The sequence below is a fragment of the Marinobacter sp. P4B1 genome, assembly GCF_001447135.1.
Classification (GTDB): Bacteria; Pseudomonadota; Gammaproteobacteria; order Pseudomonadales; family Oleiphilaceae; genus Marinobacter; species Marinobacter vinifirmus.
Genome location: NZ_LLXM01000015.1, coordinates 1 through 55,338, shown reverse-complemented (window position 1 = coordinate 55,338; position 55,338 = coordinate 1). Strand labels below are relative to the sequence as shown.

Genomic DNA, 55,338 nt, shown 5'->3' with positions numbered 1-55,338 from the left:
GCCTTTGCTTTCAATCAGGTGCAGGCCGTCTTCGTGCTCGCGCAGGTGAATGGCCGGGCGGGGCACGCCCAGGCCCGCTTCCAGTTCCGGGCAGATAGAACGGAACTCGAAATGCTTTGACAGCACCTGGGTGCAGTAACGGGAATGTTTATGGCCGCCATCGTGGCGAACTTCCTTGCCGAGCAGGCAGGTGCTGATGCCAACAGGTATACCGCTCACAGGCTTCTCCAGTCTTGAAAGTGACGTTGCTGATACCGCTTACGTACTTTCAGTGTAAACCGATCAGGCGGCTGCGCCCAACACCGGAGTGTGCGGGTCAGTGTCGCTTTTGCCTGGCCGCCAGGCTGGTGGCGTAAATGCCCCTGACATCCCGGGCAAACTGTTCGATGGAGTAGTCTGCGGCAAAGTTGCGGGCCTTGTCGGACAGTTCCGCACGCAGTGCGTCATCTTCCAGCAGTTGCCGGGCCTTCTCGAGCCAGCGAGCCTGGTTCTCCGGTGTCTTGTAGCCATTCAGGCCATCGCGCACCACGTCTTCAATGCCACTGGCGCGAACAGCCACCACCGGCAAGCCGGCAGACATGGCCTCCAGGATGACCATGCCCTGGGTTTCGGATTTGGAGGCGAACAGAAAGGCATCCCCCAGGTTATACCAGAGCGCCATCTCCTCCGGTTGCACCGCACCGGCCAGGGTGAAATGGCTTGCCAGGCCCAGGCTTTCAATTTTTTTCTGAAGGCGGTCCCGCTGGTGCCCGTCGCCGATCATCAGGAAGCGGAACGGGACGCTGGTTTCTGTCCTCAGCTGGTCGATGGCTTCAATCATGAAGTCGATGTTTTTCTCGTTAGACAACCGCGCCACGCTGATGAAAACCTTCTCGTTGGTCAGCCCCAGTTTGTTGCGCAGGGCGTCAACGTCTGCTTTTTCTACCGACTGAAAGCGCTGGTACTCGATGCCGGTGGGCTGCACAAAGGTGGGCGTGGTTACCCCGATCATGCGCAGGTATTCCTCGGTGGAGTAGGTGGGCACAATCACCCCATCGCAGCGGTTAGCGAAACGCTTGATCAACGCGTGAGAAATCAGGTTGCGGAACAGCATGCCGGGCAGGGGCACGAAGTGGGCATAGTGCTCCAGCCGGGTGTGGTAGGTGTAGATGGCCGGAACGCCGAGCTGGCGGGCCATAAACAGCCCCAGGCTGCCGAGCCAGAACGGATGATGCAGGTGAATCACATCAGGCCGGAACGCCCGAACCTGTTTGCGAATGCGGGCCAGGAAGATATTGGCCAGCCGGAACTCCCGTTTCTCGCCCATGGCCAAAAGCGAGGGCACTCGAACCACCGCATCTTCCTGGTCAGACTGGTCGCGGTATTTTGGCGCGACAACCAGGGTGCTGTCGCCCAGTTGCTCCAGCCCGTTGCGCAATCGTTCGATGGAAATCGGCACACCGCCAATGAACGGCAGGTAGTTGTTGGTAAACATGGCCACCCGTAACGGTTTCTCCAGCCAGGGCGTAGGGTCCAGGTCGTAGTCCGGATAGTAGTCTTTGCCGATGAAGATCACCTGGTACAGTTTGATGGTGATGGCCACAAACACCGACACAATCAGGATGAAGTTCAAAAAGCCGGTATAGAACAGGGAGTAGATAAAGAACCAGAAACCTTCCAGCCGTTTCCAGAGGGGGTGCTGGCCCACCTCGAGGCGCTGCATCTGGTGCTGCACCTCGCCGTTCGGCGAGACCGACACCTCAACGTAGTGGTAGAAGCTTTCTTCGGTGTTGAGTACCAGGCCTCCGGCGCCGCCGGTCGTGATGTAGGGAGTGCCGTCAATCTCCTGTTCGTCATACAGGGACAGGTTGGCGGAAAGCACCAGGTCGATATCCTGCTCCTTCACCAGCTGCATCAACGCCTGGCGAAAGGCTTCCGGTTGCAAGTAGTCTTCTTCTCCGTCAAACAGGATCGGGGTTTGCGGTTTCAACAGCGGATGGCCAACAAACAGGATCTGGGCGTTACTGGTGTCGTGGGCCAGCAGGTCCCTCAGCCAGCGTATTTGCCAGCGCCAGGGGGTTTTGCCGGTGCTGTCGAGAAAAATCAGCCGGGTATTGCCGGTGCGGATGCTGTAGAAATGCGGGCCGAAGTGGTCGTAGAACCGGAAGCTGCCGAAGTCCTCGTATTCGTGGGCCCCGAAGGTGAGTAAGTAGGGAATCTCCAGGTGGCTCAGGGTGCCGTACAGCGCCCGGTATTTGTCTTCACCACCGCCGCTGACCGCGTTGCCGGCGGAAACCAGGAAATCCAGGCCGGCCTGGTTCAGTTCCGGAATAAAGCGCCGCTCGAAAATGCCGACCGAATTGTTGATGTTGCCGACTACCGCAAAGCGGATACCTTCGCCGGGTGGTGTGCGCTGGTGGATTCGCTCCACCTGCTCGCTGTGCAGGGCTTCGAAATCCTGCTTGAAGAAATTCAGGTACACCTTGTAGCCGATCAAGGCCACGACAATTACCAGGCACAGGTAAAACAGGAGTTTCAGCGGGTTTCGTCGGGTCATGACACGCTCCGGTGGCTTTTGATCAGTTCCCTTTGCATCACCAGCAGGCCGATCAGCATACCCAGGTAGATCGTCAGAAAGCGCCAGGCAATGGTGACCAGCACCAGGTGGTTACCCGATAGGATATCCCGGAAGAAACTGCCGAACACCCCTTCGGAAATGCCGGAAGCGCCCGGGGTAGGCGAGAAGTACATGATGAAGGTTGTCACCACCAGCAGCCCCAGAGTGACCGGGTAATCCACCTCATAGCCCAGACCATGGATCAGCAGCGCCGGAAAGCTGAACAAACTGAGCAGGAACAGCGCGGTAAAGCCCACCGAGAGCAGTATATCGCGGGGGTTGCCTCGCAGGTAATCGCTGAAGCACTGGGCAAACCGGAGCATTTCCCGGCGCAGTTTGAACTGCCACCGGTCGTGACGGCAGGCGTTGATCAGGTGGGCCTTGCGAAGCCCGGCGATCAGGGCGCTCAGAGGGGCAATCAGCCAGCGGGTGCGGAGCAGCAGCACCGCAAAAAATCCCAGATACAGGGTTACGAACACGGCCAGGGCCGTGCTGACACCAGACGATAAGACCCCACCATCGAGTGCGTCCAGCGTGAGCAGAAAGACCGGAGTCAGGGAGAAAATGAAGATCACCGCCAGTACTGTGCGAATCGTGGTGGCGGCCGTGGCGCGGGCAACCGGCACGCCGTGGCGGGTCAGGTACCAGATCTGGGCAAAGCCACCACCCGTGGCCATGGGCGTGACGTTGGAGAAAAACAGGTTGATAAACACCAGCCGGAATACTTTGCGCAAGGGCAGCCGGTGGCCGAGCGCCCGAAGGGTGTAGTGCAGGCGCAGGCCATCGGCCAGGTAATACACCAGTAACAGGGCCGCGGCCGGGATCAATAAGGTGGGGGAGAGCAGGCGGTTATCAAACTCGAAACTGCGGCCGGCAAAGCGGTCGTATACGGCATAGAGGCCTGCGCCGGTCATCAGCAGGAAGACCAGGCTGAACAGCGTCAGCCTGCGCCAGGAGGTCCGTTTCTGGTAATCGCCGTCAGTCTCGCTTGCCATTGCTCGCCCGCCGTATCAGGGCAGGCAGTTTACCCTGACCGGCGTGGGCCTTGTCCAGTGAACGGTGCCACGCGAGGTTCTATCAGTGCCCGTAAACCATCATGGTGGTGTCGGTAATGGCAAAATCGGTGAACTGCACCGTACCGATACTGGTGCCGCCAATCTTGAAAACCGGCATATCGATGTCCGCCCGGAACTCGACATCGTGAATGGACAGCCCGTCTTTGCCGGAGCCCGCGCTGGTGCCTTTCGCAAGGCGTGCGGTGGCATGGGCCATACCGAAGTGGCCAAGGGTATCGTCGCCCCTGCGGTTGTGGATCTGCAGGCCTTCAATGCCGACGGCGGCGAAGTTGAACAGCAGGATTACGTCTGCCGCTTCCCAGTCCAGGCTGCCGTTGGTGATCTCAAAATGGGTATCCAACTGAAGCTCCGAGCCGGAGACGCTGTTGCCGTTAGCCAGGGTGCGGGTAGATGTGCCACCGTTACGAATCACCAGGTCCGTAGGGCCGACATAGCCTTGCAAAAAGATATTGGAAAACAGGTTGGCACTGCCTTCCGAGCCGGTGGTGGTCACGCTGTCGATGGCCAGTTCGAAGTCCACTGCCTGCAGGTAGTCGGCCAGGCTGGTCGGGTCGCCGTAATCGGTGGCGCCCAGGTGGATAACCAGGTCGCCGCTGTTGAATTTCTTGCCGTAACCGCCGGAGAGTGCGTAGCGGGCCAGGGCATCGGCAACATCGGGATCAGAGCTGTTCAGCAGGCCGGCGTCTGCCCTGCGGGCGATTTCAGAGAAGCCGTGGGTCAGTACTTCGCCCTCACCGGCGATATCGACCGTCAGTTTCAGGTTATCGAGCACGGAATCGTTGTGGCCGGACAGGCGGATGCCGTTCACACCGAGCGTGCCCTCGTCGGTCCAGGTCAGGCTGTCGATGTTCAGCTTGGTTTCCAGCTCGATGGTGACCCCGGCCTGGCCGGTAACCGACGACATGGCTGAATCATTCAGCGGCTGGAAGTCAGCAGCGGCAGGCACGGGCAGCAAGCTGGCTGCGGCCAGTAACGTGCCGGCCAGTGGCAATTTGGAATAGGTGCGGTACATGTTGGCCCCGGGTTTCATTCGACAATTTGTTGTTGTTTTGACAAGCCCGCAGGGACAACACAACCAAGGCTGCGGTGGTTATTTGTTGTACAGGTGTACTTTAGGCGGGGAGGGCGCGGGTATCTGTGCGCTGTTTCACAAACCGGCTGGTCGCATGGGAGCGGTCTATGACCTTGAAATCCGCGCCAGCAGCACGCAGTTATAGGGATTGAATCCCAAAAATCACCCTCTAAACCAAAGGGGAAACCACGATGCCCAAGCATTTCGAGCAGGCGCCCGGTCTTTACGACGCTCCGGTACCGGAAACCGAAGGTTATGTGTTCAACCAGACCATGATGCGCATTAAAGAGCCTGAGCGCTCCCTGGACTTCTACACCCGGGTAATGGGGATGCGGCTGGTGCGTAAACTGGATTTCCCGGAAATGAAGTTCACGCTCTATTTCCTCGGCTACCTGGATGACAAACAGGCCCAATCTGTACCGGCAGACGATGCCCATCGCACAACCTATACCTTCGGGCGCGAAGCCATGCTGGAACTCACCCACAACTGGGGTACCGAAGACGATGCAGACTTCGCTTACCACAATGGCAACGACCAGCCCCAGGGCTTTGGCCACATCGGTGTTGCAGTGCCGGATGTTTACGCCGCGTGCGAGCGTTTCGAAAAACTGGGCGTGGAGTTTGTGAAGAAGCCGGACGACGGAAAGATGAAAGGCCTGGCCTTTATCAAAGACCCGGACGGCTACTGGATTGAAATCCTGCAGCCGAACATGCTGGAAAAACAGCGCAAAGACAGCTGATCTCTGCGCGTGTTAACCAGCGGTAGCCCCGGTATCAGTGCTCGGCACTGGTATCCGGGGATTTGCCATAGCGGGAGGCCACGATCACCGCTATGGTCAGAATCAGTGCTCCGGCAATACCGACAGGCCCCAACACTTCCCCCAGAATCACCCAGGCCAGTAGCGCCACAAAGAGCGGCTCCAGCGTTACGATAATGCTGGACAAGGTGGCAGGTGTGGTTTTTATACCGCTAAAAAAGCTTACATAGCCGATGCAGGTGGGCACCACGCCGATGTAGACAATCATCAGCCAGTGCTTCAGCCCCAGAGTGTCCAGCCCTTCAAACCCTCCACTGAATGCAACCACCGGCAACAGCAGTAACGCTGCCGTGGCAAAGCAGATAAAGGCGGTTGTGAATACCGGTGTGCCGGCAGAGTTGTAACGGCTGGTAAGTGTGAAGCCGGTATAGACGGCGGCAGCCAGCAACGCCATCAGAATACCTGCCAGGCGCAGTGAACCGGCGGTATCCATATCGCTGACCACCAGCATGCCGGTGCCGGCAATGGCGGCGAGTGCTGCGATGACCGTCAGCAGGTTCGGTTTTTCCCCGAGAAGCGGCGCGGCCAGAATGGCCACCAGGACGGGCGGCAGGCACAGGGAAATCAGGGTGGCAATGCCAGCGCCGGTAAGGTCGACGGCCAGCAGGTAGCTGCCCTGGTAAAACGCCTGGAACAGGCCAAGGGCGGCCAATGGCAAAAAGGCTTTCAGGCCCAGCGAACGCAGCGAGCTGCCGGCAACCTGCTGGCCGGGGTGGGCGGCAAGCAGTTGCTTCTGCTCCCGGCGCATCAGCAGCCAGAAGAACGGCAGGGCAACCACCAGCCGAAGAAAACCGAGGGTGATGGCCTCAAGCTCTGTGCCGGTAAACAGAAACTTGGCAACAATGCCTGTGGTGGCCCAGAGCAGCGCGGCCAGGGCAATCAAAAGGGCGCCTTGAATCATCTGAATCTGCCGGATTGGTGTGGGTTGGCCGGCAAGGGTAGCAGTGGCAGCATGGCTGCGCCAGAGGGGCAGGGAAGGGCAGCCGGGGCTGCCCGACAGGGTCTTACTCTACGGCGAGCCGCTCGGCATTCTTCTCAACCGTACGGGCACCAATGCCTTTCACCTTGGCAAGCTCTTCGGTGGCGGAAAACGGGCCGTTTTCTTCGCGGTAAGTGATGATCGCCTGTGCCTTGGCTTCGCCAATACCGTTCAGCGAGGCCAGGGTAGCTACATCGGCTGTATTGATATTGATGGTTTCAGCTTCGTTGGCGTAGGCAAAGCCGGTGGCCAGGCTGAACAGCAAAACGAGGGTTGCCAGAAGGGCGTTGTGTTTCATCGGAGAACTCCTGAGTGCCGATAATGTTGTTATGAACAGTCAGGCATGACAGCGAGTGGTTGCTGGTAGGGCGGTAGGCTGGAGTTATCCGGTGAGCTTGGGCGGCAGGTGGGTGTTGGAGCCTGAGTGCACGGAATGGGACTACGATCCGTGTAGTCCCGACATTCCGTGGCTGACCCCTGCCTGATCCGTCAGGCGCGCATCATCCTGAGCACTTCGTCCTTGCGTTCATCCTTGCAGCCCTGTCCTTCGGGCAACTCCTGAATCCGTGGAGTTTCCATCCCTGAGCCAACGTCCGTGCTGGCTTATCATCCCTGACAACCGCCATTTTACTGAACATGAATGGGGGGAATACCGGACATCGGCTTGTTGGTGCGTGCGAGATGTCTTACATCGTTGTGAGTATTTCGGTGAATTTGGGTTCATGGTTTGGGTGCTGCGAGCGTCGTGCACACAAACAGCGCGCTTGGTTGCCCAGTGCACTGAATTGAAGCAAAGGTTAGTGCGCTATCTTGTGGCGCGATTACGAAATGCGCGATGAACAATATATAACATGATGTTTTTAAGGTATTTTCTGTGGTGTTGGAACAGCTGATGCTATGGGGTTCAGGCGTTGACGACTCATAACCCAACGAAAAGGACGCACAACATGAGCATCAAAAAACACGTGAAACTGGGCCTCTCTGCATTGGCGCTGTCTGTCTCTTTCGGTTCCATCAATACCGCGTTTGCCGCCGAAGACCCCATCAAGGTGGGTATTCTCCATTCCCTGTCCGGCACCATGGCCATCAGTGAAACCGCGCTGAAAGACACCATGCTGATGCTGATTGAAAAGCAGAACGCCGCCGGTGGCGTACTTGGCCGCCAGCTGGAGCCGGTGGTGGTTGACCCGGCTTCCAACTGGCCGCTGTTCGCGGAGAAAGCCCGTGAGCTGCTGGAGAAAGAAAAGGTCGACGTGATCTTCGGTAACTGGACCTCGGTGTCCCGTAAATCCGTATTGCCAGTGGTTGAGGAGCTGAACGGCCTGTTGTTCTACCCGGTTCAGTACGAGGGTGAGGAATCATCTGAAAACGTGTTCTACACCGGTGCGGCGCCCAACCAGCAGGCGATTCCAGCGGTTGATTACCTGATGAACGATCTGGGTGTTGAGCGCTGGGTGCTGGCGGGCACCGACTACGTTTACCCACGCACCACCAACAAGATTCTGGAAACCTACCTGAAAGACAAAGGTGTGGCCGCCGGCGACATCATGATCAACTACACGCCTTTCGGCCACTCTGACTGGCAGACCATCGTGTCTGACATCAAGAAATTCGGCAGCGCCGGCAAGAAGACCGCCGTGGTCTCCACCATCAACGGCGACGCCAACGTGCCCTTCTACCGTGAACTGGGCAACCAGGGCATTTCCGCCACCGACATTCCCGTGGTTGCGTTCTCCGTGGGTGAACAGGAACTCTCCGGCATCGACACCGCTCCGCTGGTTGGCCACCTGGCTGCCTGGAACTACTTCATGAGCGTGGATAACGACGCCAACTACGACTTCATCGACGCCTGGGTTGCCTACAAGGGCGACGATGCCGCCGTCACCAATGACCCGATGGAAGCCCACTACATCGGTTTCAACATGTACGTTGAAGCGGTGAAGAAAGCCGGCACCGCCGACGTGGATGAAGTGAAAGACGCCATCATCGGGGTGAGCGTGCCCAACCTCACCGGCGGCTACGCCACCATGATGCCGAACCATCACATCACCAAGCCGGTGCTGATTGGCGAGATCCAGGACAACGGCCAGTTCTCCGTAGTCTGGGAAACCCCGTCTACCGTGGCGGGCGATGCCTGGTCTGACTTCCTGCCGGGCTCCAAGGATCTGATCAGCGACTGGCGCGCGCCCCTGCGCTGCGGCAACTTCAACGTGGTCACCGGCAAGTGCGGTGGTGGCTCGGCTGACGTCGCCTCCAACTAAGCTCCAACCGGGCACAGCCGGGCAGGCCTGAGCCTGCCCGGCACCGCTCCCGAATTCCCAAGCCAACAGGAATGAATCATGAGCATTCACCGATTGCTCGCCAGGATGGTATTGGCTGTCTGTCTGGCCCTAGGGGCCACACTGGCGAATGCCCAGGCGCAGACCGATGCGCCCGAAGCGCTGCTGAAACGGCTCGTAGAAGCCGGGCAAGCTGAAAAAACCGACTTACTCAAAGCCCTCTCCGAAACCGGCGACGAACGCGCCCGGGGCTGGCTGGAAGCCGTTCGCGACGGCAAACTCGCGATGATTGAAGACACCGGTGCCCTGGTGATTGTGGTTAACAACCGGGGCCGTAACTGGCAGATCGCCGACGCCCTGACCGGCGAAGACCTGGGTGAAATGTCGCGCCGTGATCTGCAAAGCCTGCGGGTGAACAACGCCCTGCGGGCCGACATCGAGGGCATCCTCTCGGTTATCGACCTGACCGTGGCCGACCCAGGCCAACGCCTTGATGCCGCGCGCAATCTGCTGGGCGAAGTGAATGAAGCGCTGGCCACCCAGCTGCAGGCCCGTTTGCAGGTGGAAGACAACGGCCAGGTGCGTGACATGCTCACCAATGCCCTGGCCATTTACCAGGTGGAGCAGGGCGATGTTGAGGCGGTAGCCACTTTGTCTGGCAGCCTGAACCCGACTGTGCGTGCCGCCCTGAATAATGCCGTTAACAGCGATGACCCTGCGCTGGCGGCTGCGGCCGAGAAAGCCCTGGCCAGCATTGAGCAGAAACTGAAACTCAACCGCGCTGCAGAGACCCTGTATTTTGGCCTGTCCCTCGGCTCGGTACTGGTACTGGCCGCCATTGGCCTGGCCATCACCTTTGGTGTGATGGGCGTGATCAACATGGCCCATGGCGAGCTGATCATGCTCGGTGCCTACACCACCTGGGGCATGCAGCAACTGTTCCCGGGCCAGCCTGGCCTGGCCCTGATCCTGTCCATCCCGGCCGGATTCCTGGTGGCGGCGCTGGCGGGCATCGCCATTGAGCGCAGCGTTATCCAGTACCTGAAGGGCCGCCCGCTGGAAACCCTGCTGGCCACCTTCGGCATCAGCCTGATCCTGCAGCAACTGGTGCGTACCGTGATTTCCCCCCTCAACCGCACCGTGGTGACCCCGGAGTGGATGAGCGGTTCGATCATGATCAACGAAGCCTTATCCCTCACCCTGAACCGCCTGTACGTGATTGGCTTTGCCCTGGTGGTATTCGCCGGGCTGATGCTGATCATGCGCAAGACCCGCCTGGGTCTGGAAGTCCGTGCAGTTACCCAGAACCGGGCCATGGCCCGCTCCATGGGCATTAAAGCCACCAAAGTGGACATTATGACCTTCGCCCTGGGCTCCGGTGTGGCCGGGCTGGCGGGCGTGGCCCTGTCGCAGATCACCAACGTTGGCCCCAACCTGGGCCAGAACTACATCATCGACTCGTTCATGGTGGTGGTGTTCGGTGGTGTGGGCAATCTCTGGGGCACCCTGATTGCCGGGCTTTCCCTGGGCACCATCAACCAACTGCTGGAACCCTGGGCTGGTGCGGTCCTCGCCAAAATCATGGTGCTGGTGCTGATCATTCTGTTCATTCAAAAGCGGCCACGCGGGCTATTCCCGCAGAAAGGCCGGGCGGCGGAGGGCTGAGTTATGGCGACATCACAAACCTGGCTGCTCCGGCCGTTCCAGGAGCGTTCCACCCAAGTTTTCCTCGGAGTCCTGTTCGCCGCCCTGGTGGTGGTTACCTTCCTGCATCTGTTTATGCCGGAAGACAGTGCCCTGCACGTAAGTGCTTACACCGTTACCCTTTTGGGTAAGTACCTGTGCTACGCCCTGCTGGCGGTGGCGGTGGACCTGGTGTGGGGTTACCTGGGCATTCTCAGCCTCGGCCACGGCGCTTTCTTTGCCCTCGGCGGCTACGCCATGGGCATGTACCTGATGCGCCAGATTGGTGATCGCGGCGTGTATGGTGATCCTGTATTGCCAGACTTCATGGTGTTCCTGAACTGGCAGGAGTTGCCCTGGTACTGGCAGGGCTTCGATATGGCCTGGTTCGCCTTCATCATGGTGCTGCTGGCGCCGGGCCTGCTGGCGCTGGTGTTCGGCTTCCTGGCCTTCCGCTCCCGGGTAACCGGCGTGTACCTCTCCATCATCACCCAGGCACTCACCTTTGCGTTGATGCTGGCGTTCTTCCGCAACGAGATGGGCTTCGGTGGCAACAACGGCCTGACCGATTTCAAAGACATCCTCGGCTTCAACCTGCGCAGCGACGCCACCCGACTTGGCCTTTTCCTGGCGACCGGCATCGCGCTGGCAGTGGGCTATGTCGTGTGCCGTGCCATTGTGACCAGCAAGCTGGGCCGGGTCAGCGTGGCCTGCCGCGATGCCGAAGCTCGTACCCGGTTCCTGGGTTACCGGGAGGAGCGGGTGCAGCTGTTTGTGTTCGTGGTCTCCGCCATGCTGGCGGGTGTGGCCGGCGCGTTGTATGTGCCACAGGTGGGCATCATCAACCCCAGCGAATTCTCGCCGCTGTTCTCCATCGAAATCGTGGTGTGGGTCGCCCTGGGTGGTCGCGCAACGCTTTACGGGGCGGTGATCGGCGCCATCCTGGTGAACTACGCCAAAACCGTGTTCACCGGCGTCATGCCAGACGCCTGGCTGTTCGCCCTGGGGGCGCTGTTTGTGCTGGTGACCGTGTTCCTGCCCAAGGGCATTGCCGGCCTGCTACAGAAACGCCGCCAGAAGGACGATGACCAACCCGGCGCTCAGGAGGCCACCGCATGAGCATCTTTGAACAACTTGCCAACCGGGACCAGGTGTTTGAATTTCTCACCCCCGTGGCCTCGCCGGTTGACGTGCGCCACGGCCCGATTCTGTACATGGAAGACGTGAGCGTGAGCTTCGATGGCTTCAAGGCCATCAACAACCTCAACCTCACCATCGACGACGGCGAGCTGCGCTGCATCATCGGCCCCAACGGGGCGGGCAAAACCACCATGATGGACATCATCACCGGTAAAACCCGGCCCGATACCGGCTCGGTGTGGTTCGGCAGCCGCCACAACCTGCTGCGCATGAACGAGCCGGACATTGCCACCCTGGGCATTGGCCGCAAGTTCCAGAAGCCCACCGTGTTCGAGGCCCTGACCGTATTCGAAAACCTCGAACTGGCCATGGCCGCCGACAAACGCATCCTGCCCACCCTGACCGCCATCATGACCGCGGAATACCGGGACCGGATTGACGAAATCCTGGAAATGATCGGTTTGCAGGCGCTGCGCGACAAGCCCGCCGGCATCCTCTCCCACGGCCAGAAACAGTGGCTGGAGATCGGCATGCTGCTGATGCAGAAACCCCGGCTGCTGCTGGTGGACGAGCCCGTGGCTGGCATGACCGAACAGGAAATGGAACGCACCGCCGAGTTGCTCACCAGTCTTGCGGGCAAGCAGTCCGTGGTGGTGGTGGAACACGACATGGGCTTCGTGCGCTCCATCGCCCGCAAAGTCACCGTACTGCACCAGGGCAGCGTGCTGGCCGAAGGCTCCATGGACCAGGTCTCCAACGACCCAGACGTGATCAAGGTGTATCTCGGGGAGGAGGCGTAATGCTCAAGATTGAAAAACTCAACCAGTACTACGGCGAAAGCCACACCCTCTGGGACCTGGAACTGGACATGCCCCAGGGCCAGTGTACCTGCGTGATGGGCCGCAACGGCGTAGGCAAGACCACTCTGATGAAATGCATCATGGGCGAGGAAACCGTGAAAAGCGGTTCCATCGAGTTTGCCCGGGATGTGGAACTCACCAAAAAGAAAATCGAAGACCGCTCCCGCCTGGGCATCGGCTATGTGCCCCAGGGCCGGCAGATCTTCCCGCTGCTGACCGTGGAGGAAAACCTGCGCACCGGCCTGGCGGTGCGGGCCGATGGCAGTAAGCAAATCCCCGAGCGCATTTACGAGCTGTTCCCGGTGCTAAAAGAAATGAAACACCGCCGGGGCGGCGACCTCTCCGGCGGCCAGCAGCAACAGCTGGCCATTGGCCGGGCGCTGGTGATTGAGCCGAGACTGCTGATCCTCGATGAGCCAGGGGAGGGCATCCAGCCCAACATCGTGGCCCAGATTGGCGAAGTGATTCGCCGGCTGATTGAAGAAGACGGCCTGACTGTGCTGCTGGTGGAACAGAAACTGCCGTTCGCCCGCAAATACGCCGACCGCTTCGCCATCCTCGACCGGGGTCGGCGCGTGGCCGAAGGCGACATTGCCGGGCTGACCGATGAACTCATCAAACAGCACCTGACCGTATGACCGCCTACCAAGCCATCGACCGCCACGCCTCCGGCCACCGTTTCGACACCGAACGGCGCTGGGCGGCGGCCCTGGAACTGGGGTTTGAAGCACGCGCCGAGAGCGAACCTGCGCCGGTAACCCGGTTGGTGCGCCGGCGCCACCATGGTCCACTGCGGGTGCAGCGCCCCTTCTACCCGGAGGGCAAAACCGGCTGCTGCCATGTGTACCTGCTGCACCCCCCGGGTGGCCTGGTGAGCGGCGACGAACTGCGCATCGAAGCCTCTGTGGCCGAAGGTGGCCACGCGCTTTTGACCACCCCGGCCGCGGCGAAACTGTACAAGGCCGATAGCCATGGCGTGGCCTGGGGCCAGCACACCCGGTTGCAGGTAGCCAAAGACGCGATCCTGGAATACCTGCCCCAGGAAACCATCGCCTTCGACGGCTCCCGTGGTTTGCAAACCACCACCATTGAACTGGAAACCGACGCCCGAACCCTGGGCTGGGAAGTGCTCGCGTTGGGCCGCCCGGCCAGCGACCTGCCGTTTGCCACTGGCGAACTGGAACAGCGTTTCCATTTAAGCCTGGACGACCAACCGCTGTGGCTTGAGCGCCAGCTACTGGACCCGAAACACCGCCGGTTCACCGGCCCCTGGGGCCAGGGCTGCGCCACTGTACAGGCGACCCTCTGGGCGGTCGGCCTGGACGACGAAGCCGGCGCTATCGAAGTGCTGAGAGCACAGTTACCAGACCACAACCGCTGGGCGGTGACCCGGCGCCGGGGCGTGCTGCTTTTGCGTTATCTCGGCACCGAACGTAACGAAGCCTGGGCCCTGTGCGAACAAGCCTGGCACCTGCTACGCCCCATGCTCGCCGGCGTACCGGCCCACACACCCAGAATCTGGATGACCTGACCATGGGAGCAGGAAGCGAGCGGGTACGTCCCTCCGGGACACGCTGTAAATACATCCCTGTAAGCTCGACGGCAGCATCCATGCTGCCGACGGTCCCGGAGGGACGTACCCGCTCGCTTCTTCAAACTTCGTGCGTGGATCAGGCGCGACAAGAGAACAAACACGGAGAAAGGTAATGGAGCTAACCCCCAGAGACAAAGACAAGCTGCTGCTGTTCACCGCCGCCCTGCTGGCCGAACGCCGCAAAGCCAAAGGCCTGAAACTGAACTACCCCGAAGCGGTGGCCCTGATCAGCGCCGAAATCATGGAAGGCGCCCGCGAAGGCCGCACTGTGGCCGAACTGATGAGCGCCGGCACCGAAATCCTCACCCGCGAAGATGTGATGGACGGCGTGGCTGACATGGTGCACGAAGTCCAGGTGGAAGCCACCTTCCCGGACGGAACGAAACTCGTGACGGTCCACAACCCCATCGTCTAAGGAGCAGACACATGATCCCCGGTGAATACCAACTCAAAGACGGCGACATCGAACTCTGCGCCGGCCGCGAACGCATCCAGCTGAACGTCGGCAACACCGGCGACCGCCCGGTGCAGATCGGCTCCCACTACCACTTCGCCGAAGCCAACCCCGCCCTGGACTTCGATCGCGCCAAAGCCCGCGGCTACCGCCTGGACGTGGCCGCCGGCACCGCCATTCGGTTTGAGCCCGGCCAGACCCGGTCTGTGACGCTGATTCCGTTTGCAGGAAAGCGCGAAATTTATGGTTTCCGGGGTGAAGTAATGGGGAGTTTGGACTCCACGAAATAACTATGAGGGTCGGTCGGGTAAGGCTTTCCAGGAATGTGCGGAGGCATGGATGCCGGAGAACAAGCGCCACATGGATGTGCCGCCAGGAGCGTTTCCTGGAAAGCCTTACCCGACCGGCCCCGGCACCCAAGTTACAACGAGGGATATAATGAAAATCAGCAGACAAGCCTACGCCGACATGTACGGCCCCACAGTCGGGGACCGAGTCCGCCTGGGCGACACCGAATTGTGGATAGAAGTAGAACAGGACCACACCCACTACGGCGACGAAGTAAAATTCGGCGGCGGCAAAGTCATCCGCGATGGCATGGGCCAGAGCCAGCGCTGCGACGACGAAGTGATGGACACCGTCATCACCAACGCCCTGATACTGGACTGGTGGGGCATTGTCAAAGCCGACGTGGGCATCCAGAAAGGCCGCATCGCCGCCATCGGCAAAGCCGGCAACCCCGACACCCAGCCCGATGTGACCATCGTCATCGGCCCCGGCACCGAAATCATCGCCGGCGAAGGCAAAATCCTCACCGCCGGCGGCATCGACCCCCACATCCACTTCATCTGCCCTCAGCAGGTAGAAGAAGCCCTGATGAGCGGCGTGACCACCATGCTCGGCGGCGGCACCGGCCCGGCCACCGGCACCAACGCCACCACCTGTACCCCGGGCCCCTGGCACATCGGCAAGATGCTCCAGGCCGTGGACAGCCTGCCCATGAACATCGGGTTTCTCGGCAAAGGCAACGCCAGCCTGCCGGAGGCGCTGGAACAGCAGGTGAAAGCCGGCGTGATCGGCCTCAAACTGCACGAAGACTGGGGCACCACCCCGGCCAGCATCGACAACTGCCTGACCGTGGCCGACCATTACGACATCCAGGTGGCCATCCACACCGACACCCTTAACGAATCCGGCTTTGTGGAAGACACCCTGGCCGCCTTCAAGGGTCGTTGCATTCACACCTTTCATACCGAAGGTGCCGGCGGTGGCCACGCTCCGGACATCATCACCGCCTGCTCGAAGGATTTCGTACTGCCGTCGTCCACTAACCCCACGCGGCCCTACACGGTGAACACCGTGGATGAGCACCTGGACATGCTGATGGTATGCCACCACCTGGACCCGAACATCCCGGAAGACGTGGCCTTTGCCGATTCCCGGATCCGCCGGGAAACCATCGCGGCGGAAGACATCCTGCACGACATGGGCGTGATCTCCATGATCTCCTCCGACTCCCAGGCCATGGGCCGGGTGGGCGAGGTGATCTGCCGTACCTGGCAAACCGCCCACAAGATGAAAGTGCAGCGCGGCCTGCTGCCGGAAGACCAGGAACGCGGCGCCGACAACTTCCGCGCCAAACGCTACATCGCCAAGTACACCATCAACTCTGCCATCACCCACGGCATCGCCCATGAGGTGGGCTCGGTGGAAGTGGGCAAGCTGGCCGACCTGGTGTTGTGGAGCCCGGCCTTTTTCGGCGTGAAGCCGGCCTGCATCCTCAAGGGCGGGATGATTGCCGCCGCCCCGATGGGCGACCCGAATGCCTCCATCCCCACGCCGCAGCCGGTGCACTATCGCCCCATGTTTGGCGCTTTCGGCAAAGCCGCCAGTGCCACGCGCCTGAGTTTTGTCAGCCAGGCTGCGCTGGACGCCAATATTGGCAAAGAACTGGGGCTGGACAGCCCGCTCTCCGCCTGCAAAGGCGTGCGGAGCGTGCGCAAGCAAGACATGAAACTGAACGACGCCTGCCCGCACCTGACCGTAGACCCGCAAACCTACGAAGTGCACGCCGATGGCGAATTGCTCACCTGCGAGCCAGCGACCGAACTGCCCCTGGCCCAGCGCTACCACCTTTTTTAATCAATACAGCCTAAGGCTGATTTTTAAGCAAGACAGCTCAAGGCTGGGAGAGGAACGAACGGATGTTGGAACTGATAAAACGCATTACCCAAGTAGACGCCAGCGAAATCCACGACAACCTGGTGCTGCCCTACGAACTGCGCATTCGCGGCCGCCTGCGGGCCACCACCGAAACCAACCTGGACGTGGGCCTGTTTCTGGACCGGGGCCCGGTGCTGAGAGATGGCGACCTGCTGGAAGCGAAATCCGGCGAGATCATCCGCATTCGCGCTGCCGAGGAGCGTGTGGTCACCGCCCGCGTAGAAACCGGCCTGCCGCTGGCCCGCTTGTGTTACCACCTGGGCAACCGCCACGTCACCCTGGCGATCGGTGAAGACGAGCAGGGCGCCTTCGTGCGCTTTCCGCCCGATCACGTATTGGAAGAGCTGGCCGAACGCCTGGGCGCCACCGTAGTGCACCACACCGCCACCTTCGACCCGGAACCCGGAGCCTACAACCAGGCCGGCCAGGGCCATTCGCACGGTCATAGCCATGGCCATTCCCACGCGGACTCTCATGAGCACTTGCACGGTAAAAGCCATGACCACACTCACGCTGCTGGACATACCCATGCTCACGGCCACAAGCACACCCACTGAGCCAGCAGCCATGGCGGGTGAGAGCGAGCCCGGCGGCGACCTGGCTTTGCTGGGGCTGATGCAGCTGGTCAGCCCGGCTTTGCCCATCGGCGCCTTTGCCTGGTCCCAGGGCCTGGAAAGTGCCTTTGAGCTGGGTTGGGTGAACAACGAAGCGGAACTGGCCCGGTGGATTGAAGGCGTACTGGAAGACGGCCTGAGCCGGTGTGAACTGCCATTACTGGCCCGGCTGCAAACCGCCTGGGCGAACGACAACGGCGCCACCATCGCGCACTGGAACCAGTGGCTGCACGCCACCCGGGAAACCGCAGAACTGAGCGACGAAGACACTCGCCTGGGCGGCGCCCTGAAAACCCTGCTGGGCAACCTCAACCTGTTGCCGGAGCAAAACCTGATTCCGGCCGAGCCCGGCTACATCACCCTGTTTGCCTGGGCCGCTCAGGTGCGCCGGGTGCCGGTGCGGCAAACCCTGCTGGGCTTTGCCTGGGCCTGGCTGGAAAACCAGCTGGCGGTGGCCTGCAAAGCCTTGCCCCTGGGCCACACCGCCGCCCAACGGATTATCGAAAAACTGCGCCCGGCACTGGTGATTGCCGCCGACCAGGCGCTGGCCCGGCAAGACCACGAACTCGGGCCCATCCTGCCGGGCCTCGCGCTCGGCAGTGCCCTGCATGAAACCCAGTATTCACGGCTTTTCAGAAGCTGAATAAAAACATCAAGGAGATACAGCCATGACACATTGTCTGAGAGTAGGCGTCGGCGGCCCGGTCGGGTCTGGTAAAACCGCATTGCTGCGCCAGCTATGCACCGCCCTGCGGGACCACTACGACATCGCCGTGGTCACCAACGACATCTACACCCGGGAAGACGCCGACTTCCTGCTGCGCCACGAAGCCCTGGCCGCAGACCGCATCCTGGGTGTGGAAACCGGCGGCTGCCCGCATACCGCGATTCGCGAGGATGCTTCCATGAACCTGGCCGCCATCGACGACCTGCAAAGCCGTCACCCGGGCCTGGAACTGGTGTTGGTGGAATCCGGCGGCGACAACCTCTCCGCCACCTTCAGCCCGGAACTGAGCGACCTCACCCTGTACGTGATCGACGTGTCCGCCGGCGACAAAATCCCCCGCAAAGGCGGCCCCGGCATCACCAAATCCGACCTGCTGATCATCAATAAGATCGACATTGCTGAACAGGTACACGCCTCCCTGGACGTAATGGAGCGGGACAGCAAAAAAATGCGCGGCGAACGTCCCTTCGTGTTCACCAACCTGTACGACGGGGTAGGGCTGGACACCATCATCAGCTTCATTCTCGAGCGCGGCATGTTGCCTGAGAGAAGGCCCGAAAAACTGGCTGAAATGGCCTGAGCAAACGAACCAATACGATTACAGAACCACCAGGAGCAACACCATGAAACTGACTTCAAAACTTCTCGCCACCGCCGCGCTGCTGACCGCCTCCGCCACCGCCATGGCCCACCCCGGCCATACCGAAGGCGGCTTCACCAGCGGCCTGCTGCACCCCATGCTGGGCCTGGACCACCTGCTGGCCATGGCGGCCATCGGCTTCTGGAGCGTGCGCCAGAGCAAACTCATGAAAAACGCCACCCCCGCCTTCGTCATCGGCGGCATGGTATTCGGCGCAGCCCTGGCCTGGGGCGGCCTGAGCCTGCCGGGCGTGGAAACCGGCATCACCTTCTCGGTATTGGTGGCCGGCATCCTCATTGCCACCCGGGCGAAACTGCCCACCGCCGTGGGCGGCACCCTGGTTGGTGCGTTCATGCTGTTTCACGGTTTTGCGCATGGGGCGGAAATGCCGGAAGGCGCTACGCTGGCGGCCTATCTGGCGGGCTTCTCCATCGCCACACTGGCCATCACGCTGGTTGGCCGTGGGCTGGGTAGTCTGATGCTGAGGGCGGATAGCCGGTTTAGTCGGGGCGTTGGGGGAGTTCTGGCTGTGGCGGGCGCTTATCTGGCCGCTGCTTGATTCCGTAGTACCTTCGGAAACGAAAAGCCGCCCGGGAAACCGCGCGGCTTTTTTTAGTATATGGTTTACAAAATTTGACCTTGACGGTATGGGAAGTTTACTGAAGAGTAGGTTAGTGTGTAGTTATAAGAAACGGATTGACGCCGCTGTTAAGGAAAACGGATGGACTTCGGCCAGCTATTCAACACCCTACTAAACTCTCTACCGAATCAAGTCTGGTATTTCGTACCGCTGTTCATCCTGTTACCCATTCTGAGAACACCCTGGTTCAAAGGCAGAGCCGGCGAAGCCATGGTCAACATAGCCGCAAAGCTGTTTCTCGACAAAACCCGTTACCACCTCATCAAAAACGTCACCTTGCCGACCGAAGACGGCACCACTCAAATCGACCACATCATTGTCTCCCGGTATGGCGTGTTTGTGGTGGAAACCAAGAACATGAAGGGCTGGATCTTTGGTAACGCCAAACAGCGGTATTGGACACAGAAGATCTTCAAGCACTCGCAGAAATTCCAGAACCCGCTGCACCAGAACTACAAGCACCTGAAGACTTTGCAAAGCCTGCTGGGACTCGGCGATGAGCAGGTAATTTCGCTGGTGGTGTTTGTGGGGGATTCAACTTTCAAAACGCCGATGCCGGACAACGTCACTTACGGTGGTGGATACATTCGCTTTATCAAAGCCCAAACCGAGCAGCGGCTGTCGAATGCTGAGGTTCAGAAGGTGATTGAAGCCATTGAATCCGGGCGGCTAGCGGCTACTTTCAGCAATCACCGGAAGCACGTGGCGCATGTGAAGGAGATCGTGGCCAAGAAAGAAAGTGTGCCACGGTGCCCGAAGTGCCAGGGAGAGATGGTAAAGCGTACAGTGAAGCGCGGAGAGAATATTGGGAAGGAGTTTTATGGCTGCAAGGCATTTCCAAAGTGCCGGGGGATGGTTGGTGCTTCGATATTGCAGTAACGAAGCTGTAAAATGATTACGGCGCGGGCAGAGTGTTAGTGTAGCTTACTGGATTGATTTAAAAGGTTAAATTCTCGAGTTTTGAGTGTCGGTTCCGAGCTGTTATTGACGCTCGCATGATTGCAATAACGAAGCGCGCTATTTAATTACTGTTAAGCACAATCATTTATCGAAGGACGTGCATGAAAGATCTTGATGAGCACAAAAAAATCGCTGTTCTAATCGATGCGGACAACGCTCAATACTCCAAAGTTAAAGCCATCCTAGACGAAATATCTGCGCATGGGCACGTCGTGATCAAACGTGCGTATGGTGACTGGTCAAGTGATTACTTAAAAAATTGGAAGCAGTCCTTGAATGAGCTCGCCATCCAACCGATTCAACAATTCGCTTACACTACCGGAAAAAACGCAACTGATGCGTCAATGATAATTGATGCTATGGATCTGCTTTACTCGAAGAAATTCGATGCGTTTACACTCGTATCGAGTGATAGTGACTTTACCAAACTAGCATCTAGGTTGAGAGAAGCTGAGATTTTTGTATTTGGCGTCGGAGAGAAAAAGACACCGATCTCTTTCCGCAATGCCTGTGATGACTTCATTTTTACAGAGAATCTTGGTTCCGATGGGGCGGGAGGGGTCTCTCAGGAGTCAAACAATAAGGACGCAGTCGAGGGTGCCTCTGCATTGGTACCAGTTCTCCGAAAAGCGTGGGAGCAATATCAAGACGATAATGGATGGGCAAACGTAGCGTCTGCTGGGAGTTTCGTAAAACGATCCAAACCTGATTTTGATCCCAGAACCTACGGTGTTACCAAACTTCCTGAGGTGATTGCGCTGCTGGACAATGAGTTTGAAATGACCAAATACAAAGGGAAAGGTATTGTCAATATTGTTGCTTACAGGCCGAAAAATGCTTAACTAACGCAGGCGGAACGACGCCTATTACATTGCGCCTTTGGCTCCATCCCATGGGCGCGCATGCTGCACGCGTTATGAGTAGGTGCATAGGGCTAAAATAATTTCAAGTATTCTGATTTTGAAAGGTGAAGCTTTGACCAAAACAAAAAAGGCAGCAAACGCAGGTGTGGATGCTATATTGGGCTTCGAGTTTCAGCGAAATTGCGCACTGTACTTGCTGCTTAATGATTATGACCGTTTCAAGGGGAGAGAGTTCTTCCTTTGCATTGAACACCATGATGATTTTCTCTTCTGCTACAGATCTGATTGCCGGGAAAAAATAGAAGAAGTCCATTCTTATCAGGCTAAGAAACTTACAGGCGCTGTCTGGACTATAAACGAACGCTTTGCCGAAGCTGTTGCGAAGATGCTTGAAGTTGGAAACGATCTAATAAACGATCCAGCTCCAAAATGTCAAAGCTACACTCATGATTTGATATTCATATCAAATACCGATATTAAATTGAGCTATAAACCTAGCAAAGATGAAAAGGAAGATGGGAAAAAGGAAATAACCTACCTCCTTAACGAGCAGAACTTTAAGTGTAGTTTTGATGGTATACCTGAAGAAATTCAAAAATTGATTGACAAGAAAGTAGGAGGTTTCTGTAAAAAGGAAAAGATAAAATATTACAAGCCTGAACTCGATAATCTGCGTATTGAATGGGTCGACCTGCCACGCAGAAAAAAAGACCAAAAAGATATTTTGGTTGGACTTATGTGTAGGAATTTTCCGCATGTTTCAGATCCTAATGCAGCAGTTGAACTACTTCTTAGCTTATTTAGAGAAGTTGAAGCTGTGTACAATCAAGGTAGGATTATTAACTTACTTGACAGCAGTAAGAGGGTTGAAGGCGGCGAGATCAAGAGAGCAATTGATGTTATTGAGACTGAACAAAAGACATTCAATCTATGGAGAAGTTATTCAACGGAGTTGTCTCGTAAATTCAAAGTTCCTATAGGTATCCAGAACAACCATGAAAACTATATCAGGAATACCTTTGAGTTAATGAAGGATATGGCAAACAGAGAACATCAAATAATAAAAAGCTTTGTTAGGGAGAATGATTACTCCATGGATTTTTATGATCATGAAGGCATGTTTTATAAGTATGTATATGATATAAAAAATGGGAATAGTATAAATCTAATGGATGTCGACATCTTCTTCTCTGTTTTGTGTGCATATGTAGAATGCCATGGTGGGGATATCTAATGAGTGTAACTATTACTTTCAACAGGCTGTTTGTCAGCTCAGGTTCGCATAACCTCTGTTTTTTTGATGAATTTTCCTCCGGTGTAAATATTATTAGTGGGCGTAATACATCAGGGAAAAGCTCTCTACTTCAGAGCTTGTTGTTTGCTTTTGGTATAAATGATGTTCGTGAAAATTTAGCCGAAATTCTTAGTTACAATCCGACTTTTAGAGTGGACTTCACAAAGTCTGTTGATGGATTTAAAGAAGAATACATAATTATTAGGGAGTCGAAATCCATCTATATAAGGGAGCCGGAGGGAAAAATAGTTCCTTTTCATGGAATAGATGCTGATAATAGTGTTGAGCACGTCAAGCTAAAAGACTACATACGCAATTTGGTCGGCTTTACCCTGCTTTTAGAACAAAAAGGGGAGCTTAAGTCTGCCCCTCTAGAAAGTATGTTTTTGCCATATTATATTTCTCAGTCTGTAGGCTGGGTTTATTTGCGTGAGTCATTTTCTAATCTTCAATATTACAAAGGGTTTAAGGATGATTACCTAGATTATTATCTTGGGGTAAATAACAGCTTCGATAGGGTGGAGTATAGAGAGCTTGCCAGGAAAAGGGATCGGCTGACAGCTGATATCCAAAACCTCAATCGATATAGCAAAAAGTCCGAATTCCAGTTTTCAAATTTAGTTGACGAAACCTTTGGTGATAAGGCAGAAGAGTACATTGAAAACTACGTTAAAAAGTCGAGCTGCTTGGAAGAAGAAAGGATTAAATATATAAAGCTATGCAATGAGCTTTCGTTATTACAGAATCACCATAAAATTCTTAAGAGAACTAGGGGTAATGTCAAGAGACAGAAGTATAATGATGTTGATCGTTGCCCAGCCTGCACTCAAGTATTAACGTATTCTTTAGAGGGTTTGTATAGTCATTATCAGAAATACAATGATACAGTTGAGCTAGAGTCACACATTGCTGACAAGCTGACAACGAAAAAGTCACAAATACACTCATCAAATAAATTGATTGAAAAATTTAGAAAAGAAATTCATGAAGATTACGGCGATCTTTTAAGCAAAAATGTGGACGGAGTTACCTTTGATCAATGGGTGGATAACAAAGCAAATGTTAAATTGTACAAGAAAATGCAAAAAGACATTGGTGATTCCGAAAGTGAATTAGACGCTGTTAGGTCGTCAATTAATTCTATGAATACGGAGCAGGAAACAGTCTCCGCAAGGAAAGCAAAAGAAAAAGATTTTAAAATATTATTTTCTGATTATGCGTCGCAGCTGAAGCTTAATCCGTTAGCTGATTCTAGATATCTTAGTCTATATTCAATCAATTCTTTCCCTCGACAAGGTGTCGAGCTTCATAAGACTGTTATGGCCTATCACTTTGCATTGAATGCTATCATTGCGAGAACAAAAGTTGCACATAGGTTGCCATTTTTGTTGGACGCCATTCTCAAAGAAGATATAGATGAGACTAATTTAAAGACTATTTTATCATTTGTTAGCAACAACCTACCGGAGGATACCCAGACATTCATTTCTATATCGGAGCACGTCAAAAGTGATCCTGAGATTAGAGACGGGAAAGATATTAAACCTATCGAGAAAATCAGTGTTAAAGACGTTAAAGATGCTTACTTTCCTGAAAAATCGAAGCTAATCTATATTGGTGGTGGGGAACTTGAACGTAGCTTTCTTTCTCAGTCACTAGAGGATTATCAAGAATTATATGGTGAAACTATTGATTTGACGGCCATCTAAATGATAGCAATAGGATAGGTGCCGGTGATATCTTAATAAACGCAGGCGCAGCGACACCCTTTCCATTGCGCTTTCGGCTGTATTTCAATGGTGAGCATGCAGCAAGCGTTAGGAGTATCTTCGATGCAATCCTGCGACACCGATATTTTTGATTCTGTACCCTTGCGTAATTCAATGACTGAGATTCTTGATTTGGCGAGAGAGCATTCTGCTGATAGGCGAAACGTTCACTCATGGACGGGGCAAAGTATTATTGCTTGTCCAATTCATAGCTCAGCCCAAAGAAGACTCATCAGAACTAATCGAGTTGTAAGTGACCGTAGCGCGGTACTACGAAGAATAGGGGCGCGCCGGCTCGGGCGCTGTGGGCAGGTCGACTGAGACCCAGAACGAGGCGTAAACATGCAAATTGGGGTAATCGCAGACACCCACAGCAAAATGCGTCCCGAAGCCCTGGATATTTTGGAAGGCTCGGATCTGATTCTTCATGCCGGTGACGTAGGGCGGGATGAAGTCTTGGAATCGCTGGAGGTCATCGCTCCCTTGGTGGCTATCCGCGGCAATATCGATACAGCAGGCCGTGCAGCGATGCTCCCCGATGTTCAGAATCTGCAATTCCTCGGCCATGCCTTCTACATGCTTCACGACGTCAAAACCCTCGAATTCGATCCGCAAGGCCGTTACCGCGTGGTGATCGCCGGGCATTCCCACAAACCTCGCAATGAATGGATTGGCGATGTGCTTTACTTCAATCCCGGTGGCGCCGGGCCCCGGCGTTTTACGCTGCCGATCACGGTAGGGCGGTTGCAGGTGAGTAAAGACAGTGTGGTTGGTGAGATTATTGAACTGCCGGTTTGATCCAGAAGCAATGAGCTATCCTGAGACTCTCGACCTTCAAGCATGCGAGCCAAATAATGATCGAAACGCCCCTGGAATTTCAGGGCGATGGTACAGCTTCTCGCGGGTTATGCCTGAGATCCGAAGGGTTAACGGGAGCCTCGCAGTGCTTTATCGTGTAGTCAGATGAATGCGATGCAAACAGGGGGGATAGCGATGACGGCACCAGGCGATCAGCTTCGTGTGTTCTACGATGGCGCCTGCCCGAGCTGTGTCAAGGATCGCAGGCTCTATGAACGACTCGCGGGCAGGACCGGCGAATCGGTGGAGTGGGTAGATATCACCGGCCGTGATGAGGAGTTGGAGGAACGTGGTATAGACCCGAAAGCCGCGCTTCAGGAGCTCCATGTGGAAGATGGCCAGGGCAACATCCACCGGGAACTGGATGCCTATATTCTGTTGATGTCGCGGGTCTGGCTGCTGAAACCGCTTGCCTGGCTGATTGGTTTGCCGGTAATTCGGCCAGCGCTGGCAAAGCTGTATCACAAATGGGTGAGCGAGCGGCTGGAGCGAACCGGGCGCATGCCGTTGTAACCGCCGGGCCCTTACTGCAACTGGTATTTGACCGGCTGCAGCGGTTCGGGTGCCGGGTCGCCCAGGGCTTCGGCAACACTGATTTCATGAATGCGGCAGATGGCATCCAGCGGCAGGTCGTTGGTGTGTCGGCCAAAGGGAAACTCAAGCTGTTCAGACAGGCGATCCAGCCCGAAAAACGTGTAGGCCACGATGGCGGTGAACACCGGCGTAAACCAGCCTGCGACGCCTACCAGACCGAACGGGAGCAGGTAGCAGAACACATACGCCGTGCGGTGAGCCAGCAGGGTGTAGGCAAAGGGCAACGGGGTGAGGGCAATGCGTTCCGAGGCCGCCTGAATGCCCGCGAGGCCATGAAGGTGCTGGTCTAAGGCCGCGGTTGCTACAGAATCCAGATCGCCCGCCTTGTGGGCTTCGGCGAGTACGTCTCCGGCCCGGTGCAGCATGAAGGCGGCGGGGTTGCGTGTGCTCAGGGCCTGGTCAATGAGTTCGGGTGCCAGTGACCCGGGCAGGTCAGACCGTACATCTTCTCCCCGCAACTGGCCGCGCAGCAGGTGAGCGTGAGCAAGGCATCGAGTCAGAAGCTCCCGGCGTCGCTCCGGGCTCAGGTAAATGGTGCCAGTCCGCGCCAGGCTGCGAAATTCGTACACCATATGCCCCCAGTGTTTTCTGGCTTCCCACCAGCGGTCGTAGGTGGCGGTGTTGCGCACGCTTAAAAAGATGGACAGGGCGATGCCCATGATCGTGAACGGCAGAAGTGTGTAGTCGACCATGCCGTCGAGGTAGTGGTGGCGCGAAACCCAGGTAACGGCGGCTGCAAACATTCCCGTAAGCAGAATGTGCGGCAGAATGTGGGGGACAACAGACCCTTTCCAGGCCAGCAACAGCCGGAGTGGGCCGGGGCGCTCGCGAACAATCACGGTTAACACTCCTGGGATTGATGATGGCCTTGCCTGAGGGTTGGCCGCTGTGATTCCTATGCCTTTTTACGGAGAACCCACTCGTTACACAAGGGGGTAAGCTTTTTTAAGCGAGGGGGGCAGCACTCTGGCCGTTGCCTGGCATTACCCTGTGGTTTCAGGGGCAACCAGATCAGGCAGCGGATTTGTGGCAGCAGTCACTGTCGCAGGGTGATAGCAGGTAAGTGCTCGAAACTTCGAGAAACTGTTCGATAATCTGTGTCATCAAGATTCCCTCTGATGGTTTATTTGAGTTGCAACCTAATAGGTTGGGGCACATTCCTATAAAAAAACTTCGGAAAACCGAGATACATTGAGACCGCTTGGTGCAGGGGCTGTTGGTTGCCTTTTGCCGGGGTGGAGAGAATCAGGCAAATATCAGACAGGATTGCGCACCGTTATGTGATGGATATGTCGGCGCAGTCCGTCGAAGGCTGATTCTCCTCCGCATGCGCTGAACGCCCCCGTTCAGCCCATCACCACCCCTCCCGAAAAGCGATCAAATTCTTCCGCTGTAAATTCCGATTGTTTTATCGACAGTCCCATGGCGGCTGAGCCTCTGACACCGACTTACTTTGATAGTAGCGGAAAGCGGTTGATGCGTGTTCGTGAGATGCGCGATTTTTAGTGCCGCTTGATTTCTCTTCTCTTGCCCTGATTATTTCTACCATCAGCCAATCAGAGGCCTGTTCATCATGACTGACGTTCGACACCTGGTATGTCCCCATTGCCACAAAGTGAATCGCGTACCGGCCGACAAGTTGTCCTCCGGCGGCAATTGTGGCGCCTGCAAACAACCGCTTTGGCCGGATCAGGTTCTGGAGCTAACGGAGCAGACCTTTGCTACCCATACCGGGCGTAGCGATCTGCCCGTGTTAGTGGATTTCTGGGCCAGCTGGTGTGGCCCGTGCAAAATGATGGCGCCCCAGTTCGAGCAGGCCGCGAAGGCCTGGCGCGGGAAAGTGCGCTTTGCCAAGCTGAATACGGAACAAGCCCCCGGGCCGGCCGGTCAGTTTGCGATTCGCAGCATACCGACCCTGATTCTGTTCCAGAACGGCCGGGAGGTGGCGCGCCAGAGTGGCGCCATGAATCAGGCCCAGATCAGCCAGTGGCTGCAATCGCAGGGTATTCGCTAGGAAAAACCGGAACAAAGGTGCCGTAGTATGAAGTTTCTGATCATCGGTGTTTTCGCCGCCATCGTGGCTTTCCTGATCTGGCGGAGTAAACAAAATACCGCACCTGAAGAGCAGGCCTGCGCCATTGACATCGGCAACCTGCTGAAAGCCAATCCGGATGCCCAACCGCAGGCCATTGCTGATGTGTTCCAAAAGCACGGCATTGATCAACCTCGGTGTAAGGCTTTGGGCGCGATGGTGATGCCGCAGTTGCGAAAGCATGGCTTGAAACCGGAAGACGCCCGGATAATGATGGGACAGGTGAGGGCGGCTTACCCTCTCGTTCCCTAGGCTGAATCTACTCATTTGATGAACGGAGAACGCTATGGCTGGTGGTTGGTCACGGGATGGCGCAGTTCAGGATCAGATAGACGCGAGTGTTGACGACGAAGTGCAGCGGGCACGGAGCCAGCTTGGTGGTGGTGAGAGTGCGCGCTATTGTGAGGAGTGTGACCGGGCGATTCCTGAAGCTCGCCGCAAGGCCATTCCGGGTGTGCGGCTTTGCATTGCCTGCCAGTCCGCGCTTGAGAAGCAGCAATCGACTTCACGCGGTTTTAATCGGCGGGGCAGCAAGGATAGCCAGCTAAGGTGAGTACAATGACGGCCTCGGGCTGGCGCTCTTGGTTTGGGATTGGTTTCACTATTCGTAATTCTCACCTTGGCGTTTTCGCGAGTGTCGATAATCGAGGAGAAAATTTCACGCCCCGGCACCTCTGCACTGGAACACAGAAAAATCTGGGGTAACGATCCCTTGGGCCGATTAATGAGAAGTGGCTATGTGTTTTCGTTTCTCGTGCTTCGGTCTGCCCCCTCAAGCCGGCTCAATCGATCAGCGGCGAAAATTGGTGATATATCAACGCAATTGCCTGTTCGACTGATTTTATGGGCGGTGCTGCCTCCGGTGTTTTTGTACGTTTGCTTTACGGTATTGTTAATAGTGGGCCTGATTTTGTTAGTAGTGTTTGGCGGCGTTGTTGACGGTATCGGGGAATGGTCGGGGAACGCATGGGCGAAATCTTGAGAGAAGAGGCTATTAATGATTGAGGAGCAGTTGACCGATTTAGCGTTGATCGTAGGTGTTGGCTCTAATCTTTCCGTTTCTCTTTTCAGGTTGGTATCTGGGGGCTTTCGGCTAGCGAGTGCCCTCAATAGTCGATTGAATCCGGAGGGAGCCTACTCATCTCGGTTGGCGGGTTGTGGCGGACGTGACCGCTGTCGAGTTTCCCCGTGTTCTTTGACTAGGGCATCGCTGTAACTGGCATCATTCCTGATCCGCCGCTGTGTGTTGGGCAAACCATTCCAGAATATCGGTGCGCTGCTTTTCACTGTGGGGGTGCGCGAGTAACCCTTCGATGAGAAAGATTGCCACGGTCGCCAATGTGCCGGCCCGCTGATCGCCGATCCCGTTGGCTTTCAGTGAACGGACCACCAGGGTTTCTACAAAGCTGTGAAACTGCTCATGCCAGTCATGAATTACGGGTGACTGGTTCAGCCTGCTGTGCACTGTGGTCATAAGGGCACGGCTTTGCTCAAACTGCTTTAAAGCCCAGTCCATCTGCTCCTTGAGGGGCTTGCCTGTAACCGATGGGATCTGTTTCAGGGTGTCTGATAACAGCCGGTTGAGCACCCCGACCAGAAGTTCATCCTTGCTTGCGTAGTACCAGTAGAGGGTATTGGGCGCCACCCCCAGTGCGCGGCTTATACGGTTCATGGAGGTGGCTTCGAAGCCGTCTTCCATGAACAGCCGTGCCGCTGTCTCTTCCAGTTCTTTCTTTTTTACGTCCAGGTCGATGTTGCGTTTGTTCTTGGCCAATGCGCCAGCTCCTGAGGTCTCTTGGGACAATCTTGAACGGTATTCAAGATTGGTAGGATTGCATCTTGAACGCCATACAAGATGAGTCTACCCGGAGAGGACGATGATGGAAACACTGAGGCATAGCCCCAAAGATCTTACGTGCGAGAGTGAGCGAACCGGCTTTTATTCCAGGGGTGTCTGGTGCGCAGCTACACTCCACTGGCCTGTGGGGGCCAGCCGAAAATCCACGCCAGCCATCCTGATGCTTCACGGCTGGGGTGGTATTCAGGACGCACTGACGGTTTCATTCTACGAAGAGTTCACCCGGGCCGGATATCTGGTCATGACCTTCGACTATCGGGGGTGGGGGGATAGCGCGGGGCTGCCGCGGCAGACCATTTCTGCCCGCCAGCGCATGTGGGACGCTGATGCGGCCCTGGCGTTTCTGAAGTCCCAACCGGGCGTTGATCTTGCTCGAATCGTGGTTTGGGGCTCGTCATTCGGCGGTGGCCACGCCGTAGAGCTGGCCGCTGATCACCCTGAGCTGGCGGGGGTCATCGCTCAGGTTCCCATGCTGGATGGCATGGCGGCGGTACGAGCAGTGCCACTGTTGCGTTTGATGCAGTTCGCTCTCTGCAGTCTGGTCGATATGATCAAACCAGGCCGACCTCTCTACATACCGGTTTTGAGTGAACCCGGAGCCTTTTCTTCAATGGACCGGGATGATGCGAGCAAGGCAATGAAAATTGCCGAGGAAAGTATCGGGCGCCAGTACGATAACCGTGTTGCTGCCCGTTCGTTGATGACCATGGGACCCTACCGCCCGTTCAAGCTACTGAAAAATTTGAGAGTACCGACCTTGTTGCTGGGAGCGACCGAAGATACGGTTGCCCCCTTTGTCGAGTCGTCTGTCCGCAGGGTGAATAACCCCCACATCAGGGTGGCAACGGTGAAAGCCAACCATTTTGAACCCTACTTTGAACCCGTGTTCAGTGAAGTCATCCGCTGTGAGCTGGATTTCCTGGAGAGTCTGAAGGTAACCTGATTCAAGCTTAACCAGCTCTGTGTAGCAATAGATCGCACTGAAGCTTCTGCTCAGCGCTCATATTTCTCATCCGGGAGTCGCTTTATGGGGCTGTCGTTCAGCCTTGTAATTCTTGGCTCTACCGTAAGGTGCTACGCCATGGAGTTTTTGATCATCGGACTGTTCGCCGCCATCGTCGCTTTCCTGATCTGGCGCAGCAAGCAAAACACCGACCCAAAAGAGCAAGCCTGTGCCATCGAAATCGGCAACCTTCTCAAAGCCAATCCGGATGCCCGACCGCAGGCCGTTGCCGATGTTTTCATAAAGCACGGCATTGATCATCCCCGCATAGCCCATTTTTGAACCAATTTCCGCGAACCCTTGCTGCACAAGGCTTAGAGGTGGTTAACCCGAGGTTCCCAACAAAGTTATCCACAGCTTTTGTGTGTAACGTAGTTGGCAATCCCGGTTTACTTGGCAGGATGAGGGGCTGCCCCGGCAGTGCCAGAGCGACAGTCATCCTGGGAAACTTTCGTTCTGCTCAAATGGGCTTTTGTGATGTGCGGGCCAGTGATCATGGATGATCTTTTGGCATCAAAGTCATTGCAGAGTTATCCAGGTAACTCACGCCAGGCTCCCCCGTGACTTCGCGCAAAAGCGCGGCAGCGATGGTGGCGGCGCTGACCGGGCGATAGCGCTTCGGGATGACGGGGGCCAGCAGGCGGCTGGTGATCAGTCCCAGTTTTTCGGCGGGCCGGCTTTCTTCCCGTTCGGCGTCGATCAGCGACGGTCTTGCCAGTACCACGCGCTCAAAGCCCATCCGGGCCACGGCCGATTCCACCTCGCCCTTGGTTTGTAGATAAAAACTCCGGCTTTTCTCGTTTGCTCCGAGCGACGAATTCAGCACAAACACCCTGGCTCCCGCTGCTCGGGCCTGTTCGGCACAGGCGATCACCAGGTCGTGGTCAACACGGTAGAAGGCTTGTTTTGAGCCGGCTTGTTTGAGCGTGGTGCCAAGGCAGCAGATAACGGCATCGACTGCCCACCAGTCGGCTGGCGGCAGCGGCAAATCGAACGGAGTGACCGGGTTATGGACTTGCCCCGGGGTCGCCAGCGGCCGGCGAGTGGGCGCCACGATGGTTTCAAACCAGCTATCTTTACTTGCCTGATTCAGCACCTGGCTGCCGACGGCGCCGGTTGCGCCAAGGATCATCAGCTTCATCGGGAACTCCTTTCAGTGGGCATTACCGGGTCAACCGGGGAAATGGTATCCTCTCCCCCGAATTTATAGTTCGCAAATCAAGCCAAAGTGCCGGCACCCGGTAGGTTACCTTTAATCCGGAATCTGAGTGTTACCCATGAGAATCATTATTCGTTATTTTTTCCGCGCCCTGCGTCTTGTCCTGACGCCGTTCATGCTGCTCAGCGAAAAGCTCAGCACGCCCAAGGGCGTAACTCGCAGTGCTGAACTGCAAGCCAGCGTTGACGAGGCCAGCAAAAACCTTGCCCTGTACCAGTTCAAAGCTTGCCCATTCTGCATCAAGGTGCGTAAGGAAATCGCCCGGCTGGGGCTGAACATTGAAACCCGCGATGCCCAGCACGACCCGCAGCATCGTGCCGCGCTGGAGGCTGGCGGTGGTCAGGTCAAAGTGCCTTGCCTGAAGATTCGTCAGGAGGATGGCAGTGAGCAGTGGCTTTACGAATCCGATGACATCAAGGCCTGGCTGCAGGAGCGATTCGAGCCGGGTGTTGAAAGCCGGGCCTGAGTTCAGGTCATTTTAATGAGTGCCTTTAATCATTGCAGAGAACGCTATGCCAATCGAAAAGAATCAAGTGGTCCTGTTTCACTACATCGTGAGAGATGAGCAGGGCAATGAAGTTGAAAACTCCCGTGGCGGAGAGCCGAACGCCTACCTGCATGGCCACGGCGGTATTATCCGGGGGCTGGAAGAGGCTCTGGAAGGCCGCGAGGCAGGCGATACCTTCAGTGTAACGGTGTCACCGGACAAGGCCTATGGCGCTCGCAGGCCAGACGCCATTCAGCGCGTACCGGTCAAGCATCTGATAGGTGCAAAGCGCTGGAAACCGGGCATGGTTGCCCAGGTGCAAACAGAGCATGGCCGGCGCCATGTGGTCGTCGCCAAGGTCGGGCTCAAGTTCGCCGATGTCGACACCAATCATCCGATGGCTGGTAAGACGCTGACCTTTGATATCGAGATTATCGAGGTGCGTGCGGCCGAGGCCGAAGAAATCGCCCACGGCCATGTTCATGGCCCGGGCGGTCATCATCATTAACTAAGGCCGTTGGCCATGGAAACGCCGGGTCGGGTTTTACTCGGCCGCGGCGGCTTCGTTCAATAGTTCCGGCTTTTTCAGTGCCCGGGTGAACAGTTCTTTTTCTTCTGCAATGGCCAGTGCGCATTGTTCGGCCAGTTCCTCTGACAGCCCGCTGACCTTGCGTTGCAGGAAGGCGGCGACCTCTTCGGAAAGTTCGAGGATTTTGTCCCGGGCATCGGCTTCAGCTTTGGACGAAAACAGCATTTTGTCCGGGTTTTTCAGTGCCATGTCCAGTCCGTCCCTCTCGGAATAATAAAGTGCTTTTACGCCCATGGTATGCCATCGCCTCCGGGGTAATGATGGTTGGTAAGACCGTTGATAAGTGGGCAGCTTAACATAAATTCTGTATATTTATACAGTATTCTGGGCGGCGATGCCCGTGCGCGGGTGACGGCCATCGTTTTTGTTACTATGTTCGCCTTGCCCATCTCCAACCGATCTGATGCTCGACCATGACCTTGCCTTTCAAACTCCGCCCCTACCAACAGGAAGCCGTCGACGCCACGCTTGACCACTTCCGCAAATCGGATGAGTCTGCGGTCATCGTGCTGCCCACCGGTGCCGGTAAAAGCCTGGTTATCGCCGAACTGGCGCGCCTTGCCCGGCGAAAGATTCTGGTTCTGACCCACGTAAAGGAGCTGGTGGAGCAGAATCACGCCAAGTATGAGAGTTATGGCTTAACGGGCGGCATTTTCTCCGCCGGGCTGAAGCGCAAGGAAAACCGGCACCAGGTGACCTTCGCCAGTGTGCAGTCGGTCGCGGCGAACCTGGAGCAGTTCCGGGATGAATATTCGCTGGTCATTATCGATGAGTGCCATCGGGTCAGCGGTGAGGAAACCAGCCAGTATCAACGTATCATCGAGCTGCTGCGGCAGCAAAACGATTCGCTGAAAGTCCTCGGGCTTACCGCCACGCCCTATCGCCTGGCCATGGGCTGGATATACCGCTATCACTACCGGGGCTTTGTGCGCGGCTCTGGTGAAGATCAGGACAAGCCCTTCCAGCATTGCATTTACGAGCTGCCGTTAAGCTATATGATTAATCGGGGCTATCTGACAAAGCCCGAGCTGGTTAACGCGGCGGTGGCGCAATACGATTTCTCCGCGCTCACGCAGGACCGTTTTGGTGAGTACGCCGAGAAGGACGTCAACCAGCTGCTGAGCAAGCACAAGCGGGTGACCCGCGCCATCATTGAGCAGGTGATGGAGCTGGCCGCTGAGCGCAGAGGCGTGATGATCTTTGCCGCCACGGTGGACCATGCGCGGGAGATCACCGGTTATCTGCCGGAGCAGGAAACCGCCCTGGTGACCGGTGGCACCGATCTGAAAGATCGTGATTTGCTGATACAGCGCTTCAAACAGCGGCAGTTGAAGTACCTGGTGAATGTGTCTGTGCTCACCACCGGCTTTGATGCACCCCATGTGGATTTGATCGCCATTCTTCGGCCAACCCAGTCGGTCAGCCTGTACCAGCAGATGGTGGGTCGCGGTCTTCGCCTGGACGAAGGCAAGCAGGATTGCCTGGTGATTGATTACGCCGGTAACCATGTAAACCTGTATCATCCGGAAGTGGGGGAGCCAAAACCCGATCCCGACAGTGAGCCAGTGCAGGTGTTCTGCCCCGGCTGTGGGTTTGCCAATATCTTCTGGGGCAAAACCGACCGTGATGGCCGGGTGATCGAGCATTACGGCCGCCGTTGTCAGGGGCTGCTGGAGCCTGCGGCCGGGGATGGGGCGCGCGCCCGGCAGTGCGATTACCGTTTCCGCTTCAAGGAGTGCCCCCACTGCGGCGGCGAGAATGATATTGCCGCCCGTAACTGTGGGCACTGCCAGCAGGCAATTATCGACCCGGATGATCAGCTGCGGGATGCCCTGAAACTCAAGGATGCCATGGTGATTCGTTGCGCCGGGATTTCATTAAGTTCTGAAGGTTCCAGGCTGCGGCTCACTTATCATGGCGAAGATGGGGAGGAGTTGAAGGAATCGTTCGACTTCACAAAGCCGGCCCAGCGCACCGTGTTCAACAAACTTTTTGGCAGAAGGGTTGCCAATGGCCAGGCTCCGAAAACGTTCAGCCGGGCAGATGAGGTGCTGGAAATGCAGGCCTTGTTGCCGGCTCCGGATTTCGTGATTGCCCGCAAGCATAAGCACCACTGGCAGGTACAGGAGCGGGTGTTTGATTATCAGGGCCAGTATCGGAAAGCGAATGAGGCGTGAGGCGGTTATACTGGCCTGCGTTTAAATCTCTCAGAGATCCATTGAGATCCAAGTCGACCTTTTCAGGCTGTGTCCATGATGAAATCAATCGCCCTGTCGGTGCTGTTAGTTGTCCTTCTGGGGTTTGTCGGTGTTCAGTATTACATCACTTCCGTACCTGGCCTTGAGGCTCCGATCACCGTTGGTGAAGTTCGGCAAGTGGAGTCCGAAAAGTCGTTGGTCGTTATTCTTGTGGACAGCGAGGGGCAACGGTTCACCGTAGGCCTTCGGGGCGATACTGCCAAACCGGAAGAAGCCGCACTTTTCTATATCCGGAATCCGGATGTTGTTCCCTATGTGTTCTGGCCGAGTTTCCGAAGTAATGATGAGAAGCGGGTTCTGGAACTTCTGGAAGATGTAATTGAATCTGGCGCGCCAGAGGATCCCGCTGTTCGCAGCATTTACGGGGTCTTGAAGGAACGTAACTGACACTCAAGATAGTCGCCTGAACACCAGCAACTGGTTGTTTGCGGGCATGGCATGGTTCTCGGCCAGAGTGAGACCCACCGATTCCGCCAGGGCCCTCAGATCTTTCAGGTCCCGGATGCCCATGTGGGGCGCACGGGCTTTCAGGTATTGATCAAACTGACGGTTGCTTTCACTGGTATACCGGCCCTGATTGTTGAAAGGCCCGTACAGGCAAAAAGCGCCGCCCTTGGGAAGCCGCTCGCCAATACCGCGAAACATCTGTTCGACTTCAGTCCACGCCATGATGTGGGCGGTGTTTGCGGAAAACGCCCAGGTGAAGGTTGCGACGGGCCAGGGAGCCGCACCTACGTCCAATTCAATCACCGGCAGGATGTTGGCCAAGCCGGCTTGCTCAAGGCGGGCGCGACAACTGTCCACAGCGTCCGGATGATCGGTCGGTTGCCACTGCAGGTGAGGCATCGCCGTCGCGAAATGCACCGCGTGCTGTCCGGTGCCTGTGCCCACCTCCAGTACTTTCCCCGGCGCATTAAAGGTCTCGCTGAGTTTCTCGAGGATGGGGGCTTTGTTGTTCTCACAAGCCTGGGAGTAGGGCAGGTTAGTGGCCATCGAATCCAGTTTTTCTGCGCAGGGTCGGAAAACTTTATAACACGTTGGTGTATAAGTCAGTATCTCAGCAATTATTTCCTGTTTCGGTTATACTGCGCTAGCGAACCCGGCGAATATGCCAAGACTTAACGTGGATAATATAATGAGCAAGAAAGCCGTAAAATCGACTTTGACTTCCGCCGAGATTGAGGCGCAGACAGCGGCCTTTTTGAAGTCTGGTGGGCGTGTTGAACATGTGGGAAAAGGTAAGAGTGGGCAGCTGACCACTGCTGGCCCGAAGCAGATTAACCTGAAGAGCAATTGATGATCCGGCAATAACCCGAGCAAGCCGTAATGTTACTGTTTTCCGGGCAGGATCAATAAAAAAGGCAGCCGAGGCTGCCTTTTTTCATTACGTATATTATCTGTTAATTACAGACCAATAACGTTCTCTGCCTGCGGGCCTTTCTGGCCGTCGGTCACTGTGAATTCAACTTCCTGGCCTTCGGCCAGAGTCTTGAATCCGCCACCCTGAATAGAGCTGTAGTGAACGAATACGTCTGCACCGCCTTCACGAGTAATAAAGCCAAAACCTTTTGCTTCGTTGAAGAACTTAACGTTGCCTTTAATAGTAGACATAATAATTATCCTGATTTTAATCAATAAGTTGCTGCCGATAGATCGTTGTGACCCTTGGTCAGCGGTATGCGGGAAATAAAAAACTGGCAGGATCAAAAACAGGACAAGAGGTTTTGCAACACAAAAGGTCTGATTCGTGAAATGCTTTGCTAAATCTTTCCAACAAGAGAGACAGTACGCTAATTAATGGGCATTAGATAGGAAATTTTTTAAAAACGAGTAAGTAGTTATATCCGGGGGTGTTCAGAGCACCCCCGGCAGAACTCAGCTTACGGCGCTGGTGCCCATAAGCTTTGCAGCTGTCCCAGCAACGACGAGCCCACCCCCTGGTTACCCAGGAATCCCATCACAATCGGCACAAACTGCTGGATCATGCCTGCGTCCATGCCAAGGGCCGAGAACGCGGTCTGAACGCTGTCCATCGAAGACACGTTGGACAGCAGGCTTTCACCCAGCCCGCCACCGCCGCCCAGCAGGCTGGACAGGCCGGAAGCTTCGCTGGTCAGGCTGCCCATGGCACCTGCGCCCAACTGGTTCTGTGCTAGCTGCAACAAGGCGCCGGTGCCGCCAATTGCCTGGGTTTCGGTAACACCAAGGTCATTCTGGAGCTGGCCCACCAGTTGCCGGGCTTCTCCGGTGACTTCCGTTGTGGATGAAAGCGCCTGTGTGCCGGTGCTCAGTGCATCGTTCAGGCTGAAAGCGCCAGCCGCTGGAGTTAACAGGTAGATGCTTGAAATAAGAAGAAACTGTTTGAGACTCGTGCTCATAGGGGTGTCCTGATGGTGGGTGGGCAATAGTATGATGCTAACCAATATGGGGGCGACTACAACTTAATAAAAGTTCGGGAAACCGAGACAGCCCCGTTTTTGTCCGCCTCCTGATTTCTGCTTCTGCCTATATCACCAATGCAGCAAGCATGCTAAAACGTCGTCGGCCAGCCGTCGCCAGCACTCTTGGGGGCACCGGGCACTCTTCCATTTCTCAGGATGTCAGCATGTCAGACAAATTTTTCTACAAGGGCCGGCAGGACGCACGTCAGCATCACACTACTTATGGCGGGTTCAAAACCAGGGCCAGTCAGAAAAGTGGTAGCAAGAAGTACCCGCTAACACTGGTTGTCACCAGTGAGGCGCGCAAGCAAGAAGTTGAAGCGCTGGTGGCCGAGGCTGGTCTTTTTGCGAATATCACGGTAGATGCCCGTGACGGCGCAGTTGAGTCCATCGCTGAGCTGACCGTACTCCTGAACAAGGTTGAAACCATTACCACAACGAAAGCACCGTCCCGGAATGATCCCTGTAGTTGTGGCAGCGGCAAGAAGTTCAAAAAGTGCTGTGGCTGATAGCGGCCACAAATCAAGGCAGCCGGGAAGCGTTCGATACGCGGTATGTCGCTGGTTCTTTGATATTATGTGCGTCTTCCACAACTGACAGAACAGGAGCTCACCATGGCGGAATCATCTCTCAAAGAACAGCTTGGCAACGCCGTAAAAGATGCCATGCGCAACAAGGAGAAGGACCGGCTTGTTACCCTGCGGATGGCCCAGGCGGCGGTGAAGCAGATCGAGATTGACGAGCGCCGTGAGCTTGGCGATGACGACGTTCTGAAAGTGCTGGATAAAATGCTCAAGCAGCGCCGTGATGCGGCCAGCCAGTATGAGGAAGCGGGTCGTGGTGAGCTGGCGGACAAAGAACGGTCAGAAATGGCCATTATTGAAGAGTTCATGCCCGCTGCTCTCAGCGAAGAAGAGCTTGAAGGTTTGATTCGTGCGGCCATCAGCACCACTGGTGCCAAGGGTATGCAGGACATGGGCAATGTAATGAACGAGTTGCGCCCCCAGGTAACCGGCCGGGTGGATATGGGACAGTTAAGCAAGATGGTGCGGGCTGCGCTGGCCGGTTAAGGCTTGGTTATTGCCGCATTTGTGTTTAGCATTGCTGCTTCATGGGTACTGCAACGGTACCCGTGAGGTCAGAAAATTATGGACACTCTCCGTCACGGATTGAAGGAGCAAAGGAATGAGTAAGAATGTGGTTTTGTTGGGCGATCTGGGCACAGACCATGAAGGGTTCCCGCCCACCCCGGTGATTGCCGGTTCCCCCGATGTTCTGGTTGATGGCAAGCCTGTCGCCCGTGTGGGCGATCCCCTGGCACCGCACTCCAAACCCAAGCATCCGCCTCATCCCCGCGCCGTAGCGGCGGGTTCTGCTACTGTGCTGATTAATGGCATCCCTGCGGCCGTCACCGGCAGCGCCGTGTCTTGCGGTGGTGTAACCATCGGCAGCGGTAGTGTGGTGATCGGGAGTTAACTCCCGGGTAAGCAGGGCTGCCTCGGCAGAATTCATGATAGGCTTCGGTTTTAGCACCGCCGTTTTAGGCGGTGGCGTTATTTTATGGAGCCTTCATGAGCGATAACCCCCTGGCGCAGATTCTCGAGATGGACGGCGAGGAGCGATACGATTACTTCCTGGATGCCGTTGTTGAAGAGCGGGAAATCTGGATTCTGGTCAATGCTGATAACCAGTTTCTGAAAATTGTTTCCGACGAAGAGGGCGTGGCTTACCTGCCGGTCTGGCCTGGTTCAGAATTTGCTGCTGACTACGCCAAAGACTCCGGCGATCTCTCTCCCAAAGCGGTTTCTTTGCCGGATTTCTTCCGGAAATGGGTAACCGGCCTGAGTCGCGATGGCCTGGACGTGGGCGTCTTCCCCGGTGGGCAGGGCGAGCTGTGGATTACCTCGCCGGATGAGCTCAAGCGGGACCTGCAAGAACTCATGGCGTTCTGATCACCTCCCTGAATCCCCGGAGATCACTATGGATGATGCCTGGCTCACAGCCTTGCCGAAAGCAGAGCTACACCTGCACCTTGAGGGTGCCCTTGAACCGGAACTGATGTTTGCACTTGCCCGGCGCAACAATATTGAACTGCCGTGGGCCGATGTAGAGGCACTGCGGCAGGCTTATTCTTTCAACAACCTTCAGGAATTCCTGGACCTGTATTATCAGGGTGCGAACGTTCTGCGCACGGAGCAGGATTTCTATGACCTTACCTGGGCCTATCTGCAGAAATGCCATGCCCAGGGCGTGGTGCACGTTGAGCCTTTCTTTGATCCCCAAACCCATACCGAACGTGGTATTCCGTTCGAAGCCGCCATCACAGGCATCAGCACCGCACTGCGTGACGGCCGTGCACAGCTGGGAATAACCGGCGGGCTGATTCTGAGCTTTCTTCGCCATCTGTCGGAAGAGGAAGCCTTTCAGACCTTGCAGCAGGCCATGCCGTTTCGGGATCAGTTCTTTGCCGTAGGGCTGGACAGCTCCGAGAAGGGTCATCCGCCCAGCAAGTTCGAGCGGGTGTTTGCCAAGGCCCGGGCCGAGGGCTTTCTGGCGGTTGCCCATGCCGGCGAGGAAGGGCCGCCGGAGTATATCTGGCAGGCTCTGGACCTGCTCAAGGTCAACCGGATTGACCACGGTGTTCGTGCGGCCGAAGATCCCGCCTTGCTCGACAGGCTGGCGGACGAGCAGGTTCCGTTAACGGTTTGCCCGCTGTCTAATATCAAGTTGTGCGTGTTTCCGGATATGGCGCAGCACAATATTCTTGAACTGCTGGAACGCGGTTTGAATGTGACCGTGAACTCGGATGACCCGGCGTATTTCGGTGGCTATGTGCTGGAGAACTTCACCGCGCTGCGGGACAGCCTCGGTATGACAGAAGACCAGGCCCGGCGGCTCGCCCTCAACAGCATGAATGCCCGGCTGGTTTAACAGCGACAGGTTAAGGAAACTAAAATGATTGTATGTGGCGTTGAACTGACCGGCAGCGATGCGGTGGTGTGTTTGCTGAATCTCGACCGCGGGCAATTCAGCCTGCCGGAGTGTAAGGTTCGCAAGCTGTCGCTGCGCAAAAACCATACCCGCGAAGACCTGAAACAGTTTCAGGCTGAATTCGCGGCCCTGATGGCTGAACACGAGGTTGGGTGTGTGGCGATCAAGGAGCGGATGCCCAAGGGCAAGTTCGCCGGCGGGGCCATCAGCTTCAAGCTGGAGGCGACGATTCAACTGATGGCCGGAAACGAGCCGGAAGTCCGGTTGCTGCCGTCTTCCCTGATTAAATCCACACTGGCTTCGAACCCGTTACCCATTCCGTTTGCTGAAACCGGCTTGAAGGCCTTTCAGGAAACCGCCTTTACCGCAGCTTATGTGGCGCACATGGCGAAGTAGGTAGTAAGCTGGCCATAGCGTGAACAATAATAATACGAACAAAAAGGAATGCAGCTATGGCCCAGTACGACTTCATCATCGAAGGCGGCCGCTATTTCGATGGCACCGGAGCCCCCTCTGCTGTCCGTAACCTAGCGATCAGGGACGGCCGTATTGCGAAGGTCACCGATGAACCCATTCCCCACAGCCAGGCCGGGCGCGTTATCGATGCCCATGGCAAGTGGGTAACCCCAGGTTTTCTGGACACCCATACCCATTACGATGCCGAATTGCTGGTCAGCCCGAGCCTGTCGGAATCCGTTCGCCATGGGGTGACTACGGTTTTAGTGGGCAGCTGTTCTCTGAGCATGATTTGCAGCGACTACGAAGATGCCTCCGACATATTTACCCGGGTGGAAACCGTTCCACGGGAGCGGGTACTACCCATTCTGAAGGCCCATAAAACCTGGTCTACCCCTAAACAATGGGTGGAGCACATCAAGCAGGTGCCTCTGGGCCCGAATGTGGTCAGCTTTCTGGGCCATAGCGATTTGCGGGTGGGGGTGATGGGGCTGAGCCGGGCGACGGACCTGGCGGTTCAGCCCAGCGAGGAAGAAATGCAAACCATGGAGCGGTTGCTGAAAGAAGCGCTGGATGAAGGCTTTCTCGGGCTTTCGACTATGTGCCTGAAGTGGGACAAGGTGGACGGCGACCGGGAATGGTCGAAAAGCCTGCCCAGTACCTACGCCAAGTGGAAAGAGGTGGCACGGCTGAACAAGCTGGTGCGGCAGTACAATCGGGTGCATCAGGGAGCGCCGAACGCCGCGACCCCCTTGCAGATTCTGCAGTATGTGCGTGAATGCCTGGGTTGGCTGCGCCGGCCCCTGAAAACCACCCTGATCAGCCAGATGGATCTCAAGGGCAGCGCATACCTCACCAATCTCACCCGGCTGACTTCGTTCTTTGCCAACGCCTTACGTGGCGATTTCCGCTGGCAGGTGCTGCCTACGCCATTCACTGTGTATGCAGACGGTATTGATGTGGTGTTCTTTGAAGAGTTTGGCGCCGGCGAGATGGCGCTGGACCTGAAAGACGCGGTTGAGCGCAATCAGCTTTTGAAGGATGAAGCGTACCGGCGCAAGTTCCGTAAGTTCTACGGCGAAAAGCTGAGCCCCCGGGTGTGGCAGCGGGATTTTGGTGACGCCATGATCATCGATTGCCCTGACCAGTCCCTGATCGGCAAAAACTTCGAGGAAGTCGCCAGGGCCCGCGGTGTTCATGTGGTGGATCTGTTCCTCGACCTGGTGGTGGAGTTCGGCAAGAAAATCCGCTGGTACACCACCGTGGGCAATCACCGGAAGCATGTGCTCAAGCGCATCGTCAGAGACCCCCGCTCTCTGATTACCTTTAGCGACGCCGGCGCCCACATCCGCAATATGGCGTTCTACAACCTGCCTCTGCGCATGCTGAAGCTGGTGCAGGAATCCATCGAGGAAGGTTCCCCGATCATGACCATGGAGCAGGCGGTACATCGCCTGACCGGCGACCAGGCCGACTGGTTTGGTATCGACGCAGGCAAAATCCGGGAAGGGGACAGGGCCGATGTGGTGGTGTTCGACCCGTCAGGGTTTGACCAGAACCTGGAACAGGTGCACTGGGGCGAGATGGAGAACTTTGGCTTGCAGCGGCTGGTTAACCGTAACCCGGGCATTGTGAAAACTGTGCTGATCAACGGCAAACTGGCGGTGGACGACGAGCAACTGGTGCCGGAGTTTGGGCGGGAAATGGGCTACGGCCGGTTTATTCCTGCGCGTTAAGGCTTTCCATATCGTAACCGCCAAGGTCTGTCGTGTCGGCTAACATGTAATGTCTGTTTGAAACATGTTCAACCGAGTACGACAGGTTCCGGCTATGGCCAAAAGGTCTTTCATTCGTAAATCCCTGCGCCTTCTAGCCATGGCATTCGGGGCTGTTGTGGCCATGGTTTTTCTGACCATCCTTTTGTTCCGGTTTGTGAACCCGCCTACCTCCGCCTTTATGCTGGCTTATCAACTTGGCACTGCGCCAGAGCCGCTTCGGCAGGAATGGGTGCTCATGGCGGAGGTTTCACCCTGGATGCCGCTGGCCGTGGTAGCCAGTGAAGACCAGCGCTTCCCCTATCATGCCGGGGTGGATTTCGAGGCCATCCGCAAGGCAGTATCCGAGTACAAGGCCGGAGAGGGCTTGCGGGGCGCCAGCACCATTACCCAGCAAACCGCCAAGAACCTGTTTCTCTGGAATGGTCGCAGCTTTGTTCGCAAGGCGCTTGAAGCCGTGCTGGCACTGGGGATTGATGGCCTGTGGCCAAAGGAACGGGTGCTGGAGGTTTACCTGAATATTGCGGAATTCGGGCCCGGAATCTACGGAGTAGAGGCCGCCAGCGAGATCTACTTCGGCAAACCTGCCCGCAAATTATCCCAGACCCAGGCTGCCCGTTTGGCCGCCGTGCTACCCAATCCAAAAGTGTTGAGCGTAACGGCACCCACAGCTTATGTGCAGGAACGGGTGGTCTGGATTCAGCAGCAGATGAACCAGCTCTCCGGGCTCAAATATCTTGAACAGCTGTAATGCGTCAATCGGTATGGGGCGGCAATACAAACCGCTCAAGCACGGTATACACCGAGCCACTTGCACCGGGTGTGCTTTCGAACAGCACGAAGTCCTTGACCGGCATGGTGCCGAATGAAGTGTTCCTGTGGCTCTCAAGCAGTGACGCCCCCGAACCGGTCGGTGGGCGGAATCGACTGATTGTTATGTGAGGTTTGAAGCTTGGGTTTTTTAGCGTAAACCCGTTGTTGGTGAGTCGGTTTGCGAGGTTTTGTTGGAACTCCCGAAGTTGGTCTTCCGGCGATACTCCAGCCCAGAGAATTTTCGGGCTCTCCGGGGAACCGAAGCAACCCAGTCCCTGCACATTGAGTTCAAAGGGGGCACGGGTAACGCCTCTTGCCAGGTCGCAGGCCAGAGCCACCTGCGGCTCTTCGACCTGGCCGAGGAATGCCAGGGTCAGGTGCAGTTGTCCACGGCTTTGCCAGCGAGCCCCGGCTACCTGTGTTTTCATCTGCAGGAGGCTCGCCTTGACGGCCTCGGGTATCTCCAGTCCGAAAAACAGCCTTGGCATAACGTTCGCTCCGTTATCAAAACAACCCGATCTGTGGCGTGGATAGCTCTACCGGCAGTGGTTCCAACTCTGGGAGCTTCTCCCGCAGCAATTCGGTCCACAACGCAGCCAGCTCCACCGCATGGCCGTTGTCGGGCATGTGCATGAATACATAGGGCTGAATGCCAGCCTCAATCCAGGCAGCCACGCGATCTACCCAGGGCGCAAGAAAGGTTCGGTTGGTTTCCAGGTCGGGGTGGCCGATGTAGCGAATCACCGGCGCCGCGTCGCTGGGCAGGATGTGCACCGGAACGCGGGGCTTCTTGTGCTGGGCATCGATGGTTGATTCACAGTCGGGCGTTGCCGAGAACAACGCCCGGCTATCAAGAACCACCCTTGCCAGCTTTCGGGCCCGCAAACCCTGGTTCAATGCCCGTTCTTCGTCACCCTTGGCGAAAAATGCCGGGTGGCGGACTTCTACAGTCCAGTGAAGAAACTCGGGTGCGGTATCCAGGAAATGCCAGAGCTGGTCTAGCCGCTGAGGGCCAAAGCCGGCGGGTAGCTGCAGCAACATGGGGCCCAGCACATCGTTTAGCGGCTCAATCAGCGATAGAAAAGTATCCAGCTCATCGCCCACGCCGGTGAGAAAGCGTTCGTGGGTGATGGCTCGGGGCAGTTTGAACAGGAAGCGGAAGCTGTCCGGCACCTGCTGCCGCCATTGCAGACACTGATCCCGGCTGGGGCTGGCGTAGAAGGTGGTGTTGCCCTCAACGGTGTTGAACACCCGGGCATAGCGCGCCAGGGGAGTGCCGCCGGGTGGCAGCTGGTTGTTCCAGTTCGGATCTTGCCACTGGGGACAACCGAGGTAGTAGGGCAGTGCCATCTTTTTTCGCTGCTCTGCTGTGGATAAATTGATCACTCAGGCGCCGGGGTGATCAGGTTGATCAAATAACCTACGCATACCGCCAGCCCTTGGGGTTACACGGTTTACACCGCCTATCCTTTCGTTCCTAACAAAGTTATCCACAGAGTTTGTGGGTAACTGGGGATATCAAAGTTGAACTTTTCCCCTGAGCGCCTTGGTTTTGCCTTTTTTGGTTTTGCTGTCCACACGCCGACGTTGAGAGCCCTTGGTTGGCTTGGTGGGGCGGCGGGCTTTCTGTTGCTTTACCGCTTCCTGAATCAGCTCTTTCAGGCGCTGAAGGGCATCATCCTTGTTCAGCTCCAGGGTGCGGAAAGATTGCGCCTTGATTACGATGACGCCGTCTTTGCTGATTCGCTGGTCAGACAACGCCATCAGCCGTTCCTTGTAGAACGGCGGCAGGCTGGAGTTCTGGATATCGAACCGGAGGTGAACGGCAGAGGCAACCTTGTTGACGTTCTGCCCGCCCGCGCCCTGGGCGCGTATCTGGGTGATTTCGATTTCCCAGTCTGCCAGTTCAACGGCGTTGGAGATTTTCAGCATGGGCTTCCTCAGCGTCGAAAAAAGCGGGGGTTACGTTCGATAAAGGCATCAATCCAGCGCTCCAGGAACGAGGCCTGGTTCGGATTTTTCAGGTAACGCCAGCCCAGAATGGAAATGATCAGTGCGCCAATGGCATCCACAATCAGGTCCCACATGGTATCGGTCAGCCCGGACGGGTCCCCCAGCATGGGCTTTTGCATGTTCATCCCGAACAATGAATCCATGGTGAATTCGAAGATCTCCCACAGGGCACCCACTCCCAGTGCGAACATGAACGCAAAGAAGGCAACAAATCCCGGTTTCATGTGAACCTGCAGCTTCTCTGTTTCGTTCATGATGTGTACCAGCAGAAAACCGAGAATCCCGAGCAGGAAGCCGGAGGTGGTATGAAGGGCCATGTCCCACCACCAGAAGCGGGTGTAGTAGTCGCGAATCTCGCCCAGAAACAGGGACGCGAACACAAAACCGATGGCGGCCAGCTGCAGTTCCGGTGGAATGTGAATGCGGAACTTTCGCTCAAACAGCACCGGGAAAAATGTGATGGCAATAATCATGCTGGTAAGAAATGCAGTAAACCAGCTCTGGCCGATTACAGCAAACACGGCCTCGGCCAGGAGTATCAGTTGCAGGGCAACGGTGATTCTCTGGTGGGTAATTCGAATGCGCATGCACAAAAAGGTTCCTGATTTCGTTACGCTTACCCTATCACATCACGCAGGTTTCCAAGTGCCCCGTGTCGGTTGCCACGGCCCCGATTGGTGTAGGATAAGGGGCATAACCTGAAGCAAGAGACGTTTTACCATGTTGAAGACATTTCTGATGACATTGCTGGCGGCCAGTGTTGCCTTGTTGGCGGGCTGCTCCGGGCCGGAATCTCCGCAGGAAGTTTCTGAAGTCTTCTGGCAGGCGGTTGTTGAAGGCGATGCCGGTGACGCCAGCGACTACTCCACGCTGGTCGACGAGGCTGCGTTCGACAGTTTTGGCCAGAACTGGCAGAACGTGCAAGTGGCCTGGGGCCGCGTCGTTATTGATGAGCAGGTTGCCCGGGTAACCACCACCCTGAGCGGGCTGGAGGGGCGTGATGAAGCGGTTGAAACGGTCACCTACCTGGTGCGCCAGGGGGATGAATGGCTGGTGGACTACTACCGCACCGGCGACGCCCTGGAAGACGGCCCGGTGTGGGGCAGCCTGGTTGGCGAGCTGGAAAAGCTGGGCGAGGATCTTAAAGCCCGCTGGGCACAGCAATCCGATGAGCTGGCACAGGAACTTCAGCTGATGGGGCAGGAGCTTCAGCAGCAGGCTGCACAGATGAGTAGTGAATTCTCGGGCCTGGCAGAAGAGTATGGTGAGCAGCTGGGGCAACAAATGGAAGCCTGGTCCCAGTCATTGCGAGAGGCCCTGAAAGCCAATCCTTCGGCTTCTTCGAAAGACCGGCGCACGCTGAATGAAGCCGTTATCCAGCTTGAAGCGCAGCAGCAAAAACTGGAAGACGCCGACCTTCAGGCATTGGCCGAAAGCACCGTTGTGGCCGCAAAGACCCAGTTACAGCTGGGTGAATTAGGAGAGGAATTTGCCGCCTACAAAGCCGAGTGGCAGCAGCGCCTGGCCGAAATAGAATCGGAAATAGAACAGTTTATGCAACAGCTGAAGGAAGGTTAGGAACCTTTTTTGCTGGCATCCGTGATTATTCAGTACACCATCCAGTAACACCGGTCATTTTACAGTCACATTGCCCCGGCCCCCGCCGTTAGCGGTTGTAGCCGGGGTATCCTTAGCCTGTTAACAAAGTTATCCACAGATTATGTGCGTAACATTTGTGGCAAGGCCGCTTGATTTTCCCCCGGGTAACCCAGATTCTCACGGAAGAAGCTGACAAGAGGAATGCGTATGTCCGTCGAAACCAAACTTGTGGTGTGTCCCCACTGCCATAAGGCAAACCGGGTGCCTGTTGATAAACTTGCCGCCGGTGGCAACTGCGGTGCCTGTAAGCAGCCGCTTTGGCCTGACCAGGTGCTGGAACTCACCGGGCAGAATTTTGCGGTTCACACTGGCCGCAGTGACTTGCCTGTGCTGGTGGATTTCTGGGCCAGCTGGTGCGGGCCCTGCAAGATGATGGCGCCGCAGTTCGAACAAGCGGCCAGGAGTTGGAAGGGTAAGGTGCGCTTCGCCAAGCTGAATACCGAGCAGCACCCGGAGCCTGCCGGGCAGTATGGCATTCGCAGTATCCCGACCATGATCCTGTTCCAGAATGGCAGGGAAGTTGCCCGTCAGAGCGGTGCCATGAGTGAGGCCCAGATCAGCCAGTGGCTGCAAGGGCAGGCGGGATGAGGTTTCCTGCCGTAACGGTTGTACTGGTGGCTGGTGCGTTGCTGTATGTGCTGTGGGATCAGATGCAGGACGAGCCAGCCCCTGAGAACCCGGCCAGGTACACCAACCTGGCTGCCAGCCCGGCCAAGCGCAGTAACGTGGTGGACTGGGCTGTTACACAGATTCCGGAAGTCTGCGCCCAGGCAACCGGGGGTAGCGGAAAACGGTTTGATGACTGCGTGGAGCGGGCGGAGTCCCGTACCTCCACCTGCCGAAGGGCGATTTACGATAACTTTCCGGACAACGTGACATCAGAAGCAGTTTTCCGGGATGTTTCGATTACCATGATGAATTGCCTGGTGCCGGAGTCGGGCCGGGTTCAGCCCTGATTTTTTCAGTAGACAAGGAATCGTCGTTTGGAATTCATTTTCATTATCCTTGTGGCCGGCGCTGCCCTGCTGGTGCCGGTCGGTTCGCTGCTGGGCTTTCTGGCGTTTCGCCAGCGTGACCGGCACGCCTCCCGTGTTGAAGCGCTGAGCCGTGAAGTCGCAACTCTCCGGCAGGAGCTTGCCGCCCTCAAGAGCGGGAATGCTTTCGGAGAATTTGCGCAATCAACGGCAGACCTGGCACCCGAGCAGGCGCCTGCGGCTGCGCCCGTTTATCCTGCACAAGCAGAATCTCAGGTTGTTCCGGAAGAAAATCCTCCCCAGGCTACTCCTACACCGCCGCCGCAACCCCGGCAACTTTCCCTTGAAACCCGGCTGATCAACGCCCTGAAAGCAAACTGGATGGTTTGGCTGGGTGGCCTGAGTGTAAGCCTGGCCGGAATTTTCATGGTCAGCCATTCCATCAGCGCAGGCCTGATTGGCCCGGTTCAGCAATTTGCGCTGGCTCTGTTGAGTGGGCTGGCGTTGCATGCCGGTGCCGAGTATCTGCGCCGTCGTCACATGGCGGCAGACCAGGTATTCGCGGCCCTGGCGGGCGGCGGCAGTATTACTCTTTATGCAGCCTTGCTGGCGGGTGTTCGCCATTATGAGCTTATCGGCCCCGTAACCGGGTTGATACTGCTGGCAGTCGTATCGCTGGCGACCATGGCCTTGGCTTTGGTTCACGGCCCGTTACTGGCAGTGATGGGGCTGTTTGGCGCCTATGTGGTGCCTTTGCTGGTGGGTGGCGAAGGCGGCAGCGTCCTGTTCGTGCTGAGCTACAGCTTTCTGATTACCCTAAGCTCCATGTTGTTGATGCGGCGTGTTTACCGTGACTGGCTCTGGTATGGCACGCTGCTGGGCGCTCTGGGATGGTGGTTATTGGCGGGTATGGGCTCGGCCGCAATGCTGGCGACTGCGGGCTACCTTTCGGCGTTGTTTGTGCTGTTTTCCATGTGGCTCGGTGACGTCAGTCTTTCCGGAGAGCGTCGTCGTGAAGCATTGATTGCATTGCTGGCAGCCTGGGCTGTGTCCATTTACCAGCAACCGGCTACAGAGGTGCTGTTTCTGGCCTGGTTGTTTATATTGCCGGTGGCAATTCTCTCGCCTTCCGGGCGCGGGGCGTTCTGGTACTTGCCCTGGCTGGCGGTGCTGGCAACCGTTGTGGGTTGGCTCGGGTTTGCGGCTAAGGCTTCGGGAGAGTTTTTGCTGGTTACCCTGGCCGAAGAGCATCACGGAATGTTCCTTACTTACCTGATGCTGGCAGCTGTCGCTACCCTGATGTCCGGGCTCTGGCAGTGGCGACAGCAATTGCAGCTCAGGCGCTGGGCCTCACTGGTGATGCTGGCACCGGTTATCTGGTTGCTGCTGGGTTGGTTGTTGTTGGTGCCGGCAGGCGAAGCGTCTGGCGCCTGGGCCCTGGTTTCCTTGTTCGCTGGTGGTGTTTATGGCGCTCTGGCCTGGCGGCTGGAGCAGCGCAGTGAGTGGCGTGCCGGGTTGGTCTGGGCCCTGCTGGCAGCACACGCCAGTTACTCTCTGGCGGTGGTCATGTGGCTGCAGGAAGCCTCGCTTACCTTGGCGCTGGCAGCGCAGTTTGTCAGCCTGGTGTGGCTGGCCCGCCGGTATCAGGCATCGGAGCTGTACTGGCTGTTAAAACTGGTGCTGGCCGTTGTGGTGGCTCGGCTGACCTTTAATCCCTGGCTGGACAACTATCAGGCGGCCAGCCACTGGACGCTGCTGACCTACGTCGGTGCTGCCGGCTTTGCGGTAGCGGCAACCTGGCTGGCCGGGCGCAGCGGTGCTATTCGCCCGTGGCTGGAGGGTGCGTCGTTGCACCTGGTTGTTTTGTTTATGGGGGTGGCCCTGCGTTTTGCGCTGTACGACGGTGACATCTTTGTTCGGGACTACAGCCTGACCGAGGCAGCTATCAATACGCTGCTCTGGGGCTCTGTGAGTGTGGTCTATGTGATTCGCGCCCGGGCCAGCGAGACCCTGGTCTGGCTGTATCGGCTGTTTGCGTGGATTTTGCTGGCCATGGCCGGGTTAAGTTATCTGGTGGCGGTTGTGGTTCACAATCCGTGGTGGACCAGCGGGGTGATTGGTGAAACGCCCGTCTTCAACCTGCTGTTACTGGCCTATGGCGCACCGGTGCTGCTGGCATTGGTAATCAGCCGTTATAGGGAGCTGGTACCCCGGCACTGGGCGCTTGCGGTGGCCGGTGCGGCGTTCCTGTTATTTACAGCACTGGAAATCCGGCAGATTTGGCAGGGCAGTGCCATGCCCCTCCAGTTCGGTGTGGGCGAGGGCGAGCTCTACACCTATTCGGTGGTGGGCATGTTGTATGCTGTAGCGGCCATTCTATGGTCTGCCCGAAACCATAGCCTGATGTTGCACAAGGTTGGCATGGCGCTGCTGGGCGTGGTAATTGCCAAGATTTTCCTGGTGGATATGTCTGGCTTGCAGGGGCTCTGGCGGGTTGCTGCCTTTATGGGGCTCGGATTGGCCTTGCTGGGCCTGGCGTGGGTTTACCGCAGAAGCCGTAAGCTATAAAGTTAACAAACACTCACTTAAATAAAACGCAGTACATGAGGATATCCAGGTGACAGAACTCGTAACTTACGAACTGAACAATGGCATTGCCACCATCACCCTGAACAACGGCAAGGCCAATGCCCTGAGCCACGAGGTTTTTGAGGGGCTGAATGCCGCCCTCGACCAGGCCGAACAGGACAAAGCCATTGTGATCCTGACCGGTCAGCCCGGTATGTTCTCCGGCGGTTATGACCTGAAACAAATGCAGCAGGGCCCGAAAGAGGCCATGGCCCTGGTGAAAGTGGGTTCAACCCTGACTCGCCGCTTGTCTGCCTTCCCGCGGCCGGTGATTGCGGCCTGTAGCGGCCACGCGATTGCCAAGGGTGCGTTTATCCTCCTGTCTGTGGATTACCGGATTGGGGTGGAAGGCAGCTTCAAGCTGGGCCTGAATGAAGTGGCCATCGGCATGACCATGCACCACGCCGGCATCGAGATCGCCCGTCATCGCATGCCTGCGCCTTACTTCTACCGTTCTGTGGTCAATGCCGAGATCTTTAACCCGGAAGGCGCCATTGCGGCCGGTTTCCTGGACGAGGCGGTAGCCCCGGAACAGCTGATGGAGCGTGCGCTTGCCGTGGCTACCCAGATGAAACAGCTGAACATGACGGCCCACAAGCAGACCAAGTTGAAAGTGAAAGCCGATTACCTGGCGCTGCTGGATCGCTGCATCGAGCAAGACTTCGCTCACTTTGACCTGATGGGCTGATAGTTAGCTTCCATCCTTGCTGAACTGGCTGACCGGGCGGAACCGGAACAGCCAGGCCAGCAGCAGATCCGGCAGGGTCTGGATTCGAGTGTTGTAGATCATGGCGCTGTCGGTGTAGCTGTTGCGCAGCAGTGCCAGGTAGCTCTCGGTATCCGCCATGATCGCCATAAAGCGCCCAACCACTTCGTGATTTTTCATCTCCGGATAATCTTCAATCCTGGCTTTGAGCACCTGCGTTGCGGCCTGTTCACGGGCAAGCGTTCGCTCCACATTCGCGGCGGACTCCATGCTGGCGGGCGGCTCGGCCCGTAGTGAGGCAATGTGGGTCATCAGTTGTTTTTCATGGGCCATGGCGGCCTTTACCGTATTCTCCAGCATCGGCCACAGGTCATGGCGTTGTTGCAATATGGTGTCGATGTTGGCCCTGGCCCGGTTTACCCGGTTCTTCAGGAACACCATGTCGTTGTAATGCAGCACGCCCAGATAAAGACACAGCACCAGTGGCACCATCAGGGCGGACAGCAGCAGGTTGTCCGGGCTGAACCGGCCATCGGCGGCGAGCAGTGAGGTGGCGGTGAACAGGAACAGGCCAAGGCTGGCTGCAATGCTGACAAAACTGCGGGCGCCGCGGTTAAGAACAATGTCATCTTCATCTTTACTACTGATCAGAAGCGGCGTCTCGCTGTCCTGCTGGACACTAAGGCGGTCTGGGCGCTGGTTATCCAGGCCGGCAAAGCCAAGGCAATACACCTTCACATCCGGAGCCAGCAGGCGCACGGTATAGCGGCGATCGCCTCGGTTGTGGGTGTGGGTTTTCGGATAGTCGATGGTGGCGCCCTCCGGGTACACCCGGACGCGGCCGTGGTCATCTTCTAACCAGAAGGGAACCTGTTCCTTGCGGGATTCAATGGTTTTCCATTTTTCGTCTTTGTCGGACCCGGACCTTTCCTCGACTTTGTAGTAAAAGGCGACGCAGTTTTCGTTTTTCAGCGGGTCGGTCAGCAGCGGATACTGTTCGTCGGCCCGGATTTGCCCCTTAAGCTCCGATAACCCAAAGCTCAGACCGGCGGCGCTGCTGGTAGGCACCGCCTCGATCAGTCGCTTGAGTTTCACACCTTTAATGGCCAGGTACATCAGAAACAGCGCAAGCAGCCCCGCGCCGGCGGTCAGCACCATGACCGGTATGGAGTACTCAAGCCGAGCCGGCTGCTTTTTCTCCACAGCGGCAGCGGCGAGCGCTGCGGTTTGATCGTCCAGTTCCGGTGCCGGCAGGCGCTCTTCCACTATCGTGCGGAACATCCAGCGGTCCAGCCAGCCGCTGGTGCTCAGGCGGATCAGTTGTTCCAGGGCGGCAATGTCGGCCTGTACCAGTGGTGAGGCAGAACCCTCCCGAAGCTGCTGGTAGCGGCTCTCATACAAGGTGGCGATGGCAGACCACTCCTGGTTCAGGCGGCTGACGCCTAACCAGGCGAGGCTGCCGGATACCCCAACCGTCACCATCAGAATGTAGACCCAAAGCCGGTGGATTTTCAGGACGGTGAGCGCCAGGGCCAGCCCCAGAGCCAGCAGGCCAGTCGCTATGGATATCCGGACGCCGGCGGAGAACAGCCTTTCGCCACCGTTGGTTTCCAGTTTTCCAGTGGAGATGAGGGCGGGCAGGGAGAAGCCGGACAGCCCGTCAAACCTGACTTCCCGGTGCTCACGGTTGAAATGCCCAACCACATAGGCAGTATCACCGGGGCGCAGGGCCCACTCCGAATAGATCAGGTCACCCTCCTGTTGGTTAAACGTGCGCCGGAGGTTCCAGTCCACATCTGGCTGGTTGGTTTCCGGGTTAACGGTGGCAGCTCCAGTTGCATCTTTGACCTGGAAGCGATCACCCCACTGGCCGGATTCCAGGGTTCGCAGCCGGGTATCGCCGTCGGAGTCCCGATAACGTTCCTGCAGCCGATACCGGTAGAACACGGCGGGCGCGCCGGAATAGGGGGCAGGGCGAGCGCCAAGGGCATCGGTTACCGTGGCTTCCATCAGGTAGGGCCCTTCTGCCAGTGCCGCCAGTGGGGTGGCTGGCAGTCTCTGCATCTGGCGGGTTTCGGTCATTTGTTCCAGTCCCTGATTCATCAGGTGCCAGCTTCCGGCCAGGCAGGCAATGGCGATGAGTGTGGTGATAATGCGCCCGGAAGTACTCGCCAGTGCCATGTGGATAAACGTCCTTTTGTTGTTGGCTGGAAAAAAGTGCAGTATACCTGATCAAATTAACCGCATGGCCCGCAAACTCAGGCGCACAGCAGCCTGGCGCGGGGTGTCCTTACCTTGCTAACAAAGTTATCCACAGTTTTTGTGGGTAAACCAGAAGGAAATAAGCCAGATGACTGACAAACCGGCCAAGCCTTGAAGTGGACCCCAAATTTTGGACAGGTGCCTAAGCTCTGATTCATCATCTCCATAAGGAGGAGAATCATGAGCAAGAAACGCAAGCAATACAGCGCATCATTCAAGTCCAAAGTCGCCCTGGCTGCCCTCAAGGGCGACCAGACCACATCCGAAATTGCTGCCCGTTTCCAGATCCACCCCACCATGGTCAGCACCTGGAAGCGCGAACTGCTGGAGAATGCCCCGGGCCTCTTCGAAGGCAAGAAGAAAGCCGGCAAGCAATCCGATGAGCCCAGCACAGACGAACTTTACCGAGAGATTGGCCGACTGACGGTGGAACGCGATTTTTTGTCGCGCAAGCTCGATCAGTAAGCCGTCAACAGCGGTTGGCGATGATCGAGCGTGGTCATCCCCAAGTCAGTCTTTCGCGCCAGTGTGAGCTGCTCAAGCTGAGCCGCTCATCGGTGTACTACGTCCCTCGTGAGCAGTGTCAGGAGGATCTGGATCTGATGTACCTGATTGATCAACAGCACCTGGAAACGCCGTACTATGGCTCTCGCAAGATGCGGGTCCACTTGCAGCACCAGGGCTATCGGGTCAACCGGAAGCGGGTGCAGCGGCTGATGCGCACCATGGGCATTCAGGCGGTGTATCCGCGCCCCAGAACCAGCATTCCGGGCGATGGGCACAAGGTGTACCCGTATCTGCTCACAGGGCTGAAAATCGACCGCCCCAACCAGGTGTGGGCAACAGATATTTCATATATCCCGCTGGCCCGGGGCTTCATGTATCTGGTTGCCATCATCGACTGGTACAGCCGCAAGGTGTTGTCCTGGCGAGTCTCCAACACCATGGACACAGACTTCTGCGTCGATGCACTGGAGGAGGCTCTACAGCGCCACGGAACACCGGAGGTCTTCAACACCGATCAGGGCGTCCAGTTCACCAGCGAGGCCTTCACAAGCGTTCTCAAAGAGCATGGCATCCGGATCAGCATGGACGGCAAAGGCTGCTACCATGACAACATCTTTGTGGAACGGCTCTGGCGCAGCGTCAAACACGAGTGCGTCTACCTCACTGCCTTCGAGGATGGCCGACACTTGAAGCAGGCGCTCCACCGGTACTTCCGGCATTACAATCAGACCCGGTACCACCAAACCCTTGATTACCAAACACCGGATGAGGTGTACTACCAACAACCCATGACCCTGGCAGCTTGAGCCGGGAATACAGCCGGATCAGAGCTTAACTGCACCTTCAGGCTGTCCAACTGATGGGGTCCACCTCA

The 55,338-nt window shown here is 56.7% G+C and carries 62 protein-coding genes (1 of these 62 only partly in view); 44 read left to right on the top strand and 18 right to left on the bottom strand.

Annotated features, from left to right (window positions below):
- From AQ621_RS11885 to AQ621_RS11870, 4 genes are all read right to left on the bottom strand, one after another.
- On the bottom strand, positions 1-219 hold the 5' end (the start) of the coding sequence (locus tag AQ621_RS11885; RefSeq protein WP_058341627.1) for a YbgA family protein. It extends 729 nt beyond the left edge of the window; the window shows 219 of its 948 coding nt (coding positions 1-219); the start codon lies at positions 217-219; its stop codon lies beyond the left edge, outside the window.
- A gap of 97 nt (positions 220-316) precedes the next feature.
- The gene (locus tag AQ621_RS11880; protein ID WP_058341626.1) at positions 317-2,536 is read right to left on the bottom strand and encodes a glycosyltransferase; all 2,220 of its coding nucleotides are present in this window, start codon (positions 2,534-2,536) and stop codon (positions 317-319) included.
- Entirely contained in the window at positions 2,533-3,591 is a 1,059-nt protein-coding gene (locus AQ621_RS11875; protein WP_058341625.1) for a lysylphosphatidylglycerol synthase transmembrane domain-containing protein, read from the bottom strand. The genes AQ621_RS11880 and AQ621_RS11875 overlap by 4 nt, the downstream gene beginning before the upstream one ends.
- A gap of 82 nt (positions 3,592-3,673) precedes the next feature.
- Positions 3,674-4,684: a DUF6160 family protein gene (locus AQ621_RS11870; protein ID WP_058341624.1), complete on the bottom strand. Its 1,011-nt coding sequence runs from the start codon at positions 4,682-4,684 to the stop codon at positions 3,674-3,676.
- 251 nt (positions 4,685-4,935) lie between these two features.
- Here AQ621_RS11870 and gloA point away from each other — a divergent pair, with 251 nt between their 5' ends.
- Positions 4,936-5,484, top strand: coding sequence for a lactoylglutathione lyase (gene gloA, locus AQ621_RS11865; RefSeq protein WP_022989764.1), 549 nt, complete (start codon positions 4,936-4,938; stop codon positions 5,482-5,484).
- Positions 5,485-5,518: 34 nt separating this feature from the next.
- Here gloA and AQ621_RS11860 read toward each other — a convergent pair whose 3' ends face one another.
- Positions 5,519-6,463 (bottom strand): DMT family transporter, encoded by a 945-nt coding sequence (locus AQ621_RS11860; RefSeq protein WP_058341623.1) that lies wholly within the window; start codon positions 6,461-6,463, stop codon positions 5,519-5,521.
- Positions 6,464-6,566: 103 nt separating this feature from the next.
- Positions 6,567-6,839, bottom strand: coding sequence for a ComEA family DNA-binding protein (locus AQ621_RS11855; protein WP_058341622.1), 273 nt, complete (start codon positions 6,837-6,839; stop codon positions 6,567-6,569).
- Positions 6,840-7,488: 649 nt separating this feature from the next.
- Here AQ621_RS11855 and urtA point away from each other — a divergent pair.
- The 19 genes from urtA to AQ621_RS11760 all read left to right on the top strand — a co-directional run bounded on the left by urtA (position 7,489) and on the right by AQ621_RS11760 (position 25,652).
- Positions 7,489-8,802, top strand: a complete 1,314-nt coding sequence (gene urtA, locus AQ621_RS11850; RefSeq protein ID WP_058341621.1) for an urea ABC transporter substrate-binding protein — start codon at positions 7,489-7,491, stop codon at positions 8,800-8,802.
- Positions 8,803-8,880: 78 nt separating this feature from the next.
- Complete coding sequence (gene urtB, locus AQ621_RS11845) at positions 8,881-10,485, top strand: urea ABC transporter permease subunit UrtB (protein ID WP_058341620.1); 1,605 nt, start codon at positions 8,881-8,883, stop codon at positions 10,483-10,485.
- Between the two features lie 3 nt (positions 10,486-10,488).
- Positions 10,489-11,622, top strand: coding sequence for an urea ABC transporter permease subunit UrtC (gene urtC, locus AQ621_RS11840; RefSeq protein ID WP_058341619.1), 1,134 nt, complete (start codon positions 10,489-10,491; stop codon positions 11,620-11,622).
- On the top strand, positions 11,619-12,443 hold the full coding sequence (urtD, locus tag AQ621_RS11835; protein WP_058341618.1) for an urea ABC transporter ATP-binding protein UrtD: 825 nt from the start codon (positions 11,619-11,621) through the stop codon (positions 12,441-12,443). The genes urtC and urtD overlap by 4 nt, the downstream gene beginning before the upstream one ends.
- Positions 12,443-13,141, top strand: coding sequence for an urea ABC transporter ATP-binding subunit UrtE (urtE, locus tag AQ621_RS11830; protein WP_058341617.1), 699 nt, complete (start codon positions 12,443-12,445; stop codon positions 13,139-13,141). The genes urtD and urtE overlap by 1 nt, the downstream gene beginning before the upstream one ends.
- Positions 13,138-14,034, top strand: coding sequence for an urease accessory protein UreD (locus tag AQ621_RS11825; protein ID WP_058341616.1), 897 nt, complete (start codon positions 13,138-13,140; stop codon positions 14,032-14,034). Before urtE ends, AQ621_RS11825 begins: the two co-directional genes overlap by 4 nt.
- Before the next feature lie 175 nt (positions 14,035-14,209).
- A complete protein-coding gene (gene ureA / locus AQ621_RS11820; protein ID WP_022992779.1) occupies positions 14,210-14,512 on the top strand; it encodes an urease subunit gamma in 303 nt (100 codons plus the stop codon).
- 11 nt (positions 14,513-14,523) lie between these two features.
- Positions 14,524-14,841, top strand: a complete 318-nt coding sequence (locus AQ621_RS11815; protein WP_058341615.1) for an urease subunit beta — start codon at positions 14,524-14,526, stop codon at positions 14,839-14,841.
- A 148-nt stretch (positions 14,842-14,989) separates the two neighbouring features.
- Complete coding sequence (gene ureC, locus AQ621_RS11810) at positions 14,990-16,693, top strand: urease subunit alpha (protein ID WP_058341614.1); 1,704 nt, start codon at positions 14,990-14,992, stop codon at positions 16,691-16,693.
- Positions 16,694-16,755: 62 nt separating this feature from the next.
- Entirely contained in the window at positions 16,756-17,331 is a 576-nt protein-coding gene (gene ureE / locus AQ621_RS11805; RefSeq protein ID WP_058341613.1) for an urease accessory protein UreE, read from the top strand.
- On the top strand, positions 17,303-18,031 hold the full coding sequence (locus tag AQ621_RS11800; protein ID WP_082641064.1) for an urease accessory protein UreF: 729 nt from the start codon (positions 17,303-17,305) through the stop codon (positions 18,029-18,031). The genes ureE and AQ621_RS11800 overlap by 29 nt, the downstream gene beginning before the upstream one ends.
- Before the next feature lie 25 nt (positions 18,032-18,056).
- On the top strand, positions 18,057-18,695 hold the full coding sequence (ureG, locus tag AQ621_RS11795; RefSeq protein WP_011786432.1) for an urease accessory protein UreG: 639 nt from the start codon (positions 18,057-18,059) through the stop codon (positions 18,693-18,695).
- 43 nt (positions 18,696-18,738) lie between these two features.
- Positions 18,739-19,314, top strand: coding sequence for a HupE/UreJ family protein (locus AQ621_RS11790; RefSeq protein ID WP_058341611.1), 576 nt, complete (start codon positions 18,739-18,741; stop codon positions 19,312-19,314).
- Between the two features lie 162 nt (positions 19,315-19,476).
- Positions 19,477-20,274: a nuclease-related domain-containing protein gene (locus AQ621_RS11785; protein ID WP_058341610.1), complete on the top strand. Its 798-nt coding sequence runs from the start codon at positions 19,477-19,479 to the stop codon at positions 20,272-20,274.
- A 182-nt stretch (positions 20,275-20,456) separates the two neighbouring features.
- Positions 20,457-21,197: an NYN domain-containing protein gene (locus tag AQ621_RS11780; protein ID WP_058341609.1), complete on the top strand. Its 741-nt coding sequence runs from the start codon at positions 20,457-20,459 to the stop codon at positions 21,195-21,197.
- A gap of 133 nt (positions 21,198-21,330) precedes the next feature.
- The gene (locus tag AQ621_RS11775) at positions 21,331-22,452 is read left to right on the top strand and encodes a dsDNA nuclease domain-containing protein (protein WP_058341608.1); all 1,122 of its coding nucleotides are present in this window, start codon (positions 21,331-21,333) and stop codon (positions 22,450-22,452) included.
- Positions 22,452-24,221 (top strand): OLD family protein, encoded by a 1,770-nt coding sequence (locus tag AQ621_RS11770; RefSeq protein ID WP_058341607.1) that lies wholly within the window; start codon positions 22,452-22,454, stop codon positions 24,219-24,221. The genes AQ621_RS11775 and AQ621_RS11770 overlap by 1 nt, the downstream gene beginning before the upstream one ends.
- Before the next feature lie 402 nt (positions 24,222-24,623).
- Positions 24,624-25,079, top strand: a complete 456-nt coding sequence (locus AQ621_RS11765) for a metallophosphoesterase family protein (protein ID WP_058341606.1) — start codon at positions 24,624-24,626, stop codon at positions 25,077-25,079.
- Between the two features lie 195 nt (positions 25,080-25,274).
- Positions 25,275-25,652, top strand: coding sequence for a thiol-disulfide oxidoreductase DCC family protein (locus AQ621_RS11760; protein WP_011786421.1), 378 nt, complete (start codon positions 25,275-25,277; stop codon positions 25,650-25,652).
- Positions 25,653-25,663: 11 nt separating this feature from the next.
- Here the strand turns inward: AQ621_RS11760 and AQ621_RS11755 are convergent, their stop codons facing one another.
- The gene (locus tag AQ621_RS11755; RefSeq protein ID WP_022991750.1) at positions 25,664-26,572 is read right to left on the bottom strand and encodes a bestrophin family protein; all 909 of its coding nucleotides are present in this window, start codon (positions 26,570-26,572) and stop codon (positions 25,664-25,666) included.
- A gap of 734 nt (positions 26,573-27,306) precedes the next feature.
- Here AQ621_RS11755 and trxC (AQ621_RS11750) point away from each other — a divergent pair.
- The 3 genes from trxC (AQ621_RS11750) to AQ621_RS11740 are packed head-to-tail and all read left to right on the top strand — an operon-like array spanning position 27,307 to position 28,378.
- Entirely contained in the window at positions 27,307-27,747 is a 441-nt protein-coding gene (trxC, locus tag AQ621_RS11750; protein ID WP_058341605.1) for a thioredoxin TrxC, read from the top strand.
- A 27-nt stretch (positions 27,748-27,774) separates the two neighbouring features.
- Positions 27,775-28,077 (top strand): hypothetical protein, encoded by a 303-nt coding sequence (locus AQ621_RS11745; RefSeq protein WP_058341604.1) that lies wholly within the window; start codon positions 27,775-27,777, stop codon positions 28,075-28,077.
- A gap of 34 nt (positions 28,078-28,111) precedes the next feature.
- A complete protein-coding gene (locus tag AQ621_RS11740; RefSeq protein WP_022987901.1) occupies positions 28,112-28,378 on the top strand; it encodes a DksA/TraR family C4-type zinc finger protein in 267 nt (88 codons plus the stop codon).
- A 669-nt stretch (positions 28,379-29,047) separates the two neighbouring features.
- Here the strand turns inward: AQ621_RS11740 and AQ621_RS11735 are convergent.
- Entirely contained in the window at positions 29,048-29,599 is a 552-nt protein-coding gene (locus AQ621_RS11735; RefSeq protein WP_058341603.1) for a TetR/AcrR family transcriptional regulator, read from the bottom strand.
- Between the two features lie 103 nt (positions 29,600-29,702).
- Here AQ621_RS11735 and AQ621_RS11730 point away from each other — a divergent pair, with 103 nt between their 5' ends.
- Positions 29,703-30,626 (top strand): alpha/beta hydrolase, encoded by a 924-nt coding sequence (locus AQ621_RS11730; protein ID WP_319822995.1) that lies wholly within the window; start codon positions 29,703-29,705, stop codon positions 30,624-30,626.
- Between the two features lie 84 nt (positions 30,627-30,710).
- Complete coding sequence (locus AQ621_RS11725; protein ID WP_227508319.1) at positions 30,711-30,968, top strand: hypothetical protein; 258 nt, start codon at positions 30,711-30,713, stop codon at positions 30,966-30,968.
- Positions 30,969-31,179: 211 nt separating this feature from the next.
- On the opposite strand, the gene AQ621_RS11720 is transcribed toward AQ621_RS11725, so the two are convergent.
- Positions 31,180-31,827, bottom strand: a complete 648-nt coding sequence (locus AQ621_RS11720; protein ID WP_058341602.1) for an NAD(P)H-binding protein — start codon at positions 31,825-31,827, stop codon at positions 31,180-31,182.
- Between the two features lie 136 nt (positions 31,828-31,963).
- Between AQ621_RS11720 and AQ621_RS11715 the strand changes: the two genes are divergently transcribed.
- Positions 31,964-32,371 (top strand): glutaredoxin family protein, encoded by a 408-nt coding sequence (locus AQ621_RS11715; protein WP_058341601.1) that lies wholly within the window; start codon positions 31,964-31,966, stop codon positions 32,369-32,371.
- 46 nt (positions 32,372-32,417) lie between these two features.
- Positions 32,418-32,900: an FKBP-type peptidyl-prolyl cis-trans isomerase gene (locus AQ621_RS11710; protein ID WP_058341600.1), complete on the top strand. Its 483-nt coding sequence runs from the start codon at positions 32,418-32,420 to the stop codon at positions 32,898-32,900.
- 36 nt (positions 32,901-32,936) lie between these two features.
- On the opposite strand, the gene AQ621_RS11705 is transcribed toward AQ621_RS11710, so the two are convergent.
- Complete coding sequence (locus AQ621_RS11705) at positions 32,937-33,215, bottom strand: YebG family protein (protein ID WP_058341599.1); 279 nt, start codon at positions 33,213-33,215, stop codon at positions 32,937-32,939.
- A gap of 179 nt (positions 33,216-33,394) precedes the next feature.
- Here AQ621_RS11705 and AQ621_RS11700 point away from each other — a divergent pair, with 179 nt between their 5' ends.
- Both AQ621_RS11700 and AQ621_RS11695 read left to right on the top strand, forming a co-directional pair.
- Positions 33,395-35,158: a DNA repair helicase RadD gene (locus tag AQ621_RS11700; RefSeq protein ID WP_058341598.1), complete on the top strand. Its 1,764-nt coding sequence runs from the start codon at positions 33,395-33,397 to the stop codon at positions 35,156-35,158.
- Positions 35,159-35,233: 75 nt separating this feature from the next.
- Entirely contained in the window at positions 35,234-35,626 is a 393-nt protein-coding gene (locus AQ621_RS11695; RefSeq protein WP_058341597.1) for a hypothetical protein, read from the top strand.
- A 3-nt stretch (positions 35,627-35,629) separates the two neighbouring features.
- Here AQ621_RS11695 and AQ621_RS11690 read toward each other — a convergent pair whose 3' ends face one another.
- Entirely contained in the window at positions 35,630-36,232 is a 603-nt protein-coding gene (locus tag AQ621_RS11690) for a DUF938 domain-containing protein (RefSeq protein WP_058341596.1), read from the bottom strand.
- Positions 36,233-36,374: 142 nt separating this feature from the next.
- Between AQ621_RS11690 and AQ621_RS17685 the strand changes: the two genes are divergently transcribed.
- Positions 36,375-36,536, top strand: a complete 162-nt coding sequence (locus tag AQ621_RS17685) for a hypothetical protein (protein WP_022987912.1) — start codon at positions 36,375-36,377, stop codon at positions 36,534-36,536.
- Positions 36,537-36,643: 107 nt separating this feature from the next.
- Here AQ621_RS17685 and AQ621_RS11680 read toward each other — a convergent pair whose 3' ends face one another.
- Both AQ621_RS11680 and AQ621_RS11675 read right to left on the bottom strand, forming a co-directional pair.
- Positions 36,644-36,850: a cold-shock protein gene (locus tag AQ621_RS11680; RefSeq protein WP_022987913.1), complete on the bottom strand. Its 207-nt coding sequence runs from the start codon at positions 36,848-36,850 to the stop codon at positions 36,644-36,646.
- Between the two features lie 269 nt (positions 36,851-37,119).
- A complete protein-coding gene (locus tag AQ621_RS11675; protein WP_058341595.1) occupies positions 37,120-37,617 on the bottom strand; it encodes a DUF2780 domain-containing protein in 498 nt (165 codons plus the stop codon).
- A 227-nt stretch (positions 37,618-37,844) separates the two neighbouring features.
- On the opposite strand from AQ621_RS11675, the gene AQ621_RS11670 reads away from it, so the two are divergent.
- From AQ621_RS11670 to mtgA, 8 genes are all read left to right on the top strand, one after another.
- Positions 37,845-38,189 (top strand): PBPRA1643 family SWIM/SEC-C metal-binding motif protein, encoded by a 345-nt coding sequence (locus AQ621_RS11670; protein WP_058341594.1) that lies wholly within the window; start codon positions 37,845-37,847, stop codon positions 38,187-38,189.
- Positions 38,190-38,294: 105 nt separating this feature from the next.
- Positions 38,295-38,750, top strand: a complete 456-nt coding sequence (locus tag AQ621_RS11665) for a GatB/YqeY domain-containing protein (protein ID WP_058341593.1) — start codon at positions 38,295-38,297, stop codon at positions 38,748-38,750.
- 115 nt (positions 38,751-38,865) lie between these two features.
- Positions 38,866-39,156, top strand: a complete 291-nt coding sequence (locus tag AQ621_RS11660; protein WP_022987917.1) for a type VI secretion system PAAR protein — start codon at positions 38,866-38,868, stop codon at positions 39,154-39,156.
- 95 nt (positions 39,157-39,251) lie between these two features.
- Positions 39,252-39,632 carry a DUF2750 domain-containing protein gene (locus tag AQ621_RS11655; RefSeq protein WP_022987918.1) on the top strand — a complete coding sequence of 127 codons (381 nt, stop codon included), beginning with the start codon at positions 39,252-39,254 and terminating at the stop codon, positions 39,630-39,632.
- 28 nt (positions 39,633-39,660) lie between these two features.
- Complete coding sequence (locus tag AQ621_RS11650) at positions 39,661-40,611, top strand: adenosine deaminase (protein ID WP_058341592.1); 951 nt, start codon at positions 39,661-39,663, stop codon at positions 40,609-40,611.
- A gap of 24 nt (positions 40,612-40,635) precedes the next feature.
- A complete protein-coding gene (locus tag AQ621_RS11645; RefSeq protein WP_058341591.1) occupies positions 40,636-41,067 on the top strand; it encodes a DUF3010 family protein in 432 nt (143 codons plus the stop codon).
- Positions 41,068-41,123: 56 nt separating this feature from the next.
- The gene (locus AQ621_RS11640; RefSeq protein ID WP_058341590.1) at positions 41,124-42,863 is read left to right on the top strand and encodes an N-acyl-D-amino-acid deacylase family protein; all 1,740 of its coding nucleotides are present in this window, start codon (positions 41,124-41,126) and stop codon (positions 42,861-42,863) included.
- A gap of 94 nt (positions 42,864-42,957) precedes the next feature.
- Positions 42,958-43,653 (top strand): monofunctional biosynthetic peptidoglycan transglycosylase, encoded by a 696-nt coding sequence (gene mtgA / locus AQ621_RS11635; RefSeq protein WP_058341589.1) that lies wholly within the window; start codon positions 42,958-42,960, stop codon positions 43,651-43,653.
- A 4-nt stretch (positions 43,654-43,657) separates the two neighbouring features.
- Here mtgA and thpR read toward each other — a convergent pair whose 3' ends face one another.
- The 4 genes from thpR to AQ621_RS11615 all read right to left on the bottom strand — a co-directional run bounded on the left by thpR (position 43,658) and on the right by AQ621_RS11615 (position 46,315).
- A complete protein-coding gene (thpR, locus tag AQ621_RS11630; protein ID WP_058341588.1) occupies positions 43,658-44,203 on the bottom strand; it encodes an RNA 2',3'-cyclic phosphodiesterase in 546 nt (181 codons plus the stop codon).
- Between the two features lie 16 nt (positions 44,204-44,219).
- Complete coding sequence (locus tag AQ621_RS11625) at positions 44,220-45,065, bottom strand: DUF72 domain-containing protein (RefSeq protein ID WP_058341587.1); 846 nt, start codon at positions 45,063-45,065, stop codon at positions 44,220-44,222.
- A gap of 168 nt (positions 45,066-45,233) precedes the next feature.
- A complete protein-coding gene (arfB, locus tag AQ621_RS11620) occupies positions 45,234-45,647 on the bottom strand; it encodes an alternative ribosome rescue aminoacyl-tRNA hydrolase ArfB (RefSeq protein ID WP_058341586.1) in 414 nt (137 codons plus the stop codon).
- Between the two features lie 8 nt (positions 45,648-45,655).
- Positions 45,656-46,315 carry a DUF2238 domain-containing protein gene (locus tag AQ621_RS11615; RefSeq protein ID WP_058341585.1) on the bottom strand — a complete coding sequence of 220 codons (660 nt, stop codon included), beginning with the start codon at positions 46,313-46,315 and terminating at the stop codon, positions 45,656-45,658.
- A 133-nt stretch (positions 46,316-46,448) separates the two neighbouring features.
- On the opposite strand from AQ621_RS11615, the gene AQ621_RS11610 reads away from it, so the two are divergent.
- The 5 genes from AQ621_RS11610 to AQ621_RS11590 all read left to right on the top strand — a co-directional run bounded on the left by AQ621_RS11610 (position 46,449) and on the right by AQ621_RS11590 (position 51,677).
- Positions 46,449-47,306: a hypothetical protein gene (locus tag AQ621_RS11610; RefSeq protein WP_227508318.1), complete on the top strand. Its 858-nt coding sequence runs from the start codon at positions 46,449-46,451 to the stop codon at positions 47,304-47,306.
- 228 nt (positions 47,307-47,534) lie between these two features.
- Positions 47,535-47,975 (top strand): thioredoxin TrxC, encoded by a 441-nt coding sequence (trxC, locus tag AQ621_RS11605; RefSeq protein ID WP_058341584.1) that lies wholly within the window; start codon positions 47,535-47,537, stop codon positions 47,973-47,975.
- Positions 47,972-48,343, top strand: a complete 372-nt coding sequence (locus tag AQ621_RS11600) for a hypothetical protein (protein ID WP_058341583.1) — start codon at positions 47,972-47,974, stop codon at positions 48,341-48,343. Before trxC (AQ621_RS11605) ends, AQ621_RS11600 begins: the two co-directional genes overlap by 4 nt.
- Before the next feature lie 27 nt (positions 48,344-48,370).
- Positions 48,371-50,929 carry a DUF2339 domain-containing protein gene (locus AQ621_RS11595; RefSeq protein ID WP_058341582.1) on the top strand — a complete coding sequence of 853 codons (2,559 nt, stop codon included), beginning with the start codon at positions 48,371-48,373 and terminating at the stop codon, positions 50,927-50,929.
- A 49-nt stretch (positions 50,930-50,978) separates the two neighbouring features.
- Entirely contained in the window at positions 50,979-51,677 is a 699-nt protein-coding gene (locus AQ621_RS11590; RefSeq protein WP_022987935.1) for a crotonase/enoyl-CoA hydratase family protein, read from the top strand.
- A gap of 3 nt (positions 51,678-51,680) precedes the next feature.
- Here AQ621_RS11590 and AQ621_RS11585 read toward each other — a convergent pair whose 3' ends face one another.
- Positions 51,681-53,876, bottom strand: a complete 2,196-nt coding sequence (locus AQ621_RS11585) for a LemA family protein (protein WP_058341581.1) — start codon at positions 53,874-53,876, stop codon at positions 51,681-51,683.
- A 261-nt stretch (positions 53,877-54,137) separates the two neighbouring features.
- Here AQ621_RS11585 and AQ621_RS11575 point away from each other — a divergent pair.
- Positions 54,138-55,270 (top strand): IS3 family transposase gene (locus tag AQ621_RS11575; protein ID WP_145840233.1). Its coding sequence is split into 2 segments (ribosomal slippage): positions 54,138-54,408 and positions 54,408-55,270, totalling 1,134 coding nucleotides; the frame shifts between segments, so codons are not numbered across the junction.
- The last annotated feature ends 68 nt before the right edge of the window (positions 55,271-55,338 follow it).

Bases quoted from the DNA above. Each gene is read 5' to 3' on its own strand.
- AQ621_RS11655 (WP_022987918.1), top strand. From the start codon at position 39,252: ATGAGCGATAACCCCCTGGCGCAGATTCTCGAGATGGACGGCGAGGAG.
- ureG (WP_011786432.1), top strand. From the start codon at position 18,057: ATGACACATTGTCTGAGAGTAGGCGTCGGCGGCCCGGTCGGGTCTGGT.
- ureC (WP_058341614.1), top strand. From the start codon at position 14,990: ATGAAAATCAGCAGACAAGCCTACGCCGACATGTACGGCCCCACAGTC.
- trxC (WP_058341584.1), top strand. From the start codon at position 47,535: ATGTCCGTCGAAACCAAACTTGTGGTGTGTCCCCACTGCCATAAGGCA.
- urtA (WP_058341621.1), top strand. From the start codon at position 7,489: ATGAGCATCAAAAAACACGTGAAACTGGGCCTCTCTGCATTGGCGCTG.
- AQ621_RS11695 (WP_058341597.1), top strand. From the start codon at position 35,234: ATGATGAAATCAATCGCCCTGTCGGTGCTGTTAGTTGTCCTTCTGGGG.
- urtD (WP_058341618.1), top strand. From the start codon at position 11,619: ATGAGCATCTTTGAACAACTTGCCAACCGGGACCAGGTGTTTGAATTT.
- AQ621_RS11715 (WP_058341601.1), top strand. From the start codon at position 31,964: ATGAGAATCATTATTCGTTATTTTTTCCGCGCCCTGCGTCTTGTCCTG.
- ureA (WP_022992779.1), top strand. From the start codon at position 14,210: ATGGAGCTAACCCCCAGAGACAAAGACAAGCTGCTGCTGTTCACCGCC.
- gloA (WP_022989764.1), top strand. From the start codon at position 4,936: ATGCCCAAGCATTTCGAGCAGGCGCCCGGTCTTTACGACGCTCCGGTA.
- AQ621_RS17685 (WP_022987912.1), top strand. From the start codon at position 36,375: ATGAGCAAGAAAGCCGTAAAATCGACTTTGACTTCCGCCGAGATTGAG.
- AQ621_RS11860 (WP_058341623.1), bottom strand. From the start codon at position 6,463: ATGATTCAAGGCGCCCTTTTGATTGCCCTGGCCGCGCTGCTCTGGGCC.
- arfB (WP_058341586.1), bottom strand. From the start codon at position 45,647: ATGCTGAAAATCTCCAACGCCGTTGAACTGGCAGACTGGGAAATCGAA.
- AQ621_RS11610 (WP_227508318.1), top strand. From the start codon at position 46,449: ATGTTGAAGACATTTCTGATGACATTGCTGGCGGCCAGTGTTGCCTTG.
- AQ621_RS11725 (WP_227508319.1), top strand. From the start codon at position 30,711: ATGGGGCTGTCGTTCAGCCTTGTAATTCTTGGCTCTACCGTAAGGTGC.
- AQ621_RS11870 (WP_058341624.1), bottom strand. From the start codon at position 4,684: ATGTACCGCACCTATTCCAAATTGCCACTGGCCGGCACGTTACTGGCC.
- thpR (WP_058341588.1), bottom strand. From the start codon at position 44,203: ATGCCAAGGCTGTTTTTCGGACTGGAGATACCCGAGGCCGTCAAGGCG.
- AQ621_RS11665 (WP_058341593.1), top strand. From the start codon at position 38,295: ATGGCGGAATCATCTCTCAAAGAACAGCTTGGCAACGCCGTAAAAGAT.
- AQ621_RS11825 (WP_058341616.1), top strand. From the start codon at position 13,138: ATGACCGCCTACCAAGCCATCGACCGCCACGCCTCCGGCCACCGTTTC.
- AQ621_RS11760 (WP_011786421.1), top strand. From the start codon at position 25,275: ATGACGGCACCAGGCGATCAGCTTCGTGTGTTCTACGATGGCGCCTGC.
- mtgA (WP_058341589.1), top strand. From the start codon at position 42,958: ATGGCCAAAAGGTCTTTCATTCGTAAATCCCTGCGCCTTCTAGCCATG.
- AQ621_RS11815 (WP_058341615.1), top strand. From the start codon at position 14,524: ATGATCCCCGGTGAATACCAACTCAAAGACGGCGACATCGAACTCTGC.
- ureE (WP_058341613.1), top strand. From the start codon at position 16,756: ATGTTGGAACTGATAAAACGCATTACCCAAGTAGACGCCAGCGAAATC.
- AQ621_RS11790 (WP_058341611.1), top strand. From the start codon at position 18,739: ATGAAACTGACTTCAAAACTTCTCGCCACCGCCGCGCTGCTGACCGCC.
- AQ621_RS11780 (WP_058341609.1), top strand. From the start codon at position 20,457: ATGAAAGATCTTGATGAGCACAAAAAAATCGCTGTTCTAATCGATGCG.
- AQ621_RS11785 (WP_058341610.1), top strand. From the start codon at position 19,477: ATGGACTTCGGCCAGCTATTCAACACCCTACTAAACTCTCTACCGAAT.
- AQ621_RS11700 (WP_058341598.1), top strand. From the start codon at position 33,395: ATGACCTTGCCTTTCAAACTCCGCCCCTACCAACAGGAAGCCGTCGAC.
- trxC (WP_058341605.1), top strand. From the start codon at position 27,307: ATGACTGACGTTCGACACCTGGTATGTCCCCATTGCCACAAAGTGAAT.
- urtC (WP_058341619.1), top strand. From the start codon at position 10,489: ATGGCGACATCACAAACCTGGCTGCTCCGGCCGTTCCAGGAGCGTTCC.
- AQ621_RS11640 (WP_058341590.1), top strand. From the start codon at position 41,124: ATGGCCCAGTACGACTTCATCATCGAAGGCGGCCGCTATTTCGATGGC.
- AQ621_RS11740 (WP_022987901.1), top strand. From the start codon at position 28,112: ATGGCTGGTGGTTGGTCACGGGATGGCGCAGTTCAGGATCAGATAGAC.
- AQ621_RS11745 (WP_058341604.1), top strand. From the start codon at position 27,775: ATGAAGTTTCTGATCATCGGTGTTTTCGCCGCCATCGTGGCTTTCCTG.
- urtE (WP_058341617.1), top strand. From the start codon at position 12,443: ATGCTCAAGATTGAAAAACTCAACCAGTACTACGGCGAAAGCCACACC.
- AQ621_RS11585 (WP_058341581.1), bottom strand. From the start codon at position 53,876: ATGGCACTGGCGAGTACTTCCGGGCGCATTATCACCACACTCATCGCC.
- AQ621_RS11710 (WP_058341600.1), top strand. From the start codon at position 32,418: ATGCCAATCGAAAAGAATCAAGTGGTCCTGTTTCACTACATCGTGAGA.
- AQ621_RS11770 (WP_058341607.1), top strand. From the start codon at position 22,452: ATGAGTGTAACTATTACTTTCAACAGGCTGTTTGTCAGCTCAGGTTCG.
- AQ621_RS11800 (WP_082641064.1), top strand. From the start codon at position 17,303: ATGCTCACGGCCACAAGCACACCCACTGAGCCAGCAGCCATGGCGGGT.
- AQ621_RS11625 (WP_058341587.1), bottom strand. From the start codon at position 45,065: ATGGCACTGCCCTACTACCTCGGTTGTCCCCAGTGGCAAGATCCGAAC.
- AQ621_RS11680 (WP_022987913.1), bottom strand. From the start codon at position 36,850: ATGTCTACTATTAAAGGCAACGTTAAGTTCTTCAACGAAGCAAAAGGT.
- AQ621_RS11880 (WP_058341626.1), bottom strand. From the start codon at position 2,536: ATGACCCGACGAAACCCGCTGAAACTCCTGTTTTACCTGTGCCTGGTA.
- AQ621_RS11600 (WP_058341583.1), top strand. From the start codon at position 47,972: ATGAGGTTTCCTGCCGTAACGGTTGTACTGGTGGCTGGTGCGTTGCTG.
- AQ621_RS11730 (WP_319822995.1), top strand. From the start codon at position 29,703: ATGATGGAAACACTGAGGCATAGCCCCAAAGATCTTACGTGCGAGAGT.
- AQ621_RS11660 (WP_022987917.1), top strand. From the start codon at position 38,866: ATGAGTAAGAATGTGGTTTTGTTGGGCGATCTGGGCACAGACCATGAA.
- urtB (WP_058341620.1), top strand. From the start codon at position 8,881: ATGAGCATTCACCGATTGCTCGCCAGGATGGTATTGGCTGTCTGTCTG.
- AQ621_RS11675 (WP_058341595.1), bottom strand. From the start codon at position 37,617: ATGAGCACGAGTCTCAAACAGTTTCTTCTTATTTCAAGCATCTACCTG.
- AQ621_RS11855 (WP_058341622.1), bottom strand. From the start codon at position 6,839: ATGAAACACAACGCCCTTCTGGCAACCCTCGTTTTGCTGTTCAGCCTG.
- AQ621_RS11670 (WP_058341594.1), top strand. From the start codon at position 37,845: ATGTCAGACAAATTTTTCTACAAGGGCCGGCAGGACGCACGTCAGCAT.
- AQ621_RS11615 (WP_058341585.1), bottom strand. From the start codon at position 46,315: ATGCGCATTCGAATTACCCACCAGAGAATCACCGTTGCCCTGCAACTG.
- AQ621_RS11645 (WP_058341591.1), top strand. From the start codon at position 40,636: ATGATTGTATGTGGCGTTGAACTGACCGGCAGCGATGCGGTGGTGTGT.
- AQ621_RS11875 (WP_058341625.1), bottom strand. From the start codon at position 3,591: ATGGCAAGCGAGACTGACGGCGATTACCAGAAACGGACCTCCTGGCGC.
- AQ621_RS11705 (WP_058341599.1), bottom strand. From the start codon at position 33,215: ATGGGCGTAAAAGCACTTTATTATTCCGAGAGGGACGGACTGGACATG.
- AQ621_RS11650 (WP_058341592.1), top strand. From the start codon at position 39,661: ATGGATGATGCCTGGCTCACAGCCTTGCCGAAAGCAGAGCTACACCTG.
- AQ621_RS11765 (WP_058341606.1), top strand. From the start codon at position 24,624: ATGCAAATTGGGGTAATCGCAGACACCCACAGCAAAATGCGTCCCGAA.
- AQ621_RS11720 (WP_058341602.1), bottom strand. From the start codon at position 31,827: ATGAAGCTGATGATCCTTGGCGCAACCGGCGCCGTCGGCAGCCAGGTG.
- AQ621_RS11690 (WP_058341596.1), bottom strand. From the start codon at position 36,232: ATGGCCACTAACCTGCCCTACTCCCAGGCTTGTGAGAACAACAAAGCC.